General features: G+C 58.6%; 47 protein-coding genes (1 of these 47 running past the window's edge). 10 read left to right on the top strand and 37 right to left on the bottom strand.

Annotation, left to right across the window (positions count from 1 at the left end; translation table 11 throughout):
* The 3 genes from KHU33_RS02575 to KHU33_RS02565 form a co-directional block, all read right to left on the bottom strand.
* Window positions 1-94: the beginning of a sodium:proton antiporter gene (locus KHU33_RS02575; protein WP_211460944.1), read on the bottom strand. Its footprint begins 1,316 nt before the window's first position; 94 of the gene's 1,410 nt are visible here — the first part of the coding sequence; the start codon lies at window positions 92-94; the stop codon falls past the left edge of the window.
* 112 nt (window positions 95-206) lie between these two features.
* Window positions 207-1,400, bottom strand: coding sequence for a nicotinate phosphoribosyltransferase (gene pncB, locus KHU33_RS02570; protein ID WP_211460943.1), 1,194 nt, complete (start codon window positions 1,398-1,400; stop codon window positions 207-209).
* Window positions 1,401-1,571: 171 nt separating this feature from the next.
* Complete coding sequence (locus KHU33_RS02565) at window positions 1,572-2,510, bottom strand: cation diffusion facilitator family transporter (RefSeq protein WP_211460942.1); 939 nt, start codon at window positions 2,508-2,510, stop codon at window positions 1,572-1,574.
* A gap of 318 nt (window positions 2,511-2,828) precedes the next feature.
* Between KHU33_RS02565 and fdxA the strand changes: the two genes are divergently transcribed.
* Both fdxA and KHU33_RS02555 read left to right on the top strand, forming a co-directional pair.
* The gene (gene fdxA, locus KHU33_RS02560; protein ID WP_211460980.1) at window positions 2,829-3,152 is read left to right on the top strand and encodes a ferredoxin FdxA; all 324 of its coding nucleotides are present in this window, start codon (window positions 2,829-2,831) and stop codon (window positions 3,150-3,152) included.
* Window positions 3,153-3,378: 226 nt separating this feature from the next.
* Window positions 3,379-4,464, top strand: coding sequence for an NAD(P)/FAD-dependent oxidoreductase (locus KHU33_RS02555; RefSeq protein ID WP_211460941.1), 1,086 nt, complete (start codon window positions 3,379-3,381; stop codon window positions 4,462-4,464).
* Window positions 4,465-4,611: 147 nt separating this feature from the next.
* Here KHU33_RS02555 and pnp read toward each other — a convergent pair whose 3' ends face one another.
* Window positions 4,612-6,747, bottom strand: a complete 2,136-nt coding sequence (gene pnp, locus KHU33_RS02550) for a polyribonucleotide nucleotidyltransferase (RefSeq protein ID WP_211460940.1) — start codon at window positions 6,745-6,747, stop codon at window positions 4,612-4,614.
* Between the two features lie 304 nt (window positions 6,748-7,051).
* Window positions 7,052-7,321: a 30S ribosomal protein S15 gene (gene rpsO / locus KHU33_RS02545; RefSeq protein WP_014007042.1), complete on the bottom strand. Its 270-nt coding sequence runs from the start codon at window positions 7,319-7,321 to the stop codon at window positions 7,052-7,054.
* Window positions 7,322-7,486: 165 nt separating this feature from the next.
* On the opposite strand from rpsO, the gene KHU33_RS02540 reads away from it, so the two are divergent.
* A complete protein-coding gene (locus KHU33_RS02540) occupies window positions 7,487-7,984 on the top strand; it encodes a hypothetical protein (protein WP_211460939.1) in 498 nt (165 codons plus the stop codon).
* Window positions 7,985-8,024: 40 nt separating this feature from the next.
* The gene (locus tag KHU33_RS02535) at window positions 8,025-8,939 is read left to right on the top strand and encodes a YihY/virulence factor BrkB family protein (RefSeq protein WP_407928239.1); all 915 of its coding nucleotides are present in this window, start codon (window positions 8,025-8,027) and stop codon (window positions 8,937-8,939) included.
* On the opposite strand, the gene lolD is transcribed toward KHU33_RS02535, so the two are convergent.
* Window positions 8,912-9,628, bottom strand: coding sequence for a lipoprotein-releasing ABC transporter ATP-binding protein LolD (gene lolD, locus KHU33_RS02530; RefSeq protein WP_211460937.1), 717 nt, complete (start codon window positions 9,626-9,628; stop codon window positions 8,912-8,914). The two genes, KHU33_RS02535 and lolD, sit on opposite strands and share 28 nt — an antisense overlap.
* Window positions 9,621-10,886 (bottom strand): lipoprotein-releasing ABC transporter permease subunit, encoded by a 1,266-nt coding sequence (locus tag KHU33_RS02525; RefSeq protein ID WP_211460936.1) that lies wholly within the window; start codon window positions 10,884-10,886, stop codon window positions 9,621-9,623. The genes lolD and KHU33_RS02525 overlap by 8 nt, the downstream gene beginning before the upstream one ends.
* A gap of 203 nt (window positions 10,887-11,089) precedes the next feature.
* Between KHU33_RS02525 and KHU33_RS02520 the strand changes: the two genes are divergently transcribed.
* Window positions 11,090-11,581, top strand: coding sequence for a thioredoxin family protein (locus KHU33_RS02520; RefSeq protein ID WP_230414009.1), 492 nt, complete (start codon window positions 11,090-11,092; stop codon window positions 11,579-11,581).
* Between the two features lie 47 nt (window positions 11,582-11,628).
* Here the strand turns inward: KHU33_RS02520 and KHU33_RS02515 are convergent, their stop codons facing one another.
* Together KHU33_RS02515 and KHU33_RS02510 are read right to left on the bottom strand one after the other, a co-directional pair.
* Window positions 11,629-12,396, bottom strand: coding sequence for an SDR family NAD(P)-dependent oxidoreductase (locus tag KHU33_RS02515; RefSeq protein ID WP_211460935.1), 768 nt, complete (start codon window positions 12,394-12,396; stop codon window positions 11,629-11,631).
* Window positions 12,397-12,414: 18 nt separating this feature from the next.
* Window positions 12,415-14,094, bottom strand: coding sequence for an AMP-binding protein (locus KHU33_RS02510; protein ID WP_230414008.1), 1,680 nt, complete (start codon window positions 14,092-14,094; stop codon window positions 12,415-12,417).
* A 285-nt stretch (window positions 14,095-14,379) separates the two neighbouring features.
* Here KHU33_RS02510 and KHU33_RS02505 point away from each other — a divergent pair, with 285 nt between their 5' ends.
* Window positions 14,380-15,393: an AraC family transcriptional regulator gene (locus KHU33_RS02505; protein ID WP_211460934.1), complete on the top strand. Its 1,014-nt coding sequence runs from the start codon at window positions 14,380-14,382 to the stop codon at window positions 15,391-15,393.
* A gap of 146 nt (window positions 15,394-15,539) precedes the next feature.
* Here the strand turns inward: KHU33_RS02505 and KHU33_RS02500 are convergent, their stop codons facing one another.
* From KHU33_RS02500 to KHU33_RS02425, 16 genes are all read right to left on the bottom strand, one after another.
* The gene (locus KHU33_RS02500) at window positions 15,540-17,849 is read right to left on the bottom strand and encodes an NADP-dependent malic enzyme (RefSeq protein ID WP_211460933.1); all 2,310 of its coding nucleotides are present in this window, start codon (window positions 17,847-17,849) and stop codon (window positions 15,540-15,542) included.
* A 361-nt stretch (window positions 17,850-18,210) separates the two neighbouring features.
* Window positions 18,211-18,654, bottom strand: a complete 444-nt coding sequence (locus tag KHU33_RS02495) for a dihydroneopterin aldolase (protein WP_230414007.1) — start codon at window positions 18,652-18,654, stop codon at window positions 18,211-18,213.
* A complete protein-coding gene (locus tag KHU33_RS02490; RefSeq protein WP_230414006.1) occupies window positions 18,654-19,259 on the bottom strand; it encodes a sarcosine oxidase subunit gamma in 606 nt (201 codons plus the stop codon). Before KHU33_RS02490 ends, KHU33_RS02495 begins: the two co-directional genes overlap by 1 nt.
* Window positions 19,249-22,263, bottom strand: a complete 3,015-nt coding sequence (locus KHU33_RS02485; protein ID WP_211460930.1) for a sarcosine oxidase subunit alpha family protein — start codon at window positions 22,261-22,263, stop codon at window positions 19,249-19,251. Before KHU33_RS02485 ends, KHU33_RS02490 begins: the two co-directional genes overlap by 11 nt.
* Window positions 22,260-22,544 (bottom strand): sarcosine oxidase subunit delta, encoded by a 285-nt coding sequence (locus tag KHU33_RS02480; RefSeq protein WP_211460929.1) that lies wholly within the window; start codon window positions 22,542-22,544, stop codon window positions 22,260-22,262. The genes KHU33_RS02485 and KHU33_RS02480 overlap by 4 nt, the downstream gene beginning before the upstream one ends.
* 174 nt (window positions 22,545-22,718) lie before the next feature.
* Entirely contained in the window at window positions 22,719-23,963 is a 1,245-nt protein-coding gene (locus KHU33_RS02475; RefSeq protein ID WP_211460928.1) for a sarcosine oxidase subunit beta family protein, read from the bottom strand.
* Window positions 23,964-24,008: 45 nt separating this feature from the next.
* On the bottom strand, window positions 24,009-25,400 hold the full coding sequence (locus tag KHU33_RS02470; protein ID WP_211460927.1) for an L-serine ammonia-lyase: 1,392 nt from the start codon (window positions 25,398-25,400) through the stop codon (window positions 24,009-24,011).
* Window positions 25,401-25,890: 490 nt separating this feature from the next.
* On the bottom strand, window positions 25,891-27,093 hold the full coding sequence (gene fdhA, locus KHU33_RS02465) for a formaldehyde dehydrogenase, glutathione-independent (protein ID WP_211460926.1): 1,203 nt from the start codon (window positions 27,091-27,093) through the stop codon (window positions 25,891-25,893).
* Window positions 27,094-27,287: 194 nt separating this feature from the next.
* Window positions 27,288-28,202: a choline ABC transporter substrate-binding protein gene (locus KHU33_RS02460; protein ID WP_230414013.1), complete on the bottom strand. Its 915-nt coding sequence runs from the start codon at window positions 28,200-28,202 to the stop codon at window positions 27,288-27,290.
* Window positions 28,203-28,400: 198 nt separating this feature from the next.
* Window positions 28,401-29,513, bottom strand: a complete 1,113-nt coding sequence (locus KHU33_RS02455; RefSeq protein ID WP_211460925.1) for a GlxA family transcriptional regulator — start codon at window positions 29,511-29,513, stop codon at window positions 28,401-28,403.
* An 85-nt stretch (window positions 29,514-29,598) separates the two neighbouring features.
* Window positions 29,599-30,495 (bottom strand): choline ABC transporter permease subunit, encoded by an 897-nt coding sequence (gene choW, locus KHU33_RS02450; protein ID WP_211460924.1) that lies wholly within the window; start codon window positions 30,493-30,495, stop codon window positions 29,599-29,601.
* Window positions 30,488-31,678: a quaternary amine ABC transporter ATP-binding protein gene (locus tag KHU33_RS02445; protein ID WP_211460923.1), complete on the bottom strand. Its 1,191-nt coding sequence runs from the start codon at window positions 31,676-31,678 to the stop codon at window positions 30,488-30,490. The genes choW and KHU33_RS02445 overlap by 8 nt, the downstream gene beginning before the upstream one ends.
* 505 nt (window positions 31,679-32,183) lie before the next feature.
* Entirely contained in the window at window positions 32,184-33,143 is a 960-nt protein-coding gene (locus KHU33_RS02440) for a YCF48-related protein (RefSeq protein ID WP_407928238.1), read from the bottom strand.
* Between the two features lie 58 nt (window positions 33,144-33,201).
* Window positions 33,202-35,562, bottom strand: coding sequence for an efflux RND transporter permease subunit (locus KHU33_RS02435; protein WP_211460921.1), 2,361 nt, complete (start codon window positions 35,560-35,562; stop codon window positions 33,202-33,204).
* A gap of 92 nt (window positions 35,563-35,654) precedes the next feature.
* On the bottom strand, window positions 35,655-37,463 hold the full coding sequence (locus KHU33_RS02430) for a DUF1302 domain-containing protein (protein WP_329956012.1): 1,809 nt from the start codon (window positions 37,461-37,463) through the stop codon (window positions 35,655-35,657).
* A 168-nt stretch (window positions 37,464-37,631) separates the two neighbouring features.
* Window positions 37,632-39,014, bottom strand: coding sequence for a DUF1329 domain-containing protein (locus KHU33_RS02425; protein WP_211460919.1), 1,383 nt, complete (start codon window positions 39,012-39,014; stop codon window positions 37,632-37,634).
* Between the two features lie 462 nt (window positions 39,015-39,476).
* On the opposite strand from KHU33_RS02425, the gene KHU33_RS02420 reads away from it, so the two are divergent.
* Together KHU33_RS02420 and KHU33_RS02415 are read left to right on the top strand one after the other, a co-directional pair.
* Entirely contained in the window at window positions 39,477-40,499 is a 1,023-nt protein-coding gene (locus tag KHU33_RS02420) for an SGNH/GDSL hydrolase family protein (RefSeq protein WP_211460918.1), read from the top strand.
* Window positions 40,500-40,669: 170 nt separating this feature from the next.
* A complete protein-coding gene (locus KHU33_RS02415) occupies window positions 40,670-41,497 on the top strand; it encodes a TorF family putative porin (RefSeq protein WP_230414004.1) in 828 nt (275 codons plus the stop codon).
* A 213-nt stretch (window positions 41,498-41,710) separates the two neighbouring features.
* Here the strand turns inward: KHU33_RS02415 and KHU33_RS02410 are convergent, their stop codons facing one another.
* Both KHU33_RS02410 and KHU33_RS02405 read right to left on the bottom strand, forming a co-directional pair.
* Window positions 41,711-41,887 carry a hypothetical protein gene (locus KHU33_RS02410; RefSeq protein ID WP_211460916.1) on the bottom strand — a complete coding sequence of 59 codons (177 nt, stop codon included), beginning with the start codon at window positions 41,885-41,887 and terminating at the stop codon, window positions 41,711-41,713.
* Window positions 41,888-41,962: 75 nt separating this feature from the next.
* Window positions 41,963-42,562 carry a LysE family translocator gene (locus KHU33_RS02405; protein WP_211460915.1) on the bottom strand — a complete coding sequence of 200 codons (600 nt, stop codon included), beginning with the start codon at window positions 42,560-42,562 and terminating at the stop codon, window positions 41,963-41,965.
* 130 nt (window positions 42,563-42,692) lie between these two features.
* On the opposite strand from KHU33_RS02405, the gene KHU33_RS02400 reads away from it, so the two are divergent.
* The gene (locus KHU33_RS02400) at window positions 42,693-43,580 is read left to right on the top strand and encodes a transcriptional regulator GcvA (protein WP_211460914.1); all 888 of its coding nucleotides are present in this window, start codon (window positions 42,693-42,695) and stop codon (window positions 43,578-43,580) included.
* Between the two features lie 44 nt (window positions 43,581-43,624).
* Here the strand turns inward: KHU33_RS02400 and KHU33_RS02395 are convergent, their stop codons facing one another.
* The 10 genes from KHU33_RS02395 to KHU33_RS02350 all read right to left on the bottom strand — a co-directional run bounded on the left by KHU33_RS02395 (window position 43,625) and on the right by KHU33_RS02350 (window position 55,851).
* A complete protein-coding gene (locus tag KHU33_RS02395) occupies window positions 43,625-44,482 on the bottom strand; it encodes a glycine betaine ABC transporter substrate-binding protein (RefSeq protein WP_211460913.1) in 858 nt (285 codons plus the stop codon).
* Between the two features lie 106 nt (window positions 44,483-44,588).
* The gene (locus tag KHU33_RS02390; protein WP_211460976.1) at window positions 44,589-45,689 is read right to left on the bottom strand and encodes a hybrid-cluster NAD(P)-dependent oxidoreductase; all 1,101 of its coding nucleotides are present in this window, start codon (window positions 45,687-45,689) and stop codon (window positions 44,589-44,591) included.
* Between the two features lie 30 nt (window positions 45,690-45,719).
* Entirely contained in the window at window positions 45,720-47,024 is a 1,305-nt protein-coding gene (locus tag KHU33_RS02385; RefSeq protein WP_407928236.1) for an aromatic ring-hydroxylating oxygenase subunit alpha, read from the bottom strand.
* A 22-nt stretch (window positions 47,025-47,046) separates the two neighbouring features.
* Window positions 47,047-47,883, bottom strand: coding sequence for an electron transfer flavoprotein subunit beta/FixA family protein (locus KHU33_RS02380; protein ID WP_211460911.1), 837 nt, complete (start codon window positions 47,881-47,883; stop codon window positions 47,047-47,049).
* Window positions 47,880-49,040 carry an electron transfer flavoprotein subunit alpha/FixB family protein gene (locus KHU33_RS02375; protein WP_211460910.1) on the bottom strand — a complete coding sequence of 387 codons (1,161 nt, stop codon included), beginning with the start codon at window positions 49,038-49,040 and terminating at the stop codon, window positions 47,880-47,882. The genes KHU33_RS02380 and KHU33_RS02375 overlap by 4 nt, the downstream gene beginning before the upstream one ends.
* A 2-nt stretch (window positions 49,041-49,042) precedes the next feature.
* Window positions 49,043-50,953 (bottom strand): (Fe-S)-binding protein, encoded by a 1,911-nt coding sequence (locus tag KHU33_RS02370; RefSeq protein WP_211460975.1) that lies wholly within the window; start codon window positions 50,951-50,953, stop codon window positions 49,043-49,045.
* 2 nt (window positions 50,954-50,955) lie between these two features.
* Complete coding sequence (locus KHU33_RS02365) at window positions 50,956-53,019, bottom strand: NADH:flavin oxidoreductase (protein WP_211460909.1); 2,064 nt, start codon at window positions 53,017-53,019, stop codon at window positions 50,956-50,958.
* Window positions 53,020-53,034: 15 nt separating this feature from the next.
* Window positions 53,035-53,559, bottom strand: coding sequence for a DUF5943 domain-containing protein (locus KHU33_RS02360; protein WP_211460908.1), 525 nt, complete (start codon window positions 53,557-53,559; stop codon window positions 53,035-53,037).
* Between the two features lie 41 nt (window positions 53,560-53,600).
* A complete protein-coding gene (locus tag KHU33_RS02355) occupies window positions 53,601-54,572 on the bottom strand; it encodes a dipeptidase (RefSeq protein WP_211460907.1) in 972 nt (323 codons plus the stop codon).
* A 10-nt stretch (window positions 54,573-54,582) separates the two neighbouring features.
* Window positions 54,583-55,851, bottom strand: coding sequence for a serine hydroxymethyltransferase (locus KHU33_RS02350; RefSeq protein WP_211460906.1), 1,269 nt, complete (start codon window positions 55,849-55,851; stop codon window positions 54,583-54,585).
* Window positions 55,852-56,336: 485 nt separating this feature from the next.
* On the opposite strand from KHU33_RS02350, the gene KHU33_RS02345 reads away from it, so the two are divergent.
* Window positions 56,337-57,353 (top strand): GlxA family transcriptional regulator, encoded by a 1,017-nt coding sequence (locus tag KHU33_RS02345; protein ID WP_211460905.1) that lies wholly within the window; start codon window positions 56,337-56,339, stop codon window positions 57,351-57,353.
* The last annotated feature ends 318 nt before the right edge of the window (window positions 57,354-57,671 follow it).

Raw genomic sequence — 57,671 nt, 5'->3', positions numbered from 1 at the left:
CCCACCAGATCGACAATTGGGCTCCTTCCAGTTCTGCGGCCTGCGCCGCTACAGGCAGGAAGGCGATCAAGAGTGCGAGTGCTTTTTTATGCAATGGGATCTTCCGGATAAGGTTATCGATTGGGTGTGCAACTGGGTATGCAACCAAGACAGCGCACTATTTTATTCTGAAAACAATATCGGATAAATAACAAAGACACCACACGCTAAACCGCTGCGTCAAGCGGGCCGGCGATTTCGAAAACCTGGCGCAGGTAATTCAGATAGGCCTGGTCGTCGCACATATTCTTGGACGGCGTATCCGACAATTTGGCGACCGGCTGGCCGTTACAGCGCACCATCTTCATGACGATCTGCAATGGCGTGTAACCCAGATCGTTGGTCAGGTTGGTGCCGACGCCGAAGGCCACCCGGGTCCTGTCCTTGAAACGCAGATACAGTTCATTGACCTTGCCGAAATCCAGGCTATCGGAAAACACCAGGGTTTTGGTGGAGGGATCGACGCGATTGTCCTGATAATGCTTGATCAAGCGCTCGCCCCATTCGACAGGATCGCCGGAATCGTGGCGCGCACCGTCGAACAATTTGCAGAAATACAAATCGAAGTCGCGCAGGAATGCCGCCATGCCGTAGACGTCGGACAGGGCAATCCCGAGATCGCCGCGATATTCCTTGGCCCACATCTCAAATCCGAAAATCTGCGAATCGCGCAGCCGCGGGCCGAGCGACTGGCAGGCTTGCAAATACTCGTGCGCCATCGTGCCGAGCGGCATCATGCCGTATTTCATGGCGAAATAAACGTTGGAAGTGCCGACCAGATGCTGTGCGAAATCGCGCTGCAAAGTCTGCACCACCTCCTCGTGCCAACTGCGCGAAAAACGGCGGCGCGTGCCGTAGTCGGCTATTTTGCAGCCAGCCATGGCGGCATCGTCGCGAATCAGAGCCATCTTGCTCTGTAAGCGCCGGCGCCCTTCGGCATGATCCGGCGCGGTTTGGGTCGCGCGGAAATAGACTTCGTTGACGATCGCCAGCACCGGCACTTCAAACAGGATGGTATGCAGCCACGGCCCCTTGACCACGATATCGATTTCACCGTTGTCGGCCGCCGATGGCTGCACGCTGATGTACTTTTGCTGCAGATGAAACAGACTGAGGAAATCGATGAAATCGCTTTTGAAGAAGCGCATGCTGCTCATATAAGCCAGTTCCTGTTCCTGAAACCGTAAACGGCACAGGCCGGCAATTTCGTCGCGGATTTCATCGACGTAGGGCCGCAGGTCAGCGCCCTGGTTGCGGCATTTGTAGCGATACTCGACTTCAGCTCCGGGAAAATGATGCAAGACCACCTGCATCATCGTGAATTTATACAAATCGGTATCGAGCAGCGAAGTAATGATCATGGTATTTGAATACAGGGCGGTGATGAAAAATGGCTGGCGAAACCTGGGAGATTATCTGAACCGGTCTTGCATCTTACAACAGCGACTTGGCAGCAGCCTTTTATGGCGAACATCTTAGCAAAAATGACAACATGACAATGTTTTCGTACTCGTCGCGTCATCCCGTTTTTTTTATGCTGTCTCTACGACAGCCGACGCCTGCTCCGCATGATCCGGCTCGAAGAAACACCAGTGCACCTGGGGCCAGCGCTGCTGGATCCCGGCCTCGATACGGTTAATCGCATCGACCAGCGCTATATCGGAAGGCTGCGGCCGCATCACGGCTTGCACCGCAAGCATCACCTGCTCGCCCCATTGCATCGAGATCAGATTCCTGATGCTCGCCACATCGGCGTCGGCCTCGATATGCGCCTTGATGGCGGCATGCACCTCGGGCGCGGCGGACTCGCCGGTGACCATGGCTTTGACTTCGCGGATCACCATCACCGCAACGATCATCAGCAACACGCCAACCGCGATCGTGCCCCAGGCATCCCACAGCGGATTACCGGTGACTACCGTCAGCAGCACAGCAACAAACGCCAGCTCCAGCCCCGCCAGCGCGGCGATATCCTCCCCTGCCACCACCATCAGTTCCGATTGCCTGGTTTCGCGAAACCATTGCATGAATGGCTTGCCATGCGAGATCTTGCGGATTTCCACCATCGCGCCGCGCAGGGAAAATGCTTCCAGCACCACCGATACTCCCAACACGCCCAAGGCTATCCACGGTGTGCTGATCGGCTGCGGATGCTGCAAATGTTCGATACCTTCCATCACCGAAAACGCGCCGCCGACAAAAAACAGCAATAGCGCCACCATCATCGCCCAGAAATAAACCACACGCGCATAACCCATCGGATGGGACGCGTTTGCCGGCTTCCTGGCTTCTTTCAAGCCGATCAGCAGAAATACCTGGTTGGTGCAATCGGCCAGCGAATGGATGGCTTCGGCCAGCATCGCCCCGGAACCGGTGTAGATTGAAGCGGCAAACTTCGCCAGCGCAATCCCGCCATTCGCGCCCAAGGCATAAAAAATGGCTTTGATGGGGCTTTCCGAGGGAGATGACATAATTATTCCGTAGCAACAAAGGCGTTCACGATAGCCATTTTGGCAAGTGGATGCAAGCAATCCCGTTGCCGCCTCAAAACGCCTCGGCCGGATGTGGTAAAACTGATCAAACACCGGCGTTTGCGGCTAATGTGAATTTCACATTTGCTTATATGGATTCTATATAACAGCTGTTTGTGAGAAAGCCGGAATTACCTTAAAATACAAGGCTTTGCGACAGGGTGCGTAGAACAGCGCCGCTTGCTGGAAAACACCCGCCGCCTGAAGAGCTGCTTCAGGACCCGCTTCAAGATTAAATTTACAGATAGGACTGTTGTTATGACCCACGTTGTGACCGAATCCTGCATTCGCTGCCGCTATACCGACTGCGTGGATGTATGCCCGGTTGATTGTTTCCGCCAAGGCCCGAATTTCCTGTCGATCGACCCCGACGAGTGCATCGATTGCGCAGTCTGCGTCGCCGAATGCCCGGTCAACGCCATCTACGCTGAAGAAGATGTGCCTGCGGACCAACAGCAATTCATCAAAATCAATGAAGACCTGTCGCGCCACTGGCCATCGATCACCAAGACGGTCGCGCCGCTGCCGGACGCCGATGAATGGAAAGACGTGAAAGAAAAATTAGAATTTTTGCAACGCTAATTTGCAACGTTAAGTTAGACCCTGGCCGCCTTCGCATGGCGGCCAATGGAGTAGCGGCGCTAAGCCGCCAATTTGAGCCAGGCCATTGCCCCCAGCCACAGCGCAACACCTATCGCCGTCAGACAGAAATTCGCGAGAACTTTAATCCAATCGCCGTCGCAGCCATCGTTAGCACACCGCAACGGCGTTTTGGGGGACCCAACTGAAACAGGAATCAGAACGTCGCATGGATACCAACGTCAAGCTTGCAGCACCCAACTCCACCAACAACACGCCGATCGAGACCGATGCCATCATCGTCGGCGCCGGTCCGGTCGGCCTGTTCCAGGTCTTCGAACTCGGCCTGCTGGAAATCAAGGCCCACGTCATCGACTCTCTGCCGGTGGTCGGCGGCCAGTGCGTTGAACTGTATCCGGACAAGCCGATTTACGACATCCCGGCGGTGCCGGTCTGCACCGGCCAGGAACTGACCGACAACCTGCTCAAGCAAATCGAACCGTTCGAGCCGACCTTCCACCTGAATCAGGAAGTGACGCTGGTAGCGCGCCGCGAAGACAATCGCTTCGATCTGGAAACCTCGGCCGGCACCCGTTTCATTACCAAAACCATCTTCATCGCCGCCGGCGTCGGCTCGTTCCAGCCGCGCACCATCAAGGTCGAGGGCATCGATCAGTACGACAATACGCAGCTGTTCTATCGGGTCAAGGATCCGGCACAATTCCACGGCAAAAACCTGGTGATCTGCGGCGGCGGCGATTCGGCGCTGGACTGGGCGCTGGATCTGGTCGGCAAGGCGGAATCGGTAGTGCTGCTGCATCGTCGCGAAGAGTTCCGTGCAGCGCCGGCTTCAGTCGCCAAGATGAAAGCCATGTGCGAAGCTTACGAAATGCAATTCCTGGTCGGCCAGGTCACCGGCCACGAAGCCAAGGACGGCAAACTGAGCGAAATCAAGGTTACCGGCCCGGACGGCGTGACCCGCCGCCTGCCGCTGGATACCCTGCTGGTGTTCTTCGGCCTGTCGCCAAAACTCGGCCCTATCGCTGAGTGGGGCCTGGATATCGAGCGCAAGCAATTGAAAGTGGTCGATACCGAGAAGTTCGAAACCAATGTGCCGGGTATTTTTGCGGTGGGTGACATCAACACTTATCCGGGCAAGAAGAAACTGATCCTGTCGGGCTTCCATGAAGCGGCACTGGCTGCATTCGGCGCTGCGCCCTACATCTTCCCGGACAAGAAGATCCACATGCAATACACCACCACATCGCCAAAACTGCACAAGATCCTGGGCGTGGAATCGCCAGTGTTCGACTAAACTCCAGATCAGCAGCACAAGAAAAGCCGCCCGCGAGACAATCTCCCGGGCGGTTTTTTTCACCGTATTTTTAATCGCGTAAAAATAAAAATGCCCGGGATGCATCAGCATCCCGGGCATTTTTCATACAACTAAGTTACTGCGAGATTACTGCGCCGCTGCCGGAGCAGCTTCGCCGCCTTCGTCAGCCTGCGCTGCCTTCATCGACAGTTTCAGACGGCCGCGGTCATCGGTTTCGAGAACCTTGACGCGCACTTGCTGGCCTTCTTTCAGGTAGTCGGCAACCGCATTCACGCGTTCATTGGCGATCTGGCTGATGTGCAGCAGACCGTCTTTGCCCGGCAATACTTGCACGATTGCACCGAAGTCCAGCAGCTTCAAGACCGTACCTTCGTAGACCTTGCCCACTTCAACCGAAGCGGTCAGTTCTTCGATACGACGCTTGGCTTCCTGGCCGGCAGCAGCATCTACCGAAGCGATAGTCACGACGCCTTCGTCGCTGATATCGATCTGGGTGCCGGTTTCTTCAGTCAGCGCGCGAATCACAGCGCCGCCCTTGCCGATCACGTCGCGGATTTTTTCCGGATTGATCTTGATGGTGATCAGGCGCGGCGCGAAATCGGACAGCTCGGTTTTACCGTGCGGTACCGCTTCTTGCATTTTGCCGAGGATATGGACGCGGCCTTCTTTAGCTTGCGCCAATGCGACCTGCATGATTTCCTTGGTGATGCCCTGGATCTTGATGTCCATCTGCAGAGCGGTGATACCGTTGGCAGTACCGGCTACCTTGAAGTCCATATCGCCGAGGTGATCTTCATCGCCCAGGATGTCGGTCAGGACGGCAAACTTGCTGCCTTCCTTGATCAGGCCCATGGCGATACCGGCAACGTGTGCTTGCATCGGCACGCCGGCATCCATCAAGGCCAGGCAGCCGCCGCAGACCGAAGCCATCGACGACGAACCGTTGGATTCGGTGATTTCCGATACCAGGCGTACCGAGTAGCTGAAATCTTCCGGCGCCGGCAATGCTGCTTGCAGGGCGCGCTTGGCCAGACGGCCGTGGCCGATTTCGCGGCGCTTCGGGGTACCAACGCGGCCGGTTTCGCCAGTCGCGAACGGTGGCATGTTGTAGTGCAGCATGAAACGATCCGAATACTCGCCCATCAACGCATCGATCTTTTGTTCGTCGCGTGCAGTGCCCAGCGTGGCCACGACCAGCGCTTGCGTCTCGCCACGGGTGAACAGTGCCGAACCGTGGGTACGCGGCAGAACGCCGGTACGGATCGTGATCGGACGCACGGTGCGAGTGTCGCGGCCGTCGATACGCGGTTCGCCTTCGAGGATTTGCGAACGGACGATCTTGGCTTCCAGGTCAAACAGGATGCCGCTGACTTCCGAAGCATCAGGTGCAGTGCCGCCAATCGATGCAGCTTCGGCAGCCAATGCCGCGTTGACTTCGGCAGTAGCGTCTTTCAGCTTGGTGGTGCGGGCCTGCTTGTCTTTGGTCTGATAGGCTTCACGCAGCTTGGCTTCGCCGAAATGCGCAACGCGAGCGATCAGCGCGTCATTCTTCGGCGCCGGGCTCCATTCAACTTCAGGCTTGCCGCCGTCGCGTACCAGTTCGTGGATCGCGTCGATAACCGCCTTCGATTGCTCGTGGCCGAACACCACCGCGCCCAGCATGATTTCTTCCGACAGTTGCTTGGCTTCGGATTCCACCATCAGCACGGCGGTTTCAGTACCGGCAACTACCAGATCCATGGCGGACTTGGTCAGTTGCGATGTGGTTGGGTTCAATACGTATTGACCGTCGATATAACCAACGCGCCCAGCGCCGACCGGGCCGGCGAAAGGAATACCGGCGACCGACAGGGCAGCCGAAGCACCGATCATCGCAGCGATGTCCGGATCGATTTCAGGATTGACCGACAGCACGTGAATGATGACTTGCACTTCATTCAGGTAACCTTCCGGGAACAGCGGGCGGATCGGACGATCGATCAGGCGCGATGTCAGGGTTTCTTTTTCGGAAGGACGGCCTTCGCGCTTGAAGAAACCGCCTGGGATACGGCCTGCAGCGTAAGTCTTTTCAACATAATCAACGGTCAGCGGGAAAAAATCCTGACCTGGCTTGGCATCCTTGCGCGCTACCACGGTAGCCAGCACAACGGTATCTTCAATCGACACCAGCACGGCGCCGGAGGCTTGGCGAGCGATCTCGCCGGTTTCCAGCGTAACTTGATGCTGACCATACTGGAATGTCTTCGTAACTTTATTAAACACAATATATCCTTTCATTTTGCCGACAGATTTTCAGGCGCTGTCGTTCACCTCACCACAGACGATTCATCGCTGGCTGTTTGTGTCGATAACCAATGAATTGCCGTCTCCTTGCTTAGAACTTACTTCTTAATACTTGTGCAGATAAGCCGCAAAAAAGCTGCTGCCAAAAGCAAAAATGCCCGCATCAGAAACTGATACAGGCATTTTTTTCAACTTATCGACGGACCAAGGACATCGTCACGAAATATCGAAACAGAATGTCGCTGCAAATACCGGAGGTCGACGATGAGCCGCGCACTTACTATTACTTACGCAAGCCGAGTTTTTCGATCAGCGAGCGGTAACGGTTCAGGTCCTTACCTTTGAGGTAGGACAGCAGGCTTTTACGACGGTTAACCATCATGATCAGGCCGCGGCGGGAATGGTGATCCTTAGCGTGGGCTTTGAAGTGACCGTTCAGGTCGTTGATACGGGCAGTCAGCAGCGCAACTTGCACTTCTGGGGAGCCGGTGTCGTTTTGACCGCGCGCATTATCAGTGATAATAGCGGCCTTGGCTGTTTTTTCGATAGTCATGCTTTACCTTTCACAAGCGGTGTACAGAGTACGTAACCCTATGCACCGTGAACAAACAATTAAAAAATCCGGTCAAACTTGACCAGACGCGCAGTATATAGCAAAAGCCCTGCCAATTCAAACAGTTAGCGCGCCGTCAACAACAATCTATTTTGGAGTATCGCCATGAAGCAACCCTTTCCCATTCTCCTGGCCGGTTTACTGCTGAGTCTGACCGGTTGCGCTTCTCTGCTGGCGCCTCCAGTCAATCCCGGCGAACCCGAGGCGCAAGTCCTGGCGCGCCTGGGGAAGCCGACCGGAACTTATCAAGACGGCAATGATGTATTATTGGAATACTCACGCGGGCCGTTTGGCCAGGCAACGTATATGGCGAAAATCGGCCCGGATCACAAGTTGATTTCCTATGAGCAAGTATTGACCCTGGAGAAATTTGCCACCATCAAGGTCAATCAATTCAACCAGAACGATGTCCTGCGCACCATCGGCAAGCCGATCGAAACCATCTACTACAGCCGGGTAAAACTGAATGGCTGGAATTACGGTTACAAGGAAAGCGGCGTCTGGAACTCGATGATGACGGTCTACTTCGACGACAGCGGGATTGTGCGCAAGCTTGAAAACGGCCCCGATCCGCGTTATGAACATACCCGGTTTGGCATGTAAAAACTTCGCCAGGCAGGCTGAACAGAAAGCGTCATGCATGATTAAACTTGCAGTTAAATTCCCGAAACGGCAACGCATCCAGGCCATGCTGGCCAGCACCCTGCAGGAATGGTTCAAGCAGCGCTCCGGCAGCAAAGGCGCTGCCCTGGCCTTCTATACCCTGTTCTCGATGGCGCCCATGCTGATACTGGTGATTGCGATTGCCGGCGCGGTATTCGGCGAACAGGCGGCGCGCGGCGAAATTTTCGGCCAGTTGTCGGGCTTGATAGGCCCGACCGGCGCCGACGCCATCCAGCTGTTGCTGGCGGCGGCCCACAGCAATCGCTCGGGGCCGATCGCGGCGCTGATCGCGGTAGCGGTGCTGCTGATCGGCGCCACCACCGTATTCTCCGAACTGAAGGATAGCCTGGACGAAATCTGGTACGTCGAGCAGACCCGCCAATCCGGCATCATGTCCTTGATCCGCACTCGCCTGCTGTCGTTCGGACTGATACTGGTACTGGCCTTCCTGCTGCTGACCTCGCTGGTGGTCAGCGCGGCGCTGGCGCTGCTGGCAAAATACCTGGGCGGCATGTGGCTCAACGTGACGCTGGTTTTTTCACCGCTGTCACAGCTGTTTTCATTTGCCGTGATTGCCAGCCTGTTCGCCTCGATCTACAAGATGCTGCCGCAGACCAAATTGCCGTGGCGCGACGTATGGATAGGCTCGATCGGCACCGCCGCCTTGTTCGTGCTGGGTAAATACCTGATCGGCATCTACCTCGGCAATAGCGGCGTCGCTTCCAGCTATGGTGCCGCCGGCTCAGTGATTGCGCTGCTGCTGTGGATTTACTACTCGGCGCAGATTTTCTTTTTCGGCGCCCAGTTCACGCGCCAGTACGCCCTGTTTTTCGGCAGCCTGCAAGAGATCGACAAGAATGCCGACGCTCACTCGACCTCTTCGAGTCGATCATGATAAGGCTCCAGCCCGCGATCTGAAAGCCGCAGAATGCGGCCGCAGCGGCGCGCCAGTTCAATATCATGGGTCACGATCACGAAGGCCGTGCCCAAGGTTTGCGACAATTCCAGCATCAGATCGAAAGTCATCTGCGCCGTCGCCCGATCGAGATTGCCGGTCGGCTCGTCGGCCAGCACGCAAGCCGGCCGAGTGACCAGCGCCCGCGCCAGCGCTACCCGTTGGCGCTCGCCGCCGGAGAGCTCGCCCGGCACGTGGATTACACGTTCAGCCAAGCCGACCCGCGCCAGAATCTCACGCGCCTGCTGTTGCGCATCGCTGCGCTTGAGGCGGCGGATCATCAAGGGCATGGCGACGTTATCCAGCGCGGAAAATTCCGGCAGCAGATGATGAAACTGGTAGACGAAACCGAGTGCATTATTGCGCAAGTCGCCACGGGTCTTTTCTCCCAAGGTCGTAAAATCCTTGCCCAGCAAACTGACGTTACCGGCAGTCGGTGCATCCAGGCCGCCCAGCAGATGCAGCAGGGTCGATTTGCCTGAGCCGGAAGCACCGACAATAGCCACTTGCTCGCCCTTGGCGACATCGATATCGATGCCATTCAAGACCTTGACCGAATAACTGCCCTGGGTAAAAGTCTTGCCCAGGTTGCGACAGGAAAGAACGATGGATTTATTTGTATTATTCATAACGCAACGCCTCAGCAGGTTTCACCCGGGCAGCCCACCAGCTCGGATACAAGGTCGCCAGGAAAGCCAGCACCACGGCGACGCCGCCGATGGTCCAGACATCCGGCCAGCGCAGGTCTGAAGGCAATTCGGTAATCACATACACGCTCTTGGGCAGGAACTGCACGTGCAGCATATTTTCGATAAACGGCACGATGACATCGATATTCAGGGCTATCAGCACGCCGCCGCCAACCCCGATAGCGGTGCCGATCAGCCCCACCAGCGCACCCTGGATCATGAAAATCTTCATGATCGATCCCGGCGATGCACCCAGCGTGCGCAGAATCGCAATGTCAGCCTGCTTGTCAGTCACCGTCATCACCAAGGTCGACACCAGGTTGAAGGCGGCCACCGCGATGATCAGGGTCAGGATGATGAACATCATGCGTTTTTCAGTCTTGACGGCGGCGAACCAGTTGCTGTTCTGCTGGGTCCAGTCGCGCAGATACAAATTGGGCGGCAGCGTGGTCGCCAGCTGCTGCACCACCTGCGGCGCTTGCAACATGTCGACGATCTTCAGGCGCACGCCGGACGGTGAATCCTGGCGGAACATTTTTTCCGCATCTTCCAATTGAATGAAGGCCAGGGTCGAATCGTATTCAAAATGACCAGCCTCGAAAATCCCGGCCACGGTGAATTGCCGCAAGCGCGGAATCACGCCGGCCGGCGTCACCTGCCCTTGCGCCGCCATCAATGTCACCTTATCGCCGATGCCCACGCTCAAGGCATGCGCCAGCTCTATCCCCAGCACGATATTGAATTCGCCCGGCTTGAGGTCATTGAAGCTGCCTTGCTTGACCTTGCTGGCCACGTCCGACACCTTGGGCTCCTCGGCCGGCAATACGCCGCGTATCGCCACGCCGCGCAAGACGCCTTCGCGCACCAGCATGGCCTGCGCATCGACATAGGGCGCCGCGCCTACCACTTCCTTGTTCTTGAAGGCCTGCTGGGCGACCTCTTCCCAGTTCTGCATGGAACCGGAAGCGTCGAACACTTCGATATGGGCCAGCACCGACAGCATGCGGTCGCGCACGTCTTTCTGGAAGCCGTTCATCACCGACAGCACCACGATCAGCGCCGCCACCCCGAGGGCGATGCCGGCCATCGATATCAGCGAAATGAAGGAAATAAAGCTGTTGCGGCCGCTACGCTTGCCCGCGCGGGTATAGCGTATGCCGACCAGCCACTCAAACGGTAAATTTTTTATGATGCTCAAAAGGAGGCTCCCGAAATCAGCCCGCAGTTTGCCATAATTTGGCAAACTCACGGAGCTTTCCCGCTGAATGCGCCTGATCTGATCCAGACAATGCGCTATCGTTCAATACCGGACCGGGTCAAAATCAAGGTAGCGCCACCAATTGCCAAAACGAAATATACTAACGGATACACCATATTAATAAAACATCGGGCCGATGCCGGATGACTATCCAATCTGAACAGGATCGCATGATGAAAAAATTCTTCGCCCTATGCCTCGGCCTGCTATTGGCGCAGGCGGTGGCCGCTGCCCCGCTTCCCTATGATGAGAAGGCCGACGCCAAAGCCGACCTGAGCCAGGCCTTGAGCCAGGCGCAGAGCAGCAATAAACAAGTGATATTGGTATTCGGCGCCAACTGGTGCACCGATTGCCGCGAACTGGACAAGGCGCTGCATGGCAAAAGCGCGGCGCTGATCGACGGCAAATTCATTCTGGTGAAAGTCGACGTCGGCAATTTCGACAAGAATCTGAATGTCGCCCAGTCTTACGGCAACCCGATTAAAAAGGGTATTCCAGCCGCCGTGCTGCTCAGCCCGGACAACAAGATCCTGTATTCGACCAAGGCCGGCGAACTGGCGGACGCCCGCCGCATGGGCGAGAACGGCATCTACGATTTCTTCAATAAAGAGATCGTAAAAAGACAGGGCGGCTAAGCCTGCGCTCAACCGCCCCGGTTTGCAACAACCATAATGCTGCGCGCTTACTTAGGCGCCAGCCGTATCCCGCCGTCGAGACGGATCACTTCGCCGTTCAGGTAGACCGTCTCGACAATGGTCTTCACCAATGCCGAGAATTCAGCCGGTTTGCCCAGGCGCGGCGGGAACGGCACCATTTTTCCTAACGCGTCCTGCACTTCTTCCGGCATGCCGAGCAGCATCGGCGTTTCCATGATGCCCGGCGCAATCGTCATCACACGGATGCCGTGGCGCGCCAGTTCGCGCGCTGCCGGCAAAGTCAGAGCCACTACCCCGCCCTTGGATGAGGCATAGGCAGCCTGGCCGATCTGGCCATCGAAAGCGGCAACCGAAGCGGTGTTGATGATCACCCCGCGCTCACCTTCAGCATTCGGCTGGCCCTTGCTCATCGCATCGGCGGCCAGGCGCATCATGTTGAAAGTACCGATCAGATTGATCTGGACCACGCGACTGAAATCTTCCAGGGCATGCGGCCCCTCCTTGCCGACTATGCGCTTGGCCGGCGCCACGCCTGCGCAGCTGACCAGCCCGTGCAAGCCGCCGAACACCGTGAGAGCGGTGCTGACCGCCTCCATGGCGCTGGCTTCGCTGCACACATCGGTTGCCACAAAACGGGCATTGGCGCCCAGTTGCGTCGCCAATGCGGCGCCGGCTTCCTGGTTGATATCGGCGATCACCACCTTGGCGCCGCCCTGCACCAGCATGGCGGCAGTTGCCGCACCCAGGCCGGAACCGCCGCCGCTGATCAGAAATACATTATTTTCAATTTGCATATTTTTCTCTTTTCCTCTTTAAATGTTAGCCTTGGCGATTTCCTGGTTGCGCAAGATGAAGCGCTGCAGTTTGCCGCTGGGGGTTTTTGGCAGTTCTGTTAAAAATTCGATTTCACGCGGATAAGAATGCGCCGCCAGACGATGTTTGACGTATTGCTGCAGCTCGCCGATCAGTTCGGCACTGGCATGATAATCCTTGCTCAAGACGACAAAAGCCTTGACCAGTTCAGTGCGCTCCGGGTCCGGCTTGCCAACCACTGCCGCCTCAACCACCGCCGGATGCTCCAGCAACGCGCTTTCGACATCGAAGGGACCGATGCGATAACCGGCAGAAGTAATGATATCGTCACCGCGGCCGATGAAGCTGATGCTGCCATCCTGGTTTTTCTCGACCGTATCGCCGGTGATGTAATAGTCGCCGCTGTCAGCCGCGTTATCTTGCTGCCAATAGCCCTGGAACCAATACACCGGCGAACGGCGCCGATCCACCGCCAGCACGCCCGGCTGGCCCGCCGCCAGTTCCTGTTGATCGTCGTCCAGCACCGCCAGGCGATAGCCAGGCATGGCAAGGCCGGCCGAACCCAGACGCACCTCATGCCGCAAACCATGGTGGTTGCACAACACCATGCCTAGCTCGGTCTGGCCGTAATGATCGTTGATCGGGCAAGCCAGATGTTCGCCGAACCAGCGAATCACCTCCGGGTTCAAGGGTTCACCGGCGCTGCTGACGACGCGCAAACGGCCCTTGACCGGCGCCGCCGCCGCTGCGCCGGCGGCAATCAGCAGCCGGTACGCGGTAGGCGAACCTGCGAGATTGGTAATCTTGTATTTATCGATAATCCGGTAAGTGCTCTCCACCGTGAACGAACCCTCATAGAAGGTAATCGCATGCCCCATCAGCAAAGGTCCGGTGACGCAGTAGTACAAGCCGTAAGCCCAGCCGGGATCGGCGATATTCCAGAACGCATCTTGCGGCCGCACGTCCATCGCGTAACGCGTGTACACGTAAAACGCCAGCATCGCCCGCAACGGCACCGCGACACCTTTGGCCGGCCCGGTCGTGCCCGAGGTAAACAACATGATGAAAGCATCATCGGCCTTGCGCATCACCGGCGCGAACTCTATGGATTGGCGCTCCAGTTCGGCCCAGAAACCGAAGTCGCCGGCTGGTGTTTGACTGGCGACGGTCACGATCGGCGGACATGCCGGCACCTCCGCCAGTTTGTGACGGTTATCGGCGTCGGTAACGATCAATTTCGCTTCGCTGGCGGCAACCCGGTATTCAATCGATTTCGAACCGAAGGCGGTGAACAAGGGCTGGTACACCGCACCGGCGCGCCAGGTGCCAAGAATTGCAATCAGCAGTTCCGGCGTACGCGGCAGCAATCCGGCTACGCGGTCGCCGGGCTGGATGCCCTGCGCCTTCAGAAAATTGGCAAAACGGCCTGACAACTCCTTGAGCTGGGCAAAGGTATAACTGGCGCTGCGGCCATCCTTGCCTTCCCAAAACAGCGCTATATGGTCGTGGCCGGGCGTGGCGTGGTGGTCGCAGCATTCGACGCAGGCATTGATGCCGGCTTGCAGATTCCCGGACAATTCCGCAGCAATACTGTCGGCGCTGAAGTCCGCATAAAACTGGGCATAATCAGGAATGGTGTCGGCCGCAGTTGAAACTGCGGCTGGCAAAGCAGATGACATGAGTGTTCTCCTCTAACCTAGAATGGCAGGCTTGATCTGCTCTTGTTCTTATGAGAAATGGAACTGCCGCAGCCAAGTCTAGGATAATTAGTGGCTGACAACCATGTTAAAAGCGATCAATGAATTTGATCGGAATTGCAATATCTACTATCTAATGGTTTTATGGCCACCTATAAAACCGTAGCGAGCGGCTCAATCTCGGGGCGAGAAGCGCAGCCGTACGCAAGTACCGTGAGCATCGCCGCCCCGAGATTGAGTCGCGCAGTAGGTTTTAAAGGTGGTCATATGGAAGATTGGGAAAAGGGAACGATCGCTATCAGCTTTGTCGATGAAGCGCTGCACAGCATGCGCCAACGCGGCATGGATACTGAAACGCTGCTGCTTGAGGCCGGTATTTCTCCGCGTTGGCTGAGCACGCCGCACGCTCGGGTCGCCGCCGCCAACTACGGCAAGCTGTGGTATCTGATCGCGCACGCCATGGATGATGAATTTTTCGGCATGGATAGCCATCCGATGCGGGTCGGCAGTTTCAACATGCTGTGCCGCAGCGCCCTGCACAGCGCCAATCTCGGCAAGGCTCTGGCACGCACTCTGGATTTCCTGCGGCTGGTGCTGGACGATATGTCGGCGACGCTCTCGGAACAAGACGGCCTGGCGCGCATCGTCATCAACGACACCGGCAGCCCGCGCCGCATGTTTGCCTACGGCACCTTCCTGATGATCGTGCATGGCGTCGGCAGCTGGCTGATCGGACGCCGCATTCAATTGTTGTCGGCAGATTTTCGTTGTGAGGAGCCGTCGGCCAGCCTCGATTACAAGATCCGCTTTTGCGACCAGGCCCGCTTCAGCCAGCAGCAGACCGCCATCACTTTCGATGCGGCTTGCCTGGCGTTGCCGATAGTGCAAAACCAGCGTTCGCTGCAATCCTTCCTGCGCGAAGCGCCCGGCAACCTGCTGGTGAAATACAGCAATCACGATAGCCTGGCGGCCACCATCCGACGCCATCTGCGCCAGCTGCCGCTGACCGAATGGTCAGACTTCGACAGTTTGTCGAAACAACTGCATACGCCGGCGTCGACCTTGCGCCGCAAGCTTGGCCAGGAAGGACAATCGTATCAGGCGATCAAGGACAATCTGCGGCGCGATCTGGCCATCAATTATTTGAGCGGCTCCGCCAGGAGCATTGAAGAAATTGCGCTCAGCCTTGGTTTTGCCGATTCCAGCGCTTTCCATCGGGCCTTCAAGAAATGGACCGGAAGCAGTCCGGGCGAACATCGGCGCGCTTTGTCGGCAACGTAAGAACCCGATTGCAGCTGTACATTTCAGCCTCCCCGGGTAAAAACCTTCTCATGTGTCGCCGATAACAAAACAAAACCCGACTGTGGGGACAGAGCCATGCGCCGCGCTGCGGCGCCTGAACTCTGTCCCCGATTACCGTCAACTATTTACATTTCCTGCTTGGCAGAAATAGCGTTTGCCACCACCAGCGCAGTCATGTTGACCACCCGGCGCACCGTCGCCGACGGGTTCAGGATGTGCACCGGAGCCGCAGCGCCGAGCAGCACCGGCCCCACCGTCACGCCCTGGCCGCCGGTCATCTTCAACACGTTGAACAGGATATTGGCGGCATCCAGGTTCGGTGTCACCAGCACGTTGGCGTCGCCGCTCAGGGTCGATTTCGGCAGGAACTGCGCCCTCACCTCTGCACTCAAGGCGGCATCGCCGTGCATTTCGCCATCGGCTTCGACATCCGGCCTGCGCTTGACGAACAAGTCGCGGGCGGCGCGCATTTTCTTGGCCGACGGCCGGCTGCTGGAGCCGAACATCGAATGCGACAGGAACGCCACCTTGGGCGGCACGCCGAAGCGTTTTACTTCTTCCACCGCCATCGCTGCGATATCGGCCAGTTGCTCGGCGTCCGGATCGTCGTTGACAAAGGTATCGGCGATAAACAAGGTGTGCTTGTCGAGCACCAGGCCGTTCATGGTGGCGAAGCACTTGGCGCCTTCGCGCAGGCCGATGATATCGCTCACATGTTCCAGATGACTATCGAAACGCCCGACCAGGCCGCACAGCATGCCGTCGGCGTCGCCCAGCTTGACCAGCAGCGAGGCGATGGTGGTATTCGAACGGCGCAATGTCGATTTCGCCATCTCGGGCGTGACGCCGTCGCGCGCCTTGATCTCGTGATAGGTTTCCCAGTATTGGCGGAAACGGACATCGTCTTCCGGATTGACCAGTTCGAAATCGCGGCCGGCCTGCAAACGCAAGCCGGCGCGCTTGATGCGCGCCTCGATCACCGCCGGGCGGCCGATCAGGATAGGCCGCACCAGTTTTTCTTCGAGCGCGATCTGCACCGCACGCAACACCCGTTCATCTTCACCCTCGGCGTAGACGATGCGTTGCGGTTCGCCGCGCGCCGCCAGGAACACCGGACGCATGAACATGCCGGTGTGGCTGACGAAACGCATCAGCGATTGGCGATAGGCCTCCATGTCCTTGATCGGGCGCGTCGCCACACCTGATTCTTCAGCAGCACGTGCAACCGCCGGCGCGATACGCAAAATCAGGCGTGAATCGAAAGGTTTCGGAATGATGTATTCCGGACCGAAATGCAGCTCCTGGCCGGCATAGGCGGAGGCCACTTCTTCGCTGATCTCAGCCTTGGTCAAGTCGGCGATCTCGCGCACGCATGCGACCTTCATCGCTTCCGTGATGCTGGTGGCGCCGCAATCCAGCGCGCCGCGGAAAATATAGGGGAAACACAGCACGTTGTTGACCTGGTTCGGATAGTCCGAACGGCCGGTGGCGATAATGCAATCCGGCCGCGCCTCCAGCGCCAGTTCAGGACGGATTTCCGGTTCCGGGTTGGCCAGCGCCAGGATGATAGGCCGCGAACCCATGGTCTTGACCATTTCCTGGGTCAGCACGCCGGGCGCGGAACAGCCGAGGAATACATCGGCGTCGACAATCGCCTCCGCCAGGGTGCGGGCATTGGTGGTTTGCTGGTAGCGCTGCTTGGAGATATCCAGCTTGTCTTCGCGTTTGTCGTGAATCACGCCCCGCGAATCGCAGACGAAAATGTTTTCGCGCTTGACGCCCAGCTCGACCATCAGGTCCAGGCAGGCAATCGCCGCCGCTCCGGCGCCAGAGGCCACCAGCTTGACTTCGCCGATCTTCTTGTTGACCAGTTCCAGCCCGTTCAACAAGGCTGCCGAGGAAATGATGGCGGTACCGTGCTGGTCATCGTGAAAGACCGGGATCTTCATGCGCTCGCGCAGCTTCTTTTCGATATAGAAGCATTCCGGCGCCTTGATGTCTTCCAGGTTGATGCCGCCCAGCGTCGGCTCCAGCGCGGCGATGATTTCGACCAGCTTGTCCGGATCGCGCTCGGCCAGTTCGATGTCGAACACATCGATGCCGGCAAAATTATGGAACAGGCAGCCCTTGCCTTCCATTACCGGCTTGCCGGCTAGCGGTCCGATGTCGCCCAGGCCAAGCACCGCGGTGCCGTTGGTGACCACGCCCACCAAGTTGGCGCGCGAGGTGTATTCCACCGCCAGCTCCGGATCTTCATGGATCGCCAGGCAGGCGTATGCCACGCCGGGCGAGTAAGCCAGCGACAGGTCGCGCTGGTTGGACAATGGTTTGGTTGGCACCACGGCGATCTTGCCGCGCGTCGGGCTGCGATGATATTCGAGCGCAGCGTCGCGCAGGGCCTGTTCGGCCGCAGAAAGAGTGGTTGGGTTGCTCATTGATGGTCTCCTGGGTACGCTAGTGAAAATTAGTTGGCAGCGACATTAGCACAATGTCCATCGATTCGGTTTCTCGGTGACCGATATCTCTGCGATTGAAGATGCTTCTGGGAAAGAAAATTATTTTGTAAAGTTGTGGTTTGAATAGTGCGGCTCATGGCAAATGGTAGACGAATCCAGGGCAATTTGCAGCGTTGCCGATAAAAAAACAAAGCAGATTTATGCCGCACTGCCGCATAAAACCAAAAGCCCGCAGGTGCGGGCTGCGGGCTTGATTATCGGTAGAGAACTGTCGTGGATGAGATTTTGATTTACATCAACATCAAATCGGATTTTCTTGAACGCGGTTGCTATTCACAACTCAAGCCGCAACGCTGCTCTCCAACGGCTGCTGCAGCAACAAGGTTTCGTAACTCCAGCGGTTCCAGCTTGAAGCCACGCCCAGGCGGGCCGTGTTGTGGCGAATCTTCGGTTTATGGATCGCCACACGGATTTCATCCAGCATCGGGAATTCCCGAAACGACAAGCTGGCAACCTCGGACGCCAGCGTCTCCAGCAATCGGGTATGCGGCTTGTCTTGCAGAAAAGCCGTGACCACGCTGCAGTAATGATCGTAGTCGATCACCGAAGCAGCGTCGTCGTCATGCTGGCCGCTGCCGCCGGTGCGGTAGGACAACTCGATGTCGAGCTCGACCGCCTGCGGCTTCTCATGCTCGTGCGGATGCAGGCCGATGCGGGTCGTCACCGACAAACCTTCGACGAAGATTTGCCAGCGTACGCCGCTGACGATGTTTTCATTTTTCATCAGAAATATTCCTGACAAGCGTCGAGCAGGATGCGCCCGAAATAATCGGCAAAACTGCGCCGGACGATCAGCTCATAAGCACCATCGGCCAGCGGCCGCAGCAAGACGCCCGCTTTGAAGTAATGGCTCTGGGCGCATTGGCCGGGCGCGAACACGGCGGGATGGAAATCCAGCGGGCAGCCTTTCTGCAATACCTCGCGCGCCTTGGCCCCGCTCAGCACCAGGCTGGTGTTGCCGCTGCTGACATCCACCACCGAGGCAAACTCCCCTGCCAGTGCGCCCGCCAGATCGGCGCAAAGCGCGGGTAAGCGTGGCTGTTTCGACTGGATCAGCCATTCATTGGGCGCCAGCCAGTAGATGGTGAATTGTTCGCTCTCGGCTAGCGTGTTGGGTTGCAGCGGCAAGGCTGCGCCGGTGAGGTTTTTAACCGCTTTCAGCAACACCGCGGATTCTGCTTCTCCCTTGATGTTGATCAATTCGAGGAAGGGTTTTTCTTCCATGCTGACAGCACGGTTGGCGCCAGCCGCGAGCGGCGCCAACGATTGCGTCAATTCGATGAACGGCGATTCTTGCTGCACCTGGAACAACTGGGTTTCATTCAACATGTTGACGGACTCCTTCTGCATCGTAAAACACCAGGCTGCTGATCTTGGCCGCGAGATTGCGTCCATTCGCCAGCGGAATGCTGACCTCCTGCCCCATCTTGTTCAGACCGCCCTTGATCAGCGCGAAAGCTATCGAACGCTGCAGGATCGGGCTGAAATAGCTGGAAGTGACATGGCCGATCATGTTGGCAATCGGTTCGTTGCTAGGCTCTGCCAAAATCTGGCTGCCTTCAGGCAGGACGAAATTCTTGTCCTCGCTCAGCAGCCCAACCAGTTGCTTGCGGTCGTCGCGCGCGGTATCGGAGCGCGTCAGCGAACGCTTGCCGAGGAAATCCTTGGACTTGGCGACCAGGCCGCCCATGCCCAGATCAAACGGCGTGACCGAACCGTCGGTATCCTGGCCGACGATGATGTAGCCCTTTTCCGCGCGCAGCACATGCATGGTCTCGGTGCCGTAGGGCGTGATATCGAACTCCTGGCCGGCTTCGATGATCGCATCCCAGATGGCGCGCCCCATGTTGGCCGGCACGTTCACTTCATACGACAGCTCGCCGGAAAAGCTGATCCGCATGATGCGGGTGAACACGCTGTTGATGCTGCCTTCGCGGAACGACATGAAAGGAAATTTTTCATTCGAAAAATCGATGTCCTTGCACACCTTCTGCAACACGCGCCTGGCGTTCGGGCCGACTACGGCGAAGGTCGCGAAGTGATCGGTGACGGAGGTCAGGTTGACTTTCAAATGCGGCCATTCGGTTTGCAGCCAGCGCTCCATCCAGTCCAGCACCCGCGCCGCGCCGCCGGTGGTGGTGCTCATCAGGAAATGCTGTTCAGCCAAACGCACCGTGACGCCATCGTCGAACACCATGCCGTTTTCATCCAGCATCAGGCCGTAGCGGCACTTGCCGACTTCCAGCTTGTTCCACGGATTGGTGTAGATCCAGTTGAGCAAGGTGACCGCATCCGGCCCCTGCACATCGATCTTGCCCAAGGTCGATGCATCCAGGATGCCGACGCTGTTGCGCGCCGCCAGGCATTCGCGCGCTACCGCAGCGTGCAGATCTTCCTTGCCGCGCGGGTAATACCAGGGCCGTTTCCAGTTGCCGACATCTTCAAACAAGGCGCCCTGCTCCTGATGCCAGGGATGGATGCAAGTCTTGCGGATCGGCGTCAGGAACTCGCCCAGCTCACGCCCGGCCACCGTGCCGAAAGTCACCGGCGTGTAGTTCGGACGGAAGGTGGTCGTGCCGGTTTCGGGGATGGTCTTACCCAGCACTTCAGCCAGGATCGCCATGCCGTTGATGTTGCCAAGCTTGCCTTGATCGGTGCCGAAGCCGAGCGCGGTATAGCGTTTGACGTGTTCCACCGAGTGATAACCCTCGCGCGCCGCCAGATGGATATCCGCCGCCGACACGTCATTCTGGTAATCGACGAACTGCTTGGGGCCACGGCCCACGTGCTTGCGATCTCCCACCAGCCACAAGGGCATGATGGCGGCCTCGGACAGTTCCACCACTTTCCAGTTGGGCAGCGCTACCGGCTTCAAGCCGATCGCAAGCATCGCCTGCTGCGCCGCCAAAGCGCCGTCGCGCAAGGCTCCGCTCAGGCTAAAATCGCCGTTGGCGGCGCCGGCGCTGGTTTCCTTTTGCATCGCCGAACCCGGCACAAAACAGGCTTTGTCGTTATTCCAGTGCGCCTTGCCGCCGGATTGCGCGAACAGATGAATCACCGGATTCCAGCCCCCCGATACAGCCAGCAGATCGCAGGCGATCGAGGTAACGAACTGTCCCGGCACGCCATCCTGATGGCGTGCCACTTCCACCATCTTGACATGACGGCCGCCGTTGGCGGTCACCACCACGGCATCGTTGATGATGTTGACGCCCTGCCGGTTGGCGGCGGCCGGCAAACTACTGTGGTTGCTATCATTGACAGCGCGCGGATCAACCACGGTCACCTCGGCGCCGTTGCTCTTCAAATCCAGCGCAGTCTGGTAGGCATCGTCGTTGTTGGTAAAGATCACCGCTTTATGCCCCGGCAGCACGCCGTAGCGATGGATATAGGTCGACACCGCCGACGCCAGCATGACGCCGGGCAGATCGTTATTGCCGAACACGATCGGCCGCTCATGCGCGCCGGTGGCCAGTATCACGTGCTTGGCGCGTACCTTCCACAGCCGTTCGCGCACCGGGCCGCGCGCTGCCAGCGGCAAGTGCTCGCTCAGGCGCTGGGTCACGGTCAGCAGATTGTGATCCTGATAGCCGAACACCGTGCTGCGCGACAAGATCGTCACCTCCGGCAAGCACCGCAAATCAGCGGCTATCTTGGCGACCCAGGCTGCGGCCGGCAAACCGTCGATCACGGCCGGGCCTGACAACAGACTGCCGCCAAGTTCCGATTGATCGTCGACCAGCACCACCCGTGCGCCAGAGCTGGCGGCGACCCAGGCTGCCGCCAGGCCGGCCGGGCCGGCGCCTGCAACCAGCACATCGCAATGGGCGTAGGTCTTTTCGTAGCGGTCGGGATCAAGCGCGGTCGGCGCCTTGCCGAAGCCGGCCGCTTCGCGTATCACCTCTTCGTACTTGCCCCACCAGCTGCGCGGCCATTTGAACGTCTTGTAATAAAAGCCGGCCGGAATGAAACGGGCAAACAACTGGGTCACCGCCATCCGGTCATGCTCGATGCTGGGGCTGGCGTTGACGCTGCTTGCGCTCAAGCCCTGGTACAGCTCGATTTCCGTAGCGCGGGCGTTAGGCACCGTATACGCGCCGGTTTCCAGCTGCACCAGCGCATTCGGCTCTTCCACGCCGGCGGTAACGATGCCGCGCGGACGATGATATTTCCAGCTGCGCGCCACAAAATGCACGCCATTCGCCAGCAGCGCCGAAGCCAGCGTGTCGCCCTGGTAGCCTTGATAACTCTTGCCGTTAAAGGTAAAACTGAGCGCAGCGTTACGATCTATCCTGCCGCCGCTCTTGAGGCGATGGGTTTGACTGTTGCTCATGTGGCACTCCCTTTTGCAGTCTTTTCGCCAAACTTGCTGTAGCTTAGGAATTCATAGGTAACGGTGTCGCGCTCGGCCATGAACCAGCGCCGGCAGCCGTGGCTGTGCAGCCACTGCTCGCGGTGCACGCCGCGCGGGTTCTTGCGCATGAACAGATAGTCGCCCCATGCTTCATCGCTGATATTTTCGGTTTCCAGCGGACGTGCGATATCGGCTTCGCCGCCGCAATGGAATTCACTCTCGGCGCGCGGCCCGCACCAAGGGCAGGTAATCAATAACATGGCAATTTCTCCAAAAAAAGCAGATTTTTTAGCTTCTTCAATAATGCTGTCCAAGGCGCCTCTACAAACCGTAGCGAGCGGTTCACTGTCTGGTTGAGAAGCGCAGCTGTACGAAAGTACAGCGAGCATCGCAGACCTGGCAGTGGGCCGCGCAGTAGGTTTGTAGTGGCGCTATTAGTGGGCGACAGCGGCGGCACCGTGTTCATCGATCAGGTGGCCGTTATAGAAACGGTCCAACGCAAACGGCGCATTCAAGGGATGCGGGTTGTCATTGGCGATGGTGTGGGCGAACACCCAGCCCGAGCCCGGGGTAGCCTTGAAACCGCCGGTGCCCCAGCCGCAATTGAAGTACAAGCCTTTGACCGGCGTCTTGGAAATAATCGGGCAGGCGTCCGGCGAGACATCGACAATCCCGCCCCACTGCCGGTTCATGCGGACCCGGCTCAACACCGGGAACATTTCGACAATCGCCTGCAGGGTTCCTTCGATGACATGATAGCTGCCGCGCTGGCCGTAGCCGGTGTATTGATCGACGCCGGCGCCGATCACCAAGTCACCTTTATCCGACTGGCTGATATAGGCATGCACGGCATTCGACATCACCACCGTATCGATGATCGGCTTGATCGGCTCCGACACCAGCGCCTGCAACGGGTGGCTTTCCAGCGGCAGGCGGATGCCTGCCATCTCGGCCAGCACACTGGAATGCCCGGCAGCCACCACGGCAACCTTCTTGGCCTTGATAAAACCTTTGACGGTATCGACCCCGGTCACCGCGCCATTCTCGCGCCGGATCCCGGTGACGCCGCAATTCTGGAGGATATCCACGCCGCGCTCATCGGCGCCGCGGGCAAAACCCCAGGCCACCGCGTCATGCCGGGCGACGCCGCCGCGCCGCTGGAACGAAGCGCCCAGCACCGGATAGTGGCTGTTGAGATTAATGATGGGAACGATTTCCTTGACCTGCGCCGGCGTCAGCCATTCGGCGTCGACGCCGTTGAGCCGGTTGGCGCTGATGCGGCGGTCGGTATCGCGCACATCCTGCAAGGTATGCGCCAGGTTCATCACGCCGCGCTGGCTGAACATGACGTTGTAGTTCAAATCCTGCGACAAGCCTTCCCATAGCTGCATGGCTTTTTCATACAACATGGCCGACTCGTCCCACAGATAATTCGAGCGCACGATGGTGGTGTTGCGGGCAGTGTTGCCGCCGCCGATCCAGCCTTTTTCGATCACCGCGATATTGCGCAAGCCATGCACCTTGGCCAGATAGTAGGCGGTAGCCAGACCATGGCCGCCGCCGCCGACGATGACGATGTCGTATTCCTTTTTCGGTTCCGGACTCTTCCAGGCGCGCTGCCAGTTCTCATGGTAGGAGAGCCCATTGCGGATCAAGCTGAATATCGAATAATTGCTCATACACCCCTCAAAATTTCCGGAACCATTGTTGTCGCCGATTAGAACTCAGCACTCAATAACATTTACAGCCAATCCACCACGCGATGTTTCTTTGTATTTGGTCTTCATGTCGGCGCCGGTTTGCATCATGGTCTTGATCACTTTATCCAGCGACACATAATGTTTACCGTTGCCGCGCAACGCCATGCGGGCGGCGTTGATCGCCTTTACCGCGCCCATCGCATTGCGTTCTATGCAGGGAATCTGCACCAGCCCGCCGACCGGATCGCAGGTCATGCCGAGATTGTGTTCCATGCCGATTTCAGCGGCGTTCTCGATCTGCTCGGTACTGCCGCCCAACACCGCCGCCAGCGCCCCCGCCGCCATCGAGCAAGCGACCCCGACCTCGCCCTGGCAACCGACTTCGGCGCCGGAGATGGAAGCGTTTTCCTTGTAGATCAAACCGATCGCCGCCGCCGTCAGCATGAAAGTCATGACGCCGTCCAGATTCGAACCGGGAATGAACTTGGTGTAGTAATGCAGCACCGCCGGCAACACGCCCGCTGCGCCATTGGTGGGCGCGGTGACAATCCGCCCGCCTGCCGCATTTTCTTCATTCACCGCCATCGCATACAGGTTGACCCAGTCGAGCATCGACAAAGGATCCGTGAGCGATTCCTCGGAACGATCCTTCAGTTGCCGGTACAGCTCGGCAGCACGGCGCTTGACCCGCATCGGTCCCGGCAATTCGCCGCCGATCGAGCAGCCGCGCTTTACCGCCGCCGCCATCACATCCCAGATGCCCAGCAACTTGGTGCGCACCTCTTCGGCGGAACGCCAGTGTTTTTCGTTTTCCATCATCAGGGCGGCGATGGTGAGGCCGCTTTCGGCGCACATCCGCAACAAATCGTCGCCTGAGTGGAACGGATACGGCAAATCGCCCTCCACCTCTACACTGCCGGCTTGGACCAGGTTGACGCGCTGGCCTTCCTTGCTGACCACGAAACCGCCGCCGACCGAGTAATATTCTTTTTCCGCAATCACGCTGGCAGCAGCATCCAGCGCGACAAAGCGCATGCCGTTCGGATGCTGCGGCAGCGCTTCGCGACGGAAAAACAGTACGTGTTCCTTTTCCACGCAGCCGATCGGATGGCTGCCATTCAACAGCAGTTTTTTAGAGCTGCGGATTTCCGCCAGACGCGGCTCGACGTGATCCGGATCGATGCTGTCCGGCAGATTGCCTTCCAGTCCCAGCAGCACTGCCTTGTCGCTGCCATGCCCCTTGCCGGTTGCGCCCAGCGAGCCATATAGCTCGACCCTGACCGCATGCACTGCCTCCAGCAGACCGGCGTCATCCAGATAGGCAGCGAACCGATTGGCGGCAATCATCGGTCCCACCGTGTGCGAGCTGGAGGGGCCGATGCCGACCTTGAATAAATCGAATGTGCTGATGTTCATAGAAAACTCGATAAGAAATTCTGGCAAAACAAGATAAAACCGTTCATTGCAATTCCTTGATGGGTTGAAGTGGTTCTCGGCGGACAGAGGTAGCAGTCAATCCGGGGACACGACAACGCCAGAGTACAGCGCAATAGCCTGATGCTGATTAAAGCCATTATCTTCAGTCATTTGCATTGCTATTCCTTGGCATCATTTTGTCCTTGCACAGGCTGGCCTATTTTCCGTAGCTGACAAGTGTTTGTCCTTTTCCGACAAGCGCGACACTTTTAATTTTACGACCAAGTGGCGGCTGGAAACTGACAACATTCTTTTACCCTGGACTATTTCGCATGCCTTCTTAAAACATGGCAAATAAGCACATATCCCAGAACCCGGTCGAGGCCAGGATTACAAAAAAATAGCCTGATCCCAGGCACAGGATCAGGCTATTTCAGCGATTGCAGGCAACGGCAATATCAGCAGCCCGCAAACTGGCTGCCCGGTTTTTTCAGGCGGCCTGTTTCAGTAAATGATGGGGATCGATCACGAATTTCTTGGGGGCGCCGGCGTCGAATTGCTGATAGCCGGCCGGAGCCTTGTCCAAAGTGATCACTTCGACACCGACGATGTCGGCGATCTTGATCCGATCCCACAGAATCGCCTGCATCAGTTGCCGGTTGTATTTCATTACCGGCGTCTGGCCGGTATGGAAACTATGCGATTTGGCCCAGCCCAGCCCGAGGCGGATGCTCAGGCTGCCGCGCTTGGCGGCGCTGTCGACGGCGCCCGGATCGTCGGTCACGTACAAGCCCGGGATGCCGATCTTGCCGGCGACGCGGGTCACCTCCATCAGCGAATTGAGTACGGTTGCCGGCGCTTCCGCTTGTGCTCCGGCATGGCCGTGGCCGCGTGCTTCGAAGCCGACGCAATCAATCGCGCAATCGACTTCTGGCACGCCCAGTATCTGGGTGATTTGATCGCTGAGAGAAGCATCGGTGGATAAATCCACGGTTTCGAAACCGACGCTGCGCGCGTGGATCAGACGCAGCGGATTAACGTCGCCGACAATCACCACCGCCGCTCCCAGCAGACGCGCCGAAGCCGCCGCCGCCAAACCGACCGGGCCGGCGCCGGCAACATACACCGTGGCGCCGGGGCCGACGCCGGCCGTCACCGCACCGTGGTAACCGGTCGGCAGGATATCCGACAGACAAGTCAGGTCGCGGATCTTGCTCATCGCCTGTTCCTTGTCAGGGAAGCGCAGCAGGTTGAAATCGGCATACGGCACCATCACGTACTCGGCCTGGCCGCCGATCCAGCCGCCCATGTCGACATAACCGTAAGCGCCGCCGGCGCGCGCCGGGTTGACGGTTTCGCAAACGCCGGTATGTTGTTCCTTGCAAGTGCGGCAGCGGCCGCAGGCGACGTTGAACGGCACTGACACCAGATTGCCCTTCTTGATGGTTTCGACGTCAGAACCGCATTCGATCACTTCGCCGGTAATTTCATGGCCCAGCACCAATCCGGCCTGCGCCGTGGTGCGGCCGCGCACCATGTGCTGGTCGGAGCCGCAGATATTGGTTGAAACCACTTTCAGAATCACGCCATGCTCGATTTTCTTGCCTTGCGGATTATCCAGTTTGGGGAATGGGATCGACTGTATTTCGACTTTGCCCTGCTCGATATATACCACGCCACGATTTTCAGACATTGGGTCTCCTCCTGTCAGGATGTTATGAAATCTCAAGTTGAAACAAGTGCTCAGTAAGGCCTCAAAAGTAATTTTAAAATTATCGTCATTCCCGCGAATGCGGGAATCCAAGTTGAACTTAAAATGGATCCCCGCGTTCGCGGGGACGACGCAGTTGATTGCATTAAATCAGTCCTGCCGGATTACTTGTGCCATCACAATCCGAGCGAAGCCTTGACTGCCGGCAAGCCATCCTTGCCATCGAAAGTCTTGACCCCGGCCAGCAGCTTGTCCAGGATCGCGGGATTCTTTTTCAGCCATTCTTTGGCCGCAGTCTTGGGATCGGTTTTATCCATGATGCGTCCCATCAGCTGGTTTTCCAGATCGGTCGAGAACTGCAAATTGGTCGCCAGCTTGTCGGCGTTCGGACAGCGCGCCGCGTAGTCGGTGGCTACCACGGTGTAGACCTTGGCCTCGCCATAATTGGGACCGAACACATCGTCGCCGCCGTTCAGATAAGAGATCTTTTGCTGCACGTTCATCGGATGCGGCTCCCAGCCCAGGATCACGATCCATTTCTTTTGCTTGACGGCGCGCCCCAGCTCGATCAGCATGCCGGCCTCGCTCGATTCGACCATCTTGAAATTTTTCAGGTTGAACTGGTTTTTGCTGATCATGCCCTGAATCACGGCATTGCCGTCATTGCCCGGTTCAATCCCATAAATCTTGCCGTCCAGTTCCTTGGCATATTTGGCGATATCGGCAAAAGTCTTGAGCCCGGCGTCGTAGGCGTAGGTCGGCACCGCCAGTGTGTATTTGGCGCCCACCAGATTCGGCGTGGGCAGCACTTTTACCGAATTGTCCTTGACGAAGGGCGCGATGATCGGGTCCATGGTCGGCGCCCAATAACCGAGGAACAGGTCGATCTGCTTATTTTTCACGCCGGCAAAGGTGATCGGCACCGAAGCGATGGTTTTGGTGGTGTGGTAACCCAGCCCCTCGAACAAGGCTGAAGCCAGGCCGGTGGTAGCGGCAATATCGGTCCAGCCGACATCGGCGAAGCGCACCGTCTGGCACGATTTCGGTTCCTGCGCCCGGGTCTGCATCGGCGCCAGCAAGCTGCACGCCATGCCAACCCCGGCCACCATTAAGCTAAATGAACGCATTGTTTTTTCTCCTGTGGCAAAGACGAAACTCCGATGCTTGCATCGGCATAAGATGAAATGAGCTGCACGCCGGCGCCAAGCTCGCAGCAGCAAACCATGCGCACCGGTATAAATAAGAAATTACATCGCATCCGGCTTGCCGCCTGGAGCGCAGGCGACATGCTATTGCCTGCCGGCGTCAAGCAGCTCGTCCGCCGCCAGCGGCAAGCTCGGCATGGGCGGCAAAGGCGACAATTCGTCGACCGCAGACAGGTAGGGATGACGCAGATGCCGTTCGCTGCTGGGAGAACGGCCGAACTGATTGCGGTAGGCTTTGCTGAAATGGCAGGACGACTGGAAGCCGCAGGCGACGGTCACGCTCATGATCGACATGGTGGTCTGCAACAGCAGTTCACGCGCGCGCCGCAAGCGCAGCTGCAAATAATAATGGGTAGGCGTGACGTCCAGGTAATACTTGAACATGCGCTGCAACTGGCGTTGCGACAAACCCACCAGCCTGGCGATTTCCTCAAAGGATAGGGTTTCTTCGATGTGGGTTTCCATCAGCCTGGCCACTTCGATCAACTCCTTGCGGCTGAATCCGAGCCGGGCTGCAATCGGGATATGTTGCTGATAGGCGCCGTCGCGGATCCGCTCCAGGATGAACTGCTCGGAAATCTCCGCCGCCAGCGTTTTGCCGTAGCGGTTGGCGGTCAGGTTCAGCATCAGGTCGATCGGTGCGGTGCCGCCGGAACAGGTGAGGCGATCGCGGTCCACCGCAAACAAGCCCTCAGTGAACAGCACGCGTGGAAACTCTTCGCGCAGGGCAGAAATATTTTCCCAGTGGATGGCGCACTGATAACCGTTCATCAAACCGGCTTTGACCAGGGCATAACTGCCGGTGCAGATCCCGCCCAGCATCACGTTGCGGCGCGCCAGCTGGGTCAGCATGGTGTTCAGCTTATCGTTGACCGCCTCATGGATCTTGACGCCGCCGCAGACGAACAATATGTCCGGCGTGCCGGCCTGCTCCAGTGTCAGCGTCGGCGTGATCGGCAAGCCGTTGCTGGCCAGCGCCGGCGAACCGTCGATGCTGATCACCGACCAGCGGTACAAAGTCTGGCGGCTGATGTAGTTAGCCATGCGCAAGACCTCGATCGCACTGGCAAACGCGATCATCGAAAAATTCGGCAAAGTCAGAAAACCGAAGTGGACTACCGGCGCAGGCGCCGAGGTTTGCGGCAGCGCGGATGCTGACTGCGGCGCTGGTTTCGAAGCGGCTTGTTGCGAAGACATCTTGCCTCCATCAATGGCTACCGGCGCTGGCGTTCCAGCGCGCGGATCACGTTGCTGCTATCTGCTGTTGCTTTTCTTCCTGCCCTCAGCTGGTGGCCAGCGCGGGGCTCTTGCGGAACCATTTGCGCAGCCGGAAAAAGCGCTGCACCTTGCCGGCTTCCGGCGTGCGGCCGAAACTTTCGGTAATCCGGTCCAGGATGATCGCCAGCAGCACCACGCTCAGGCCGCTCTCGAACCCCAGGCCGATATCGAGCCGCTGGATGCTGGCCAGCACATCATTGCCGAGACCGCCGGCGCCCACCATCGAGGCAATAATCACCATCGATAGCGCCATCATGATGGTCTGGTTGATGCCGGCCATGATCGACGGCAAGGCATTCGGGAACTGCACCTTGTACAGCAACTGCCAGCCGGTGCAGCCGAAAGCCTGCCCGGCTTCGACGATCTCGTTGTTGACCTGGCGGATGCCGAGCGCGGTCAGGCGCACCGCCGGCGGCATCGCAAAAATCACGGTGGAGATGATGCCCGGCACCCGCCCCAGGCCGAACATCATGGCGGCTGGAATCAGGTAGACGAAGGCTGGCATGGTCTGCATCAGGTCCAGGATCGGCCGCACTACCATCGCCACCCGCTTGCTCTTGGCAGCCCAGACGCCGACCGGAATTCCCAGCACCAGGCTGATCAGCGTCGCCGATATGGTGAGCCCCAGCGTAACGATGGTCTGATCCCAGAAACCGGTGTTGTAGATCACAAAGAAAGACACCACGGTAAACAGCGCGAATTTGAAGCCGACGCGCCAGATGCCGAGCACGATGAAAAATCCCATCAGCAGCCACAAGGGCAGGATCTGCAAGCCGTGCTCTATGGTCTCGGCAAACCAGCTGATGGCGTTGCCGAAGCTGTCGAAACTATTGCCGTGCTTATCGAGTATGTAATGGACGAACTGGTCGACCCAGTGCCCCAAAGGTATGTGCTCAGACATGTGAACCTCGTGTTTTTGACAATGCTTGGAGAACCATGGACTGGCTGATCGCGCCGCAATAGCAGCCGTCGCCGTCCACCACCGGTAATGGACTGCGGCTGGCGATCAGCTTGCCCATGACGTCTTCCAGGCTGCTGCGATGATGGATCGCCTCGATCCGGTCCAGTCCGTTTGCCTGCACCTTGCCGCTGGCGTCGGCATGCAGGCGGGTGGCGACTATGCCCTGCACCTTGCGCGCGGCGTCGACCACGAAGGCGTAATCGGAGCGGCTGCGTTCGTACAGATCGCCGTTCGCATGAACCTCGCCGGCAGATGTCACCAGCGGCACCGCATTGGCTTGCATCAGGTCGCCGGCGGTGAGATAGCGGTTGGTGTCGACGCCGTCGAAAAATGCGCGCACGTAGTCTTCCGCCGGATTATCGATGATTTCCTGAGCGCTGCCGACCTGCACCAGGCGGCCGCCCTCCATGATGGCGATGCGGCTGCCGATGCGCAGCGCTTCTTCCAGATCGTGCGAAACGAAAATAATGGTGCGCCGTTGCTCCTTTTGCAAATCCAGCAGCACGTCCTGCATTTCCTTGCGTTTGAGCGGATCGAGCGCCGAGAAGGCTTCATCCATGATCATCAGCGACGGATTGACCGCCAGCGCCCGCGCCAGCCCGACCCGCTGCTGCATGCCGCCCGACAGTTCGCACGGCAGCTTGCTGGCAAAGGCGGCCAGGCCGACCTGCTCCAGCACCGTCATGGTGCGCCGCTCGCGCTCTTTCTTGCCGACGCCGGCCACTTCCAGGCCGAAGGAGGCATTCGACAACACGGTCCGGTGCGGCATCAGTGCAAACGATTGGAACACCATGCTCATGTCGCGCCGGCGCAGCTTGATCAATTGCGAATTCGTCATCTGCGCCACGTTCTGGCCGTCGACCAGGACATTGCCGGCGCTCGGATCGACCAGGCGGTTGATCAGGCGGATCAAGGTCGATTTGCCCGAGCCGGACAGGCCCATCAACACGAATATCTCGCCTTCCTGGACTTCGAACGAGACATTCTGCACGCCGACCACCTGCCCGGTCTCGGCGAATATCTTATCCTTCGAATGCCCTTTTTCGAGCATGCTTAACGCCAGTTGCGGGTTATTGCCGAAGACCTTGTACAAACGGTCAACTACCACTTTTGCAGACTTCATTACCTGTCTCCTGATTTAGCATTCGACGTTATCGCAACACGCGGGTCGTTCCGTGCTGCAACATATCGCTAGCGTGCGGGTCTTAAGTAAATGGCATGGCCCGCTTGTTTGATAGACACCGCTGCAGAGTGTATGTGCAGTACAGCGGAGAACACAAGCAGCGGGCGCGATGCAACGCAGCACGATCGCGGAAAATTCACGGGAAATCATTGTCCTAAGTTGCTTATATAGTCGCGATAAAGGTTTTTTGCCGGATGACGATTTACGACAAGCACTTAGTTAAAAACGACGAAGCACTTGTCGTGCCATGACTGTTCCCCGCTGGCATTGGCGCAAGCAGCCCGGCAGATTATGGGAATGTCGCAATACAGTCGATTTGCGTCGCCAGGAATTCAAAACCGGCAAAGCGATAGCTGCCGCAGGGCAAGTCGCGGTGATTGGGGTAATGCAGGAAAAATCCGATGTCGTAATTGCATGCCGCCGCCGTTGGGCGGCAAGGCAATTATTATTGAGCAAGCGGCCCGTTGCTTGAGAAAAGCATAGGCGCACCCGCCTGCGTATCGACCACCGCCGTCAGTGCGGCGCGATCGGCGCGCTGCTTGCCGGTGAAGCTGACGCCGTTGTCGACACTGAGCAAGGTCACACCGTCGAGACCGACCGCGAGCACCGACTTGTCCGGCTGCTGAACCATAGCCGTGACCGAGCTTTTGAAAGACGTCTTGGCCGCCTGCCAGCTGTCGCCGCCGTCGGCACTGCGATAAATCGTCCCGCGCAGTCCGCCCACCAGCAAGGCGCCATCCTGCAACGCGACCCCGCTCCAGAACGAGCCGGCATACCCGGTTTCGATATAGGTCCAGCTGCTGCCGCCATCGGTCGAGCGGATTACCCGGCCTTGTTCGCAAGCGACGAACAAGGCGCCTTTGGCGTCGGCGAAGACCGCATATAAATTACGATCGGCCTTTTTTGCGCCCGGCGGCGTCGGCAGGCTGACGCTAGACCAGCTCGCGCCGCCGTCGGTAGTGTGCAGCATTAACGACCACAAACCCACCGCCCAGCCTTCTTGCGGATTCTTGAAGTACAGCGAGAACAGCGGCTGGTCGACTTTGTTGTCGCTGCGCTGCAGCTGCCATGATTCGCCGCCGTCGCCGGTTTTCAGGATCACCCCCCAATGGCCGACCGCCCAGCCGGTGCTGGCGTCGGCAAACGAGACCCCGGTCAAGGTTGAACTGACCGGCACCGTCTTTGCTTGCCGGAAGGTTTTTCCATCGTCATCCGAGAGCAATACGACGCCATGATCCCCCACCGTCACGATGCGCTTCCCGGCCCGCGTCGCCGCCAGAATCTGGGTGCTGGCGGCGGCGCTGAAATGCTCGGCCGGCAGGATCTGCAATTGCGGCTTGATAGTCGCCGCAGGCGCCTGATCGGCCGCCTGCGCGATGCAGCCAAGGGCCAGCAGGCCGAGCATCGCGCTGCGTCTTATGCCTGTATTGATCTTTGCGTTGATCTTTTTCATTTTTAGCATCCTAATGGCTGAACACGCCCGGTGCACGCACCGCTTTACGGCGTGGGAAAATCCGTTCCAGCACCACTGCCAGCGCCGGCAAGGCGGTCATCGCCATGACCAGGTTCACGATGAACATGAAGGCCAGCAGCTTGCCCATGTCGGCCTGGAACTTGAGCGCCGAGAAACTCCAGGTGGCCACCCCGACAGCCAGCGTGATCGCGGTGAAAATGGTGGCCATGCCGACTTCGAGAATCGATTGCTCGATCGCCTTGACGATCGGCTGGCCGGCCGCCAGATGGCCTTGCAGGCGGTTGTAGATGTAGAAGGCGTAATCGACGCCGATCCCCACCGCCAGCACCATCACCGGCAAGGTCGCCACGGTCAGTCCGATCTCGAACTCTTTCATGAACCAGTAACCGATGAAGGTGCCGACCGTCAGCGGCAGGCAGCAGGCCAGCACCGCGCGAAAATCCCGGTATACAACAAACACCAGCAGCATGATCGCGGCGTAAACATAGAGCATCATCGGCAGCTCGCTTTTTTCCACCTCGTCGTTGATCGCGGCCAGCACGCCGGCGTTGCCCGCAGCCAGCCTGATCGTGATGCCCGGCGTCGGGTGCTTGTCGCGGAACACTTTGACCGCATTGATGACGCGGTTGATGGTGGTCGCCTTGTGGTCCGACAAGTACAGATGCACCGCGGTCATGCTGCAATCCTTGTTGAGGTAACCGCGCACCCGCCCGATCTCGGTCGACAGGCCGGCATAGTTGCCGGTATCGATAGGCACCACGTTCATCTTCGGATTGCCTTCGTTGTAACCCTGGTTGTAGCTGCGCAGGTTGTCTGCATACGAACTGATGGAGACGATGCCCGGCAGGTTTTTCAGTGAATAGGCGAGGTTGTCGTCGAACACGCCGACCGCTGGACTTTCGCAGGATTCCGGCGGCGCCTGGATCACCACCGACAACCAGTCGAGGCCGACGTCGAAACTGTTGGCGATGGATTCGGCGTCGCGGTTAAAGCGCGCTTCCGGCCGCAATTCCGGCGCCCCGGGCTGCAAGGTGCCTACCACGCGGTCGCGGCTTTGCCATACTGCGGTGGCGAATACGCCGCTCACCAGCAGCAGCGTGATCACCGCGTTGCGCGGCTCGGCCACCCGCGCCAGGGTGCGCAGCCAGCGCGCACGTTGTTCGCGCTTGAGCATGGCCTTGTCGGCGTAGGCCTTGGTGAAGTTGAAACAGGACGCGGCCACCGGCAGCATCACCAGATTGGTGATGATCTTGTAGCCGACTCCGAGCGAGGCGGTGATCGCCAGTTCGCGAATCATCGGAATCGGGATCAGCAATAGCGTGATGAACGAGACGAAAGCCGTCACCAGCGCCAGCGTGCCGGGTATCAGCAGCCCGGTAAAACTATGCCGCGTCGCATCCATCGACGACTTGCCGTGCGCCAGTTCGCGGGTGATGAAATTAATCTGCTGCACGCCGTGCGAAACGCCGATGGCAAACACCAGGAACGGCACCAGCACGCCGAGCGGGTCAAGACCGAAACCCAACAGGCGCAGCGTGCCGAACTGCCATACCAGCGAGGTCAGCGAACAGACTATCGGCAACACCGTGAAGCGCAGCGAGTGGCAGTACCAGTACACCGAAAGCGCCGTCAGCAGCAAGGCGATGGCGCAGAACACCAGCACCGCTTTGGCGCCGTCGGCGATGTCGCCGATCTGCTTGGCGAAGCCGATGATCTGGATCTCGAAGCCGGCGTCTTCATACGGCTTGCGCAGTTTTTCTTCGAGCAGCTGGTTGTACTGGATGTAATCGATCTTCTTGCCGTCGGCGCCGGTCTCGCCTATTTCAGCCGTGATCATGGCGCTGCTCTGGTCGCGCGACACCAGCGAGCCGACGAAGCCGCCTTCCGCGGTCGACTGCTTGATGCGGGCGATATCCTCCGGGTTCAGGCTATCGGGCGTGACTGTGCCCGGGATGATCGGCTGCGAGCGGAATCCTTCTTCGGTAATCTCGTTGATGAAGCTGTTCGGGGTCCACAAGGACTGCACGCCGAGGCGGTCGACGTTGGGCAGATAAGCCGCCGCCTGCGTCACGTTATAGAGCCGGGCCAGCCCTTCCTTGGTCCAGATCGTGCCGTGCCTGGCCTTGACCACGACGGTCAGCCGGTTGGCGCCGAACAGATCGGCGCGATATTGCTGGAAGGTCTGCACATATTCGTGACCGATCGGGATCTGTTTCTCGAAACCGGCGTCCATCCGCAACTGCAATGCAAAAAACGCCATCACCGCAGTGAGCGCGCCAAGTGCGCCCAGCACCAGCATGCGGCGGGAGAAGAGCCAATGTTCCAGGCTTTGAATGGTTCTGTTTAACACGTGCGTTCCTCGTTCTCTATGTAACATTGCTCACGCTTCTGCACACGCTGGCCGGATTACCGGGCTACACCACACCAGGCCAGCGCGCAGAGTTAAAAATTACGTGTCAAGAATGCGCCGATGAAATTGCGGTCGGAGTATGGCTGAGACACTGCATTGCCGCCGTAAAACGCGGTGAAGTTGATCCCCGCCTGCCACACCTGCGGATTCTGGTTGAACAGCAGGTAGAAATTGACCGATTTGGCGCCTGCCTCGTAGTTGGCGGAGAAAGTCGGCGTGTAGCCCTTGACCGCGTCATAGAAGGTGATGCCGGGCGTTACCTGCCAGCCCGGAATCAAGGTGCCGTCGTAGGTCCAGTTGAAGTCGATGGTGGCGCCGAGCGAGGTCGAGCTGCCCTGCCCGGCGGCAATCGGATAGCCGAGCCCGGAGTTGTTGTTCAACCAGGTGCCGTATGCGGCATCGGCCATTTGGTACACCTGTTGTCCGTTCACGGTGCTGGTGTATTTGGTGCTGGCGTTGACGCCGGGATATTTGATCATCGTCAGTTCCGCCGTGAACACCGCCAGGTCGGCGTTGATCAGCTTCAGCAGAGGCTGGGTGGTCTTGGTCATGTTCAACTGCGCATTGATGTCGAACTGCACCTTCTTCATATCCTTCCAGGCGCGGCAGTTGGCTCCGCTCAGCAGGTTGGTGTTGGCGTCGGCCGGGCCGCCTGCCAGGTAGCATCCCGACATCGCCACCGCATCGTGCGGCCGGTACGACAACTCGGAACCGATGGCCCATTCGCCCAGCGCAAAATTGGTGCTGACGCCGAGCAGGCTGCGATTCTGCAGATAGGACCATTGCGACGAACCGTCGGCCAGATAAGAAAGCACCGGCGCCTTGTCGGTGTAGTTCTCATAGTAGAAGCCGAAATTGATGTCGGCGCCGTCAGGTTTATAGCCGAGCTTCAGCCCGAACTGCGGCTTATTGCCCGGCAATACCGTGTTGTACTGGGCGCCGGTGGCGTTGAACGGTGCGCCGGCATAGACGCCATTCAGCAGATTCTGGTTGACGCCGTTCAGGATCTGGCTGTTCTTGCTATTCGATCCGGCGATGGTGCCGGCATCGATGCCGGCGACGTTGAAGTTCTGCGAATTGAACGACGCCGGTCCGGCGCCGCGCCCGAAGACATCGGAAGCCGACCAGTAAGTGCCGACCGGCGGGTATTTGTTGCCGTTCCATTGGAATTGATAATAAGCCTCGGTCGACAAGCCGGACGGCAGGCTGCTGGCAAAGCTGAGCATCGGCGCCGGCAGCAAGGCCTGTTTGAGCTGGGTGCCGGGGATCAGCAATTTCTGGATATCGACCGAATTGGTGGCGTTGATCCCGCCTGCGGCGAAATAACTCTCGCCCCAGTTGATCACCTGGTTACCCAGGCGCACATGGGCGCGCTGCTCGCCGATATTAAAGTCTTTCTGTCCCCAGAAATCGAGCAGTTGAATACTCTGCACAGCCTGGCTCTTGACGTCCGACGCCAGCGGCGTGCGCTCCGTGCTGTTGGCGGCAAAATCGTACATGCCGGTGCCGCGCACCAGGAACTTGTAACCCTCTTTCGGCATCGTCAGCAGCAGTTCGCTGGTGAAGCTGGTGTAGCCGGTGAACGCCTGTCCTTTGCGGTAATTCAGATTGCCGTCGTCGCCGTTGGCCCAGACGCCGGTGTTCGCCGCGCTGCCGCAGCCGTGTGCGTTAGGATCCCCTGTCAGGCTGCAACTCGGGTTCTTGGTGCGCACGCCAAGTCCGCCCGTAATGTTCGAGACCCACGCCGCCTGCATGTCGCCAACTCCGGTATCGAAGGTATAGGCTTGCGCATGTCCGTAAGCCAGAGCTCCGCACACGGTCGCACCAACCAATCGAGTCATTGATTTCTTCATGTCTTCTATCCCCAAATTCAAAAAAAATCAGACGGACCGATCTCTTCAAAGGTATCGGCCAGGCCGGTGTTGCGCCCCGCCCGCAACGCCAGCCGATTTGCATGAACGGCGGCGGCAACTGCTCTCCCTGCCGCCGCCGTTGCAGACTATGCAGACTCAGCGGTCGCTGATCGCGCCCAGGTTCTCGCCGGTGAAAAAGTTATCGGTCAAACGCGGATCGCTGGCTTCGGGCGGATAAAATTTCAAATCCTTGCCGGTGCCGACAATGGTTTCGTCAAACACGTAACGGCCGCTGATCAAATCGTTGTAGACCGAAGCCACCGGCACGCAGGCGCCGATTTCGGATTGCGCGGTGATGTAGTTTTCCTTGGCCTTCCAGATTTTTCCCTGGGCGTCGTAATCGTCGCCGACGGTGACCAGCCAGCTGTCCTCATCGACATACAAGGTTTTCTTGGGCGTCGAATGACGCACGCCGGCCTTCACCGTACCTTCGATCTCCCACACCCGATGCAGCTCATAGCGGCGTAGTGCAGGTTTGACAAAATTCGGTCCCAGCGCGTCGTCCATCTTGGTATTGAAGCGCTGCATCGCAAAGTTGTTATACGGTACGTAGACTTCCTTCTTGCCGACGATCTTCCAGTCGAAGCGATCCGGGTTGCCGTAGAAGCCGAAGGAAATGTCCGCCGGATACTGATTCTCGTAACCGATCAGCGGCGCATCGTAGGCATAGCTCGGCAGACGGCGCACCCGCCGTTGTCCGGTGAAGTAGTAGTAAGTGTCCGTATCCTTGTTGAAGTAATAACGCTGGACCGTGCCCTGGCCGGCCAGCGCGGCAGGTTCGGAGTACAGGTAGTAAAAGCCGTTTTGCAAGCCTTTGGCATCCTGTGGCGAATGCTGGCCTTTCTTGGCCCACGGATAATAGGACAACTGATTCCAGCGCGTGACGATGGGGGTGGTGGTTCCCGGGCGCGGCGATACCACGGTATAGCCGTCCGGCCACTCTGCCGCGACACCCTGATAGCGCATGAGCCAGTTCCACATCACTTCGATGCCCTTTTGCGGCACCGGGAAAGGCACGCCCGGCATGGTGGCGTTCTCCAGCGACCAGCCGTCCTTGGCGATCGACGCTTTCAGCGCGCCGTCCTTGGTGTTCTTTTCAACGGCGTCAGGCAAGCCGCATTCACGGTGGCTGGTGTAGACCGGCATGGTGTAGCCCTTGACCTGCTTCAGCATCTGGATCTGGCCCGGCGTCAGTTTGTCGGCATATTTATCGACGTTGGAGGCGTCGATGACAAACAGCGGCTTTTCTGCCTTGTGTTTCCAGTAATCTTCGCGCAGCTTGCCGTACGACCAGCCCGGCAGCGGACTTTGCGTACCCGAAAATTCCGGAATCGAACTGTCCTTGTTGGCAGCCTTTTCAGCACCGACCGCAGTCAGATCCTGGCCCAGCCGCGTCACATCCGCCGCTGTCACCGCCCACGCATTTCCGGCAATCAGACCCAGCGCCGCCAATGCCCTCACAATATGTTTTGTTTTCATGATCCCAGCTCCTCGCCAAACTTTCAGATGATGTGTCTTATAAAATCCCTCGACCCGGCTAAGGATCTTGAGTTTCTGCTGCGCTTTTCAGGTCGGCATTTCGGACCGAAACAACCTGGTGCGAATCAAGTCAACGTAAAAGACGCCATGTTTTCATGCCGGATTGAGAAGGTACGGTGCACCACTGCACAGCCTAGAAATTACACGCTAAGCCGGGCTCAACTTGGGTATTTTGCGACATGCAATTGTCCGCCTGCGTCACGCCCGGAATAGCGTGGCAAGGCCGACAACTACAGCGGCAGGTGGTCCGTTGCCGCATCAATCCGTCTTAGCCGAACATTCCGTATGCGATACGATAGCGATGCCGCTTTCTCCTTGTTTCCGGTCGCATCCGGCTAATTGACCGTTGCCGCTTCAGGGCAGGATGTTGGGCAGGTGGTAAAAAAAGAACGAGGAGAAACGATGTCCAGAATGCTGTCGGTATGTGTTGTGATTGTCGGCGTCATGCTGATGGCTTGCGGTAACGCCGCGTCGGCATGCCCTTTTAGCCGGATTGTTGCGTTTGGCGACAGCTATTCGGACGCCGGCAACGCCAATGGTTCGCAAGCGCTGTCCAGATCGCTGCTGCAACCGAATGGCCCGGTTGCCGTGGATGCCGCGCTCAGCCAGGTCGAAGCGCCGGACCAGGTGCATTACTGGCAGGGCCATTGGTCGAACGGCAAGACTGCCGTGGAGTACCTCGCAGCGCGCTTGAAGATTGCCTTGGTCGATTATGCTGTGGGCGGTGCAAAAAGCGACGCCGGCAACTATTACACCTGGATGACGCCATTCATCAAGACAGGCGTTCTCGGCCAGATTGAACGCTTCAAGAAAGCCCTGGGCGGTAAAGCCGGCGATCCGGATGCGCTCTATCTGATCTTTATTTCAGCCAACGACTTATTTCTTTACGTGGATAGCAATGTTGCCGACAGCGGCACGGTGCCGCTGACCACATCGGCGCTGCAGGCGCTGGCAGACCAAAGCGTCGCCAACATCGGCGCCGCCCTGCAGGCATTGAAAGAGCTGGGGGCGCGGCGCGTGATGGTGGTTGGCGTCCCGGATCTAAGTCTGCTGCCGTGGGCTCGCGGGCAGAATTTTCAGAGCCTGGTGAAAAACCCGGTAAATTTTGTCAATGAATCAAAGACCTTCCAAGATCGCATCAATCGCCGCCTGGCCTCCGAATTGCCTTCAAGCGCGAATCGCCTTGGGATGCAGATCTATTACTTCGACTACCTCGCGGCAAGCGCCGTTATCCGGGAAAATGCTGTAAAGAACGGCTATCGCAATCTCACGGATGCATGCCAGCCAGGAGGTTCCACCGGCAACTTCCGCCCTGCCTGCAGCAAGCCGGACAGTTACTATTTCTGGGACGAATATCATCCGACGCGGCGTACCCACCAATTGATCGCGAACGCGATGCATAAGGCCCTTGAGCGGCAACCTTGACGGCGCCGCATCACCCCCAGCTCCCCCCTGCTCGGCAATTGTCCTGCCGATGAAGCCTTGTTTCCGCCCTACGGCAAGCGCTTGCATGGACCAGATCGCGCAAAAGCAATCGACAAAACATGCAATCGATATCGAAATGGAAATATATTGAGAGGGGGGAAATTGCCCAGATGCGTCAGAAATTCAGCAAGACCGCCACCCGCACATGCTGTGCCGCAGCCTTCGCGCTCATCTATCAATTGCCGGCGCTGGCGCAGAGCGCCGATAGCGGAGCCGCCGCCCCGGCTTTCAGCGCCAATGCGACCATCGCCTCGCAATATGTGTCGCGTGGTTTCCGCCAGACCTGGGGCAGACCGGCGCTCCAGGGCGGTCTTGATTATGTCCATCCAAGCGGCTTGTTTGCCGGCACCTGGATGTCTACCGTCAGCGATCATTTCATTGAAAACGATTCGGTCGAATGGGATTTGTACGGCGGCTATTCGGGCAGCGCCGGCGAGATTGCCTACACCGGGCAAATTTACTACTACCTCTACCCGGGCGCGGAAGTCTCTTCTGCCAAAACCAAATACAACTACGGCGAAGCGGTTGCCTCGCTCACCTATAGATGGTTCAACGTCAAATACTGGCTGACCTACACGCCTGACTATTTCGGCTATAACAGCGCCACGCTCGGCATCGGCCGCGGCCTGCACAGCCGCGGCTCGGGCTATCTGGATCTGAACGGAACTTTCGATCTGGGCAGCGGCTACAGCTTGTTGCTGCATTACGGTAACGAGCGCGTGCGGAATTTTTCAGCGTACAGTTTTCAGGATGGCAAGGTGGCGCTGTCCAAGGCTTTCGACGGCGGCTGGACGGTCACCGGCGCGGTCACCAAAGGCTGGGGCAAGAACGGCGTCTACGACCACTACACCACCGGCGCACTCAACTCTGCCGGAATGGCAGCGGTATCCAATCCGCTCGCCGCCACCCTGGTGCTGTCACTGACCAAGACATTCTGAGCAACGCCATCTCCCCCTGACGCATCGCCAATGCGGACCGTCCCGCGACCCGATGCGCGTTTGCTGAAGTCGTCTGCGCCGCAGCACGGCTTCGGCTTTTCTTCGGTAAGAACATGACAAACATCGGCTCAGTAGAACCTGTCCCTGCGGGTGTCATCGCGTGGCGGTAATACATCGATAAAGCCGATATCACGCAGTATGTGATCGTTCAGATCACGTGCGGTCAGCAAACGTCCTGACTGTCTTGTTGTTGGACAATGCGGGGCCAGACGTTGCCGCCGCCATCCGGCAGCGCGCCTGGCGATGTGCAGCATTGCCGCCAGCAATCGCTGCAAACGCTGCAATGCCGCCTGCGGGCGGCTGGGTAATACGGGAGCGATTTGACAGCATGTCGATGTACAGCTCATGTCGGGCTCGTGAATTGAATTAGAGAGATATCCGTTGCGCGGCACTGCGAGCGTCAAGCTAAAAGCGCGCCGCGAACAGTGCGACCAGCGCCAGGCAGGCAGCGAACAGGTATCCTTGTATCCGCATTGCCCGAGCTGTTTTGAATCGGCTAAAAATGATTTGTCCGGCGTAAATCCAGGGAAAGTGGCAAGCAAGGCAAACCAGGATAAACACGATAGCAATCTGGATAACCTGGGCAAGCAGCGGCAATGCCGGATTCAGGAACTGGGAAAACATCACCAGGATCATCGAATGAATTTTCACGTTCAATGAAACAGATACAAACCCGTCCAGGATACCCAAGGGCCTCATTTCACTTCTGGCAGATAAGGCTGATGATCGCAGAAAGCCGTAAGCCAGGTACAGGATATAAATGGTTCCTGCCCATTTCATCGTCTGGTTCAGTAGAGGGTGCTGCCTGAAAATTTCACTTAAACCCAAGCCGTAAACCAGGCACCAGAACAGATTTGCCGCCTCGAACCCCAGCCAGAACGGAACCGTCCCTCTGACGCCGAATTTGGCGCCGGCCGCCGCCAGGACAGTATTGCCGGGCCCTGGGCTAAGCACCATCGGCACTGAAAATCCGAGGATGAGTATCCATGTCTCCATTACGATCATTTTCTCTTCCCTTTATCAACGGCCAGAACCCTGCAGCACACTTTGTTTCCCGGAGCAAATTAAACCGTACTTACCGATCTCCGCAAAACGAAGTATTCTCATGCCTTCGATAAGAAAAATTGATTGAGCCATGCGCCGACTCCCTCCCCTTACCTCTTTGAAAGCCTTTGAAGCCGCAGCCCGCCACCAGAATTTCACGCGCGCCGCGGCAGAACTCCATGTCACGCAGGCGGCAATCAGCCATCAGGTGAAGCAATTGGAAGAATGGCTGGGAATGAAGCTGTTTGAGCGCCGTGGCCACGCATTGACGTTAACCCCGGATGGCAAAGCCTATTTGCCGGATGTGGCCGAGGCCCTGGATCGCCTGACTGCCGCCACCGAACGCTTGACGAGCCGGACACTGGCCGGCCCTTTGCGTATTACGGTGCTGCCTTCCTTTGCGGCAAAATGGCTCATGCCTCGGCTCAGCCGATTTCATGCTGCGCACCCGGAGATAGAACTTGATCTCGTCAGCACCGAGGAGAGTTGGGATTTTTCGAGCAAGCATTTCGACCTGGGCATCCGCCTGGGCCAAGGTCGCTGGAGCGGTCTGCAAGCGGATCTCATTTCACAAGAATGGCTCACGCCGATGTGCAGTCCGGCTTTGAACGCGCGCAAGCCGTTGCAGACGCTATCCGACTTGCGCCTGCATCCCTTGCTGCACGATACGCCGCGCGATGGCTGGTCAAGATGGCTGGAATCGGCTAAAGCGCCTGTCGTGGATGCCCGCAAAGGCGCTGGCTTTACCGATAGCAGCCTGGCGCTGCAGGCGGCAATCGACGGCCACGGGGTGTTGTTGGGACGCCTGTTTTTGGCCGCCGACGACATTGCCGCAGGCCGACTGTTGACGCCCTACCGGCAACGCATGAAAAATGATTTTTCCTATTGGCTGGTATATCCCAAGGCATCGGCGTTGAAACCCAGGCTCATGGCCTTTCGTTCCTGGCTGCTGGCCGAGGCGGAAACCTGCCAGCGCTGATCTGCCTGCACGCTAAACGCTGCAGAATGCACTTGCTTCAGCACTTACTTCTGCAACCACTGGCTGATGCGCTGCGGATGGGCGTCTACCCATTCTTTTGCCGCCGCCGCGGGTTTTGCCCCATTTTCTACCGCCAGCATGACGCTATCGATCTCGCCCGGCTGCCATGAGAAATGCCTGAGAAAATCGTTGACCGGCCTGGCCTTGGCTTCGAGGCCGGGATTGGCGATATTGTCGACGTGCTCGGCCTCGCCATAAACCTTCTTCGGATCTTCCAGGAACTTGAGTTTCCACTTGGCGAACATCCAGTGCGGCACCCAGCCGGTCACCGCGATCGCTTTGTTATTGCGGATCGAGCGCTCCAGTTCGGCCACCATACCGCTGCCGGAACTGGGCATCAGTTTGTAATCCAGGCCGTATTCCTTGATCGCCAGTTCGGTCTTGGTCATCACGCCGGCGCCAGCGTCGATGCCGACGATACGGCCTTCGAACGCCGCCTTCTGGGCCGGCAAATCGGCAAGGCTATTGGCGTTGACATAAGCCGGCACGATCAAGCCTATCCTGGCGCCCGGATAATTGACGCCCAGGTCGACCACCTTGTCTTTCAGTTTTTCGTAGTACGCACCTTGCGTCACCGGCAGCCAGGCCGACATGGTAGCGTCCAGATCGCCGCGCGCCACGCCCTGCCACATGAGGCCGGCCGAGACCGGCACCAGCTTGACCTCATATCCCAGATTCTGACGGATGATCTGCGCCGCCACATAGGTAGTCGCGACGCTGTCCGACCAGCCTTCGACGTAGCCGATCCTGATCTCCGGCTTGGCCTGCGCGGCGGCCATGCAGGAACTCGCAACACAAGCCAGTGCTGCACCGAAACAACATAATTTCCGTATCAAGTTCATGGTCGACCTCCGTTTATACTGCGATGGATACTGCATAATTTAATTGGGGTCAGAGTCAAATTTATCTGGAAATAAATTCCACTCTGACCCCAATTATTTCGGACTGTCATTTATCTACTACCAGATTGCTTAGCGGCTTGCTGCAACATAGCAGCACCATGCCCTGGTCGATTTCACGTTGCCGGATGCCGCCCTTGTGCTGCATGTCGACGCTGCCGGAAATCAGCTTGACCTTGCAGGTGCCGCACATGCCTTGGGCGCATGAAGACGCCAGCCGGACGCCGGCGCTGCGGGCGGCTTCCAGCACATGCTGCTGCGGGCCGCAGATGATCTGGCGCATGCTTTTCTGGAAATTGATTTCGAAACCGGCCGCCGCTGTGATATCGCTGGCGGTTGCCGGCGGCTCGGCACTTTGCTGCAAAGTCTCGAAGGAAAAACTTTCTTCGTGATAGCGGGCTTGCTCAAAACCTGCTTCGTCCAGCATGCTGCGCACGGCTTTCATGTAGGGCGCCGGGCCGCACACGAAAATTTCACGTTCCATGAAATCGGGCGCCATCAGCTTCAACGCTGCCAGCGACAGCATGCCGGTCGGTCCCGACCAGTCGCGCCGCTGGCCCAGCCGCTCGCAAATGAAACGAGTCCTGAAGTTTTGCTGGCTGGCGGCGATCAGGCTCAACTCGCGCTCAAAGATGATGTCGTCCGGCGTGCGCGCGCTGTGAATGAAGACGATATCTCTGTCATCGCATAGATCGTGATGCGCGCGCGACATCGACATCAACGGCGTAATCCCTGAACCGGCCGACAGGAACAGGTATTTTTCAGCGGGATGGATAGCGCAGGTGAATTCACCCGCCGCAGGCAATACCTTGACCTTGTCGCCGGCTTTGAGATTGTCGTGCAGCCAGTTGGATACCGGGCCGCCCGGCACTCTTTTGACCGTAATCGAAATCGTATGCGGCCGCGCAGGCGACGACGAAATCGTGTAGCAGCGGTTGATAGGCGCGCCGTTGATTTCCAATTCCAGCGTGATGAACTGGCCCGGCTGGAACACGAACGCGCCGCCGTCCGGAGCGGCGAAGAAGAAACTCTTCACGTCATGCGTCTCGGCGCGCACCTGGCAACAGACCAGCGTCTCTTCGCTATCGCTGTTCCACAGCGGCGGGATGCTGTCCCAGAAATTCCGGCGATTCAGCTTGTAAGTATCCATGACCGGTCCTGGCAAGATTTCGGCTTTCAATTAATTCTCCACAGCGATCGCTATCGTAGTCGCCGAGCCAGCGGTTAAATTGGCAGATAAGCCGGCTGACAAACGGCCGATATACCAGGTGCAGAATTTTTCCACCAGACCCTCGGTAAACGGCGAATAGGGGCCGGGCTGATAAGCGCTGCTGCGCGCGCCCTGCTGCGACAGCTCGACCAGCCGCTTGTCCTGGTCGTTGGTGGCGTTCCACACCGCGGTCAGATTATCCAGTTGATAATCGATGCCTTCGCGCGCATCTTTATGCACCAGCCACTTGGTGCGCACCAGGGTACGCTCCGCCGACAAAGGCAGGACTGAAAAAGTGACGATGTGATCGCTCATGAAGTGGTGCCAGGAATTGGGCTGGGTCCAGAATGAAAGACCGCCCAGATCGGCGCGCTCGAAATTTCCAAGCAGTTTGCCCGAGGCCACCTTGCCGTCCAGCGTCTGCGATTCGCCGGCGCGGTCCAACGGCAGGCGCTGGGTGCGGAACCCGGTCACCAGTTCATCCAGCCGCTCGATCTCCGCCGACGGCAAGCCGCCCTGCTCCCAGTCAGCGCAGCGTTGCGCCGCCAGGCGATCGAACTCCGCGATTTGTTCAGCATTGCCAGGCGCGGATTGATAACCGAAGCCGAATTCAAACAAGGAAACCGTCAACTCCGGATGATTGGTCGCACAGTGATAGCACTCGCGATTATTCTCCATGGTCAGCTTCCAGTTGCCCTCTTCGATCAGGTCGACCTGCTTGGCGATCTTGCAATCCTGCAGCCCGTGCGGCAGCAGATACGGCGCCATGGCCTCGCGCATGACGGCAAAATCCTGCGGCGGCTGCTCGGCCAGGCAGATGAATATCAGCCCGGCCAGATTTTCCACATGCACCGATTTTAGACTGTGCTTGCAGCGATCGAACTTCTCGCCCATGTGCTCGGCGTAGATCAGCTCTCCGCCCAGGTTGTAAGTCCACTGGTGGTAAGGACAGACCAGGTTGCCCACCGAGCCCTTGTGCTCCGAGCACAGCCGCGCGCCGCGATGCCGGCACACATTGTGATAAGCGCGCACCGACATGTCGTCGTCGCGCACCACCACGATCGAGTTAAGACCGATCTCGACCGTGACGTAATCGCCCGGTTCAGGAATATCCGGCTCGACCGCGACCTGGATCCAGTGCTTGCTGAAAATCTCCTGGATATCCAGATCGAAAATTTCCTGGCTCAGGTAAAACGGCGCGTCCAGGCTATGCCCAGGCAGGCGCTTGGCGATCAGTGATTGAATCTCTTTGGATACTTTCAATTGTTTCTCCATGTATTACAGTTATGGAACCGCCTCAATAATCGACCAGGTGATGCTCACGTAAATAGGCAAGAACTACTTGTGCTTTATCGGCAGCGCTGCCGTCTTGAACCACCTTGCCGCCGCGGCTTTCCGTCACGGTGGCGGCTTGCATGCGGGCGTGTCCGGAGCGCTTTTCCGGCGCGACCAGCTTGCGCGGCATGGCTTTGGCAGGCTCGACAATCCACTCTTCCACAGGCTCGCAAACGGATACCGTATGTGTGGCATGTGCGGCGAAAATCTGCTTTCTGATTTCACCGCGACGCAATCTGGCGTAGGCATAGCGCAGCCTGGATGGCGCCAGGGGATGCACCGTCATCATGGCCGGCAGCTTGAGTGATACTTCACGCCGCCGCCCTTTAGGCAGATATTGCTGGGCGACGACGGCGTCCTTGCCTGGCTTCACGCCAATCACGCCGGCCAGCAAGGGCAGGTTCAGGCGCGCCGCCAGCAGATAGGGCAACATGCCGCTACCCGCCCCGCCCTCAGCACGGCTGCCGCACAACACCAGGTCGTACGCTTGCAGCTGCGCTTGCAGCGCCGGCAATACATCTTGCGAATTTTCTGTTTCGATCAGGGTAACGCTGGCAGCGCCCAACGCCAGATATTCAGATAAAGTCGCGGACAAGGCAGAATTGTCGACATGATCAGCATCAGCGGCATGGATCACATCAATGCTTATTCCTGCTGCGCGCTGCGCCAACTCGCTCGCCATGCCGAGGGCGGCGGCGTCGTTGCGGCTATAACGCGGCACGCCGCTGACCGGATGGCGGCCGATCGACACCAGCACGGCAATCCGCTTGACGGCAGCTTGATTGACAACTTGACTCATGGTGCCACCTCCGCACTACGCGCCTGCCGCACCTGATCCAGCAAGGCCGTCATCAATTCCTGGGCGTCGCCGATGATGCTGAGATCGGCGCGCTTGATCATCGGTGCGCTGGCGTCCAGGTTGACCGCGATCACATGGCGGCAATCCTTGATGCCTTGCAGATGCTGGACCGCGCCTGAAATGCCGAAGGCCAGATAAGCGCTGGCGCTGACGGTCTTGCCGGTAGCGCCGATCTGCTTGTCGCGCTTGAACTTGCCGTCGTCGACGGCGACCCGGCTGGCGCCGACCGCTGCATCGAGCGCATTGGCCAGAGAATTGAACAGGGCGACATCGTCAACCCCGTTGCCCGCCGAGACGATGAAATCGGCTTCATCCAATTCCATCTGCGAGGCTGCCATGGTTTTGCTGCCAAGGTCCAGATATGCACTGGACGATGCGGCTTTATCACCCACCGCAGCAAGGGTCGCGGCCAGCGGCTCTGCAATCTCGCCACGCCCAAGGAAAGGCAAGCGCGCATCCACGGCGTCCGGCTCCAGCAAGATGATGTGCGACAGGCTGCGGCGGGCCAGCAAACTGCGCTGCTGGCGATAGGCTGCCAAGCCGGACTTGCTGATTTCGACCACATGGGTGGCGATACTGGCGTCAGCCACGGCCGCACCCAGACGCCGCCCCAGATCGCTGGCGGCGACGCCGTTATCAGGGATAAGCACATGGGCCGGCTGCAATTCTTCGATCAAGGCGCGCAGCGCCGCCAGCTCCGCTTCGGGTGCAAACAAATTGCCGCCGTATTGCGGTAGGACGATGCAGCGGTCTGCGCCTAGCAGCGCCGCATCGTCATGCAGTTCGCCGAACACCAGCAGCGCTACTTCGGTCGCGCCATCCGCCAGCAACGCTGCCGCAGCCACGGTTTGGCGGGCGTGTTCGTCCAGCGCGCCACGATCGCTATGCGCCACTGCCAGCAGGGATTGAGTCGTCACGGCGCCAACAGCCAGACGCACAGGTTTGGCCGGCTGATGGGACGGCTGTTGGATCTGTACCTGGCTGCTGTCGCTATCTCCCGCCTGGCCCAACACGATCCGTTTGAGCCCGTCAGCATTGAGGGTAAATGGACGGCGCGGGTTGATGCGCCTGATGCCGTTGCTTATCGCCATATCCATCTTCAATTCTCCAATGCTGCGGCCAGCAATTCGGCGATATCGCGTATTTCGGGACGCGGCCCCACCACGCCTTCCAGCATCGCGGTGCAATTCGGGCAAGCCACCACCACCGTATCGGCGCGCACGGCGCGGGCGTCGTGGATGCGGATGTCGGGGATGCGCTGTTTGCCGGGGATATCGGTCAAGGGCGCGCCGCCGCCGCCGCCGCAGCAACGGCCGCGCATGCCATTGCGCTCCATTTCATGCAGCGGCAAGCCAAGCTGCTTGAGCAATTCACGCGGCGCTTCGATCTCGCCGTTGTAGCGTCCCAGGTAGCAAGGATCGTGATAGGTAAAACGCTGGCTGCTGTCTGCGGCAGGATTGGCTTGCAGCTTGATTTTTTTTGAGCTCACCAGCGCCGCCATGAAAGTGGTGTGATGAACAACGTCATAACGGCCTCCGAACGCCGGATATTCATTGCGCAGGCAATGCATGACATGCGGATCGGCAGTGACAATCCGTTTGAAACTGAAGGCCGACAATTGCGTGATCAGATGCTGCGCCATACTCTGGAAGGTCGCTTCGTCACCCAGGCGGCGAGCGACGTCGCCGGTATCGGTTTCCAGCGCACCGAGCACGGCGAAATCCACGTCGGCAGCCTGCAATACCTTGACCAGCGCGCGCAGGCTGCGCTGATAACGCATGTCGAAACCACCCTCGCCCACCATCAGCAGCACGTCCACCGCCTGCCCGGGAGTGATCTGGCGGACGCCGAGGTCGATCGCCCAGTTGTAGCGCACGCCCAGGTCAAAGCCGCCGGCGCTGCCGGTCTCGCGCAAATTCGCCAGCACCTCTGGCCCCTTGCCCGGCACTTCGCCGTATTGCAGTGTCTGGTGGCGGCGCATGTCGACGATGGCGTCGACGTGCTCGATCAGCATCGGGCATTCCTGCACACAGGCGCGGCAGGTGGTGCAAGACCACAAGGTGTCGCTGGAAATCAAGCCTGGCACAATCGCATCTTGCGGCCGGCCTTGATGGCGGCCGAGAGGGATTCCAGGATAGGGACTGCCGGCAAAATTGGCGTCGCTGCCGCCGGCCATGCCGAGCACCATGTCTTGTATCAGCTTCTTCGGATTCAAAGGCTGGCCGGCGGCAAAAGCCGGGCAAGCCGCTTCGCATTTTCCGCACTGGACGCAGGCGTCGAAACTCAGCAATTGATTCCAGCGGAATTCGACCGGCTTGCCGACACCCAGTTCGCCCTGCTCCAGTTTCAACGGTTTGAGTGCGGTAGCCGGCGTGCCGTCACCGGTGTGCTTGAAACGCCCCTGGCGCGGATGAAACGCCAGATGCAGCAAACCGGCCAGCGCATGTTTCATCGGCCCGCCGCGGGTCGCGCCGACGGTCAAGGTCCAGGCGCCCAAGCCCAGCAACAGCACGGTCACCAGCGCGCTCAAGCCCGAGACGAATTGCAGAGGAATCAAACCCAGCGCCAGCAAGCCCAGCGCAAACGCCGCCAGCATCCAGGGCAAACGCATCCAGGCGCCGCGCGACAAACGCGTCGGCGGCGTGCGACGCCGGTGCCAGACGAACAGCACGCCAACCAGCATGACCAGCGCAAACAGTGCGATCGCCGTATTCAGGGACGATGCGTACAGCATCAAACCGTAGTTGACCGCCACCAGCGCCATCGCCGCAATCGCGCCGCCGGCAGTCGCCACGTGAGTACGGGCGATATAGGGATCGCGCGCCACCACGTGATGCAGGTCGACGAAATAACGCTTGGGGATAGCCAGCAATCCCAGCCAGGATACCGCTGCTTCGCGGCCGGCGCGCCACAGTGCAGCACGGCGCAGCAAGCCCACCGACAAGCCCGCCACCGACAGCCAGAACAATACGGTGATGACCTGATTGAGAGGAAAAGCCGAGGCGTTCATAGTCAAAAATCTTTGCACAGGCGCAGCGCATCGTAGATGGCGGCGTGGATGTTATGCATGGAGACGCAATCGCCGACCCGGAACAGCAGGAAGCGGCCATCGCCCAGCGTCTCCGCCAAGGCCGGTTGCGGCTCGGCGGCGAACAGCTTGTTGATATCGATCTGGCCGCGATTGACCGATTGCGGCTTGAGCGACCAGTACAGATGGTCGTTCGGCAGAATGCCGTTTTCAATCACCACCTGATCCACCACCCGCTCTTCCTGCAGCTCGGTATATTCATTGCGCAGCACGGCGATTTTCTTGTCGCCTTCTGCATAGACCCGGTCCAGCCAGTAGTTTGGCGTCGGGATCACGCCTTGCGCATACAGACGGCGATAGAAAATCGGGAAAGTGGTGCCGCCGGTATCGTCGGCCACCTTGACGTCGGGCGTGACGATTTCGACCAGGCTGCCGCGGCTTGCCAGGAAATCCGCCACGCCGAAACCGGCGTGGGTGCTGATGCCGTCATACACCAGCACATTTTTTTCTGGCGCGACTTTGCCTTGCAAGATATCCCAGGAGCTGACCGACAAACCTTCGGCGATGCCCCATGCTTCAACCTGGCTGGTGTAGTTGCTGCCGCCGGTGGCCAGCACCACGATATCCGGCTGTTCGGCCAGGATCATGGCTTCGTCGGCATTCACGCCCAAGCGGCGGTCGACGCCGAGGCGTTTGGTTTCCATATCGAACCAGCGCACGATGCCGGCCATTTGCTCGCGTTGCGGCGCCTTGGCCGCCAGGTTGATCTGGCCGCCCACCGCCTCGCTGCGCTCGAACAACACCACATCGTGGCCGCGTTCACGCGCCACCCGTGCCGCCTCCAGTCCGGCCGGACCGGCGCCTACCACCACCACCTTGCGTTTCGGGCCACGGCTTTTGGCGATCTGATGCGGCATGCTTTGCTCGCGTGAAGTCGCGGCGTTTTGCACGCACAGCACGTCGAGGCCGTTGTATTGGCGATCGATGCAATAGTTGGCGCCCACGCATTGCTTGATCTCATCTTCGCGGCCGTCGCGAATCTTGATCACCATGTGCGGATCGGCGATCTGCGCACGCGTCATGCCGACCAGATCGACCATGCCGGACGACAGTATGCGTTCCGCCTGGCCGGCGTCGCGTATGCTTTGCGCGTGCATCACCGGCACCTTGGACACCGCCTTGATGCCGGCCGCCAGATGCACGAACGGTTCCGGCGGCAGGGCCATCGGCGGCATGCAGTTGGCCAGCGTATTGTGAGTATCGGCGCCGGAGCCGACCACGCTCAGGAAATCGATCAGGCCGGAGCCGGACATGGCTTGCGCGATCTGTTTGGCGGTTTCATGGTCGATGCCGTCTTCATGGAATTCATCGCCGCACATGCGCATGCCGACGCAGAAATCGCTGCCGACCGCTTCCCGCACCGCCGTCAATACCTCGATGCCGAAGCGCATGCGATTTTCCAGGCTGCCGCCGTACTCGTCGGTGCGCTGGTTGACGCGTGGACTCCAGAACTGGTCGATCAATTGCTGGTGGGCGGCGGAAATCTCGATGCCGTCCATGCCGGCTTGCTTGACGCGCTTGGCGGCAGCAGCGAAATCGGCGACGATGCGGCGGATTTCTTCGATCTCGATGATCTTGGCATTACCGCGATGAACCGGCTCGCGGATCCCCGACGGACTGACCAGATGCGGCCAGTTTTCGCCGTGCCAGGCGGTGCGGCGGCCCATGTGGGTAGCCTGGATCATGATCTTGGCGCCATGCCGGTGCATCGCTTCGGCCAGGCGCGACAGCGGCTCTATCACCTTGTCGGTAGTCAGGTTGACCGATTTCCACCAGCCTTGCGGGCTATCGATGGAGACCGTGCTGGAGCCGCCGCAAATCGCCAGGCCGAGGCCGCCCTTGGCCTTTTCTTCGTAATAGCGGATGTAGCGTTCGCCCGGCAAGCCGCCTGCCTCTGCATATACCTCGGCATGGGCGGTGCTGACCACCCGGTTGCGCAGGGTTACCTGGTTCAAGGTCAAGGGCGAAAACAAAGTCGGATAACGCATGATCTGTATCTATCCCTAAGCGGCAAGTGCGGTAACGGTGAACACACAATGATCGTGGCCTTCGCCGCCGCATTGGGTTTCGCTGCATTGCGACTTGAGCGGATTGCCGGTGGTGTCGGAGACCCAATCCATGGCGCCGGCAAACCAGCCGGCGAACATGTAGCACAGCTTGCCGTGCGCTTCCGGCTGTTGCAGCACAAACGATGAATTGCGCAGCGTGATGCTGGCGCTGGCTTTGCCGGCGTCCACTTCAGAGAAGGAGAACAAACCCCAGCCGCGCTGCGACAAGCGTTTCAGATAATGCTTGTAGACGTCGAGGCCGGACATATCGTGTTGCTTGGCCTCTTTTTCGCACCAGTAATAGGCGGATTTATGGCCGGCCTGATACAGGATCTGCGCATATTTTTCACGCCCCAGCGCAGCTTCTACCGCTGTATGGTTGTTGGTGAAAAAATGGCGCGGCACATACAGCATGGGCAGCTTGTCGGTGGTCCAGACGCCAGTGTCGGCGTCGACTTCAATCGGCAATTGGGGTTGCATCACGATTCCTTAGTATTTTGCTCAGTATTTATGTAAGGCTTTCAAGCATTCCAGACTTCGCCAAACACCCGCAGCCAGTTCTCGCCCAGCACTTTGCGTATCCGGCTTTCTTTCCAGCCGGCGCGTTCCATGGCAGTGGTCAGGTTAGGGAAATCGCCGATGGTGCGGAAGCCTTCCGGATTGATCACCGTGCCGAAATCGGTCAGGCGGCGGTGACGGCCCTTGTCATGCGTCAGCCACTCGAAGAAGGGCTTGCCGTAGCCCTGCGTGAAATCGGTGCCGATGCCGACGCAATCGTCGCCGACCAGATTGATGATGTAGTCGAAGGCTTCAACATAGTCGTCGACATTGGCGTTGCTGCCGCGCTTGAGGAAGGGCGGGAACATGGTGACGCCGATGAAACCGCCGTGATCGGCGATGAACTTCAACTGCTCGTCGCTCTTGTTGCGCGGATGCTGTTTCAGGCCGGACGGCAGGCAGTGCGAATAACACACCGGCTTCTTCGACGCCAGGATCGCCTCGGTCGAGGTATTGCCGCCGACATGCGACAGATCGACCATGATGCCGACCCGGTTCATTTCTTCAATCACCTCGCGGCCAAAGCCGGACAAGCCGCCATCGCGTTCATAGCAGCCGGTGCCGATCAGGTTCTGGGTGTTGTAGCAAAGCTGCACCACCCGCACCCCCAGCTCGGCGAACACTTCGATATAGCCGAGATTGTCTTCAAACGCGTGGGCGTTCTGGAAACCCAGGATGACGCCGGTGCGGCCTTCTTTTTTCGCCCGCTTGATATCGTCGACGCCGCGCACCAGGGTCAGCAGATCGGCGTTATCGCGGATCAGGTTTTTCATGTCGACCACATTGCCGACCGTGCCCTGAAAATTCTCCCACACCGAAATGGTGCAGTTGACGGCGCTCAGGCCGCCCTTCTTCATGTCTTCGAATACCGGCCGCTCCCACTTGGAGATATTCAAGCCGTCGATGACCAGGCTTTGCTGATGCAGATTGCTCATGCTCTACTCCTTAATAAATCGGGAAGCGTTTGCACAACGCTTGCACTTCGGCCAGCACTTTTTGCTCGACTTCGGCGTCGCCCTCAGGCTTGCGCGCCAGCGCATCGAAAATCTCCACGGTCAGACGGCCGATGGTGCGAAACTCTTCGACGCCGAAACCGCGCGCAGTGCCGGCCGGCGTGCCCAGGCGGATGCCGGAAGTTACCGTCGGCTTTTCGGTATCGAACGGAATGCCGTTCTTGTTGCAGGTAATCCCTGCGCGCTCCAGCGCATGCTCGACTTGCGTGCCTTTCAATCCCTTCGGCCGCAAATCGACCAGCAGCAGGTGGTTTTCAGTACCGCCGGTGACCAGGTCGACCCCGCCCGCCAGCAGCACTTCGCCCAAGGCTTTAGCGTTGGCTACCACGTTGGCGACGTATTGCTTGAACTCCGGTTGCAACGCTTCACCGAAAGCCACCGCCTTGCCAGCGATCACATGCATCAAAGGCCCGCCCTGCAATCCCGGGAAAACCGCCGAATTGATTTTCTTGGCGATGTCTTCATCGTTAGTCAGCACGAAGCCGCCGCGCGGACCGCGCAAGGTCTTGTGGGTGGTCGAAGTGACCACATGCGCATGCGGCACCGGGCTTGGATGATGGCCGGTTGCCACCAGTCCGGCGATGTGCGCCATGTCGACCATCAGCAAGGCGTCGACGCTATCGGCAATGGCGCGGAAGCGGGCGAAATCGAGCTGGCGCGGATAGGCCGAATAGCCGGCGATGATCAGGCGCGGCTTGTGTTGTTTAGCCAATGCCTCTACTTCGTCGTAATCGATCAGATAGGTATCGCGATTCACGCCGTACTGCACCGCATTGAACCATTTGCCCGACATCGCCGGCCGCGCGCCGTGGGTCAGATGGCCGCCGGCGTCAAGCGACATGCCGAGTACGGTATCGCCCGGCTTGACCAGCGCCAGCATGACGGCGCCGTTAGCCTGGGCGCCGGAATGCGGCTGCACGTTAGCGTATTTTGCGCCGAACAATTGCTTGACTCTTTCCAGCGCCAGGGTTTCCACCTGGTCGACGAATTCGCAACCGCCGTAATAACGCTTGCCCGGATAACCTTCTGCATATTTGTTAGTCAACACCGATCCCTGCGCCTCCAGCACTGCGCGTGAAACGATGTTTTCCGAGGCGATCATTTCGATCTGGTTTTGCTGCCGCTCCAGTTCGAGGCCGATGGCTTTTTTGACCGGGGCGTCGCGTTCAGCCAGCGACTGGGAAAATGCGGAAAGTGTCATTTTTATATGTCCAGTAAAAGAAATGCGAGATTGCGTCTTGAGTCGGCATCAGAACTTGGCCTGCTGGTTGACATCATTCTTGTCCCAAGCCCCTGCCCGCTATTGATTTGATCTGACGGGAACCTTTCAATTTGCGACATTGCTGTCACTTTCAGGCAAGCACCGCCATCGGCTTACTCATGCAGCCATGACGCCGCTTGCGCCGAAATGGATCACATGCACAAAAAGCGGGACTGCCGGCTTCTGGTGTGGCGCCGGCGTGGCTGCAGAAAGCGGCTTCGGCCAGGGTTCTGCCTGGTGCAGAAAAATTGAAATCCGTCTGGGATGGCTGCCGTTGTTCGGCCAATTTTCCAGATCGCAACCATTGAAAATAAATCATCTGATCAGCTTGGCATGCTTATTGCGACGCACAACCGAAAGCATTTGTTGTTCAGTCGTTTCAACGTTACATTGTCCATCGCTGATGTTTGCCAACGGAGCAGGTCATGTCTAAAAGCGCTTCTTCCTTCACCCATTTTGCTTTCATGCCGCTCAACAACTTTACGATGCTGGCGTTTTCAAATGCTATCGAAGTGTTGAGGATGGCCAATTACCTGGAAGGGAAAAACCTGTACCGCTGGTCCGTCGTCAGCCCTGAAGGCGGTGCGGTAATGGCCAGCAACGGCTTGTCTGTGACCACCGTCCGCGCCGACCAGTGCGCCGCAGCCGATGTTGTGTTCGTCTGCGGCGGCACCGACACCGCCGCCGCGATCAAGCCCGCCACGCTGGACGTGCTGCAACATCTGGCGCAGCAGGGAATTGCCTTGGGCAGCTTGTGCACCGGCGCCTTCGCCCTGGCCAAGGCCGGCCTGCTGGACGGCTACACCTGCGCCACGCACTGGGAAAACCTGTCGGCATTAAAAAGCGCTTATCCGGCGATTACTTTCGCACCCGATCTGTTTGTGGTGGACCGCGACCGCATCACCTGCACCGGCGGCATTGCGCCGCTGGACATGATGCTGAACCTGATTTCAAGCCAGATCGGCAAAACCACGATTGCAGCGATTGCCGATCAATTTATCCTGGAACATGTACGCGACCACAAAGACCAGCAGCGCGTGCCGCTGACGGTGCGCATGACGTCGGCCCGTCCGGCCATGGTGGAGGTGGTGTCGCTGATGGAAGCGAATATAGAAGAGCCCTTGTCGCTGGATGAACTGGCGCAGTTGTCGAGCTCGTCGCCGCGCCAGTTGCAGCGCATGTTCAAGGAACATATGGGCATGTCGCCCACCCATTACTACCTGACGCTGCGGCTGCGCAAAGCCAGGGAGCTGCTGCGCCAGACCGATATGTCGATACTCAGCATCACGGTTGCCTGCGGCTTCCAGTCGGCCTGTCATTTCAGCAAAACCTATCGTGAAATATTCAGCGTTGCGCCGAGTACCGAGCGCAGGCAACAGACTTCGGTTCCGGCGGCTTTGCTGGCGGCGCCAATGCAGCAGCAAGCAGCAGCTTTCGTTTAGCGGCGAATCAGGGGGGAAGAAGAAGAAACGGGCGCCCGCCGGTGATCTTGTAATTAATCACTCGGTCGTAAGCAGCTCACAAAACGCCACGCTAATTACGTGGCGTTTTGTCATTCTGAATCGAAGATTCGGTTATGGATAAGAATAATTAAGCTTTCCTTCGGTCAGCAGTCGATTTCCCCAAGGTCAAACTCAACATTGGCCTTTCGTCGCATTGAAGACTCCCATCTCTTGTTCTCGGAAGCGGTCAATTTTGATGAGCCGAATTTCATGCCAGTTAACTTTTCCAGCAATTATTTTCTCCAAAATAGTGCAAAT

The sequence above is a fragment of the Collimonas silvisoli genome, assembly GCF_018305005.1.
Taxonomy (GTDB): domain Bacteria; phylum Pseudomonadota; class Gammaproteobacteria; order Burkholderiales; family Burkholderiaceae_D; genus Collimonas; species Collimonas silvisoli.
The sequence above is the reverse complement of the archived record's forward strand: the minus strand, read 5'-3'. Positions and strand labels throughout refer to the sequence as shown.

Excerpts from the sequence above, each read along its gene's own strand:
- pncB (WP_211460943.1), bottom strand. The coding sequence starts at position 1,400 with ATGATCATTACTTCGCTGCTCGATACCGATTTGTATAAATTCACGATG.
- KHU33_RS02565 (WP_211460942.1), bottom strand. The coding sequence starts at position 2,510 with ATGTCATCTCCCTCGGAAAGCCCCATCAAAGCCATTTTTTATGCCTTG.
- fdxA (WP_211460980.1), top strand. The coding sequence starts at position 2,829 with ATGACCCACGTTGTGACCGAATCCTGCATTCGCTGCCGCTATACCGAC.
- KHU33_RS02555 (WP_211460941.1), top strand. The coding sequence starts at position 3,379 with ATGGATACCAACGTCAAGCTTGCAGCACCCAACTCCACCAACAACACG.
- rpsO (WP_014007042.1), bottom strand. The coding sequence starts at position 7,321 with ATGACTATCGAAAAAACAGCCAAGGCCGCTATTATCACTGATAATGCG.
- KHU33_RS02540 (WP_211460939.1), top strand. The coding sequence starts at position 7,487 with ATGAAGCAACCCTTTCCCATTCTCCTGGCCGGTTTACTGCTGAGTCTG.
- lolD (WP_211460937.1), bottom strand. The coding sequence starts at position 9,628 with ATGAATAATACAAATAAATCCATCGTTCTTTCCTGTCGCAACCTGGGC.
- KHU33_RS02520 (WP_230414009.1), top strand. The coding sequence starts at position 11,090 with ATGACTATCCAATCTGAACAGGATCGCATGATGAAAAAATTCTTCGCC.
- KHU33_RS02515 (WP_211460935.1), bottom strand. The coding sequence starts at position 12,396 with ATGCAAATTGAAAATAATGTATTTCTGATCAGCGGCGGCGGTTCCGGC.
- KHU33_RS02510 (WP_230414008.1), bottom strand. The coding sequence starts at position 14,094 with ATGTCATCTGCTTTGCCAGCCGCAGTTTCAACTGCGGCCGACACCATT.
- KHU33_RS02505 (WP_211460934.1), top strand. The coding sequence starts at position 14,380 with ATGGAAGATTGGGAAAAGGGAACGATCGCTATCAGCTTTGTCGATGAA.
- KHU33_RS02500 (WP_211460933.1), bottom strand. The coding sequence starts at position 17,849 with ATGAGCAACCCAACCACTCTTTCTGCGGCCGAACAGGCCCTGCGCGAC.
- KHU33_RS02495 (WP_230414007.1), bottom strand. The coding sequence starts at position 18,654 with ATGAAAAATGAAAACATCGTCAGCGGCGTACGCTGGCAAATCTTCGTC.
- KHU33_RS02490 (WP_230414006.1), bottom strand. The coding sequence starts at position 19,259 with ATGTTGAATGAAACCCAGTTGTTCCAGGTGCAGCAAGAATCGCCGTTC.
- KHU33_RS02485 (WP_211460930.1), bottom strand. The coding sequence starts at position 22,263 with ATGAGCAACAGTCAAACCCATCGCCTCAAGAGCGGCGGCAGGATAGAT.
- KHU33_RS02480 (WP_211460929.1), bottom strand. The coding sequence starts at position 22,544 with ATGTTATTGATTACCTGCCCTTGGTGCGGGCCGCGCGCCGAGAGTGAA.
- KHU33_RS02475 (WP_211460928.1), bottom strand. The coding sequence starts at position 23,963 with ATGAGCAATTATTCGATATTCAGCTTGATCCGCAATGGGCTCTCCTAC.
- KHU33_RS02470 (WP_211460927.1), bottom strand. The coding sequence starts at position 25,400 with ATGAACATCAGCACATTCGATTTATTCAAGGTCGGCATCGGCCCCTCC.
- fdhA (WP_211460926.1), bottom strand. The coding sequence starts at position 27,093 with ATGTCTGAAAATCGTGGCGTGGTATATATCGAGCAGGGCAAAGTCGAA.
- KHU33_RS02460 (WP_230414013.1), bottom strand. The coding sequence starts at position 28,202 with ATGGCGTGCAGCTTGCTGGCGCCGATGCAGACCCGGGCGCAGGAACCG.
- KHU33_RS02455 (WP_211460925.1), bottom strand. The coding sequence starts at position 29,513 with ATGTCTTCGCAACAAGCCGCTTCGAAACCAGCGCCGCAGTCAGCATCC.
- choW (WP_211460924.1), bottom strand. The coding sequence starts at position 30,495 with ATGTCTGAGCACATACCTTTGGGGCACTGGGTCGACCAGTTCGTCCAT.
- KHU33_RS02445 (WP_211460923.1), bottom strand. The coding sequence starts at position 31,678 with ATGAAGTCTGCAAAAGTGGTAGTTGACCGTTTGTACAAGGTCTTCGGC.
- KHU33_RS02440 (WP_407928238.1), bottom strand. The coding sequence starts at position 33,143 with ATGCTCGGCCTGCTGGCCCTTGGCTGCATCGCGCAGGCGGCCGATCAG.
- KHU33_RS02430 (WP_329956012.1), bottom strand. The coding sequence starts at position 37,463 with ATGACTCGATTGGTTGGTGCGACCGTGTGCGGAGCTCTGGCTTACGGA.
- KHU33_RS02425 (WP_211460919.1), bottom strand. The coding sequence starts at position 39,014 with ATGAAAACAAAACATATTGTGAGGGCATTGGCGGCGCTGGGTCTGATT.
- KHU33_RS02420 (WP_211460918.1), top strand. The coding sequence starts at position 39,477 with ATGTCCAGAATGCTGTCGGTATGTGTTGTGATTGTCGGCGTCATGCTG.
- KHU33_RS02415 (WP_230414004.1), top strand. The coding sequence starts at position 40,670 with ATGCGTCAGAAATTCAGCAAGACCGCCACCCGCACATGCTGTGCCGCA.
- KHU33_RS02410 (WP_211460916.1), bottom strand. The coding sequence starts at position 41,887 with ATGCTGTCAAATCGCTCCCGTATTACCCAGCCGCCCGCAGGCGGCATT.
- KHU33_RS02405 (WP_211460915.1), bottom strand. The coding sequence starts at position 42,562 with ATGATCGTAATGGAGACATGGATACTCATCCTCGGATTTTCAGTGCCG.
- KHU33_RS02400 (WP_211460914.1), top strand. The coding sequence starts at position 42,693 with ATGCGCCGACTCCCTCCCCTTACCTCTTTGAAAGCCTTTGAAGCCGCA.
- KHU33_RS02395 (WP_211460913.1), bottom strand. The coding sequence starts at position 44,482 with ATGAACTTGATACGGAAATTATGTTGTTTCGGTGCAGCACTGGCTTGT.
- KHU33_RS02390 (WP_211460976.1), bottom strand. The coding sequence starts at position 45,689 with ATGGATACTTACAAGCTGAATCGCCGGAATTTCTGGGACAGCATCCCG.
- KHU33_RS02385 (WP_407928236.1), bottom strand. The coding sequence starts at position 47,024 with ATGGAGAAACAATTGAAAGTATCCAAAGAGATTCAATCACTGATCGCC.
- KHU33_RS02380 (WP_211460911.1), bottom strand. The coding sequence starts at position 47,883 with ATGAGTCAAGTTGTCAATCAAGCTGCCGTCAAGCGGATTGCCGTGCTG.
- KHU33_RS02375 (WP_211460910.1), bottom strand. The coding sequence starts at position 49,040 with ATGGATATGGCGATAAGCAACGGCATCAGGCGCATCAACCCGCGCCGT.
- KHU33_RS02370 (WP_211460975.1), bottom strand. The coding sequence starts at position 50,953 with ATGAACGCCTCGGCTTTTCCTCTCAATCAGGTCATCACCGTATTGTTC.
- KHU33_RS02365 (WP_211460909.1), bottom strand. The coding sequence starts at position 53,019 with ATGCGTTATCCGACTTTGTTTTCGCCCTTGACCTTGAACCAGGTAACC.
- KHU33_RS02360 (WP_211460908.1), bottom strand. The coding sequence starts at position 53,559 with ATGCAACCCCAATTGCCGATTGAAGTCGACGCCGACACTGGCGTCTGG.
- KHU33_RS02355 (WP_211460907.1), bottom strand. The coding sequence starts at position 54,572 with ATGAGCAATCTGCATCAGCAAAGCCTGGTCATCGACGGCTTGAATATC.
- KHU33_RS02350 (WP_211460906.1), bottom strand. The coding sequence starts at position 55,851 with ATGACACTTTCCGCATTTTCCCAGTCGCTGGCTGAACGCGACGCCCCG.
- KHU33_RS02345 (WP_211460905.1), top strand. The coding sequence starts at position 56,337 with ATGTCTAAAAGCGCTTCTTCCTTCACCCATTTTGCTTTCATGCCGCTC.